Annotated in this window: 45 protein-coding genes (2 of these 45 only partly in view); 26 read left to right on the top strand and 19 right to left on the bottom strand. The window is 59.3% G+C overall.

Annotated features, from left to right (window positions below; genetic code table 11):
* Both KOL70_RS19485 and KOL70_RS19480 read left to right on the top strand, forming a co-directional pair.
* Positions 1–124: the end of an ROK family protein gene (locus KOL70_RS19485; protein WP_215481384.1), read on the top strand. It extends 1,049 nt beyond the left edge of the window; only the last 124 of its 1,173 coding nucleotides appear in the window; its start codon lies off the left edge, out of view; its stop codon occupies positions 122–124.
* A 102-nt stretch (positions 125–226) separates the two neighbouring features.
* Positions 227–1,663, top strand: a complete 1,437-nt coding sequence (locus tag KOL70_RS19480) for a sugar porter family MFS transporter (RefSeq protein ID WP_215481383.1) — start codon at positions 227–229, stop codon at positions 1,661–1,663.
* Between the two features lie 61 nt (positions 1,664–1,724).
* Here the strand turns inward: KOL70_RS19480 and KOL70_RS19475 are convergent, their stop codons facing one another.
* Positions 1,725–2,474, bottom strand: a complete 750-nt coding sequence (locus KOL70_RS19475) for an SDR family oxidoreductase (protein WP_150360204.1) — start codon at positions 2,472–2,474, stop codon at positions 1,725–1,727.
* A gap of 144 nt (positions 2,475–2,618) precedes the next feature.
* On the opposite strand from KOL70_RS19475, the gene KOL70_RS19470 reads away from it, so the two are divergent.
* Positions 2,619–3,524 (top strand): LysR family transcriptional regulator, encoded by a 906-nt coding sequence (locus tag KOL70_RS19470; RefSeq protein ID WP_215481382.1) that lies wholly within the window; start codon positions 2,619–2,621, stop codon positions 3,522–3,524.
* 212 nt (positions 3,525–3,736) lie between these two features.
* Complete coding sequence (locus tag KOL70_RS19465; RefSeq protein WP_215481381.1) at positions 3,737–4,600, top strand: DMT family transporter; 864 nt, start codon at positions 3,737–3,739, stop codon at positions 4,598–4,600.
* 29 nt (positions 4,601–4,629) lie between these two features.
* Here KOL70_RS19465 and KOL70_RS19460 read toward each other — a convergent pair whose 3' ends face one another.
* Together KOL70_RS19460 and KOL70_RS19455 are read right to left on the bottom strand one after the other, a co-directional pair.
* Positions 4,630–6,444, bottom strand: a complete 1,815-nt coding sequence (locus KOL70_RS19460; RefSeq protein ID WP_215481380.1) for a glycoside hydrolase family 15 protein — start codon at positions 6,442–6,444, stop codon at positions 4,630–4,632.
* A 74-nt stretch (positions 6,445–6,518) separates the two neighbouring features.
* Complete coding sequence (locus KOL70_RS19455) at positions 6,519–7,412, bottom strand: SDR family oxidoreductase (RefSeq protein ID WP_058770520.1); 894 nt, start codon at positions 7,410–7,412, stop codon at positions 6,519–6,521.
* Between the two features lie 303 nt (positions 7,413–7,715).
* On the opposite strand from KOL70_RS19455, the gene fdhF reads away from it, so the two are divergent.
* Genes fdhF through KOL70_RS19435 form a run of 4 tightly spaced genes read left to right on the top strand, consistent with a single transcriptional unit; the run spans position 7,716 to position 13,507 of the window.
* Entirely contained in the window at positions 7,716–10,688 is a 2,973-nt protein-coding gene (fdhF, locus tag KOL70_RS19450; protein ID WP_215481379.1) for a formate dehydrogenase subunit alpha, read from the top strand.
* Positions 10,688–11,173, top strand: coding sequence for a hypothetical protein (locus KOL70_RS19445; RefSeq protein ID WP_021509544.1), 486 nt, complete (start codon positions 10,688–10,690; stop codon positions 11,171–11,173). Before fdhF ends, KOL70_RS19445 begins: the two co-directional genes overlap by 1 nt.
* Positions 11,166–12,536 carry a cytochrome ubiquinol oxidase subunit I gene (locus KOL70_RS19440; RefSeq protein ID WP_215481378.1) on the top strand — a complete coding sequence of 457 codons (1,371 nt, stop codon included), beginning with the start codon at positions 11,166–11,168 and terminating at the stop codon, positions 12,534–12,536. Before KOL70_RS19445 ends, KOL70_RS19440 begins: the two co-directional genes overlap by 8 nt.
* An 11-nt stretch (positions 12,537–12,547) precedes the next feature.
* Positions 12,548–13,507, top strand: coding sequence for a cytochrome d ubiquinol oxidase subunit II (locus tag KOL70_RS19435; RefSeq protein ID WP_141496062.1), 960 nt, complete (start codon positions 12,548–12,550; stop codon positions 13,505–13,507).
* A gap of 204 nt (positions 13,508–13,711) precedes the next feature.
* On the opposite strand, the gene KOL70_RS19430 is transcribed toward KOL70_RS19435, so the two are convergent.
* Positions 13,712–14,851: an ABC transporter substrate-binding protein gene (locus tag KOL70_RS19430; RefSeq protein ID WP_371824673.1), complete on the bottom strand. Its 1,140-nt coding sequence runs from the start codon at positions 14,849–14,851 to the stop codon at positions 13,712–13,714.
* Positions 14,841–16,973 carry a TonB-dependent siderophore receptor gene (locus tag KOL70_RS19425; protein ID WP_215481377.1) on the bottom strand — a complete coding sequence of 711 codons (2,133 nt, stop codon included), beginning with the start codon at positions 16,971–16,973 and terminating at the stop codon, positions 14,841–14,843. The genes KOL70_RS19430 and KOL70_RS19425 overlap by 11 nt, the downstream gene beginning before the upstream one ends.
* Before the next feature lie 407 nt (positions 16,974–17,380).
* On the opposite strand from KOL70_RS19425, the gene KOL70_RS19420 reads away from it, so the two are divergent.
* From KOL70_RS19420 to KOL70_RS19405, 4 genes are all read left to right on the top strand, one after another.
* The gene (locus KOL70_RS19420; RefSeq protein ID WP_215481376.1) at positions 17,381–18,274 is read left to right on the top strand and encodes a MurR/RpiR family transcriptional regulator; all 894 of its coding nucleotides are present in this window, start codon (positions 17,381–17,383) and stop codon (positions 18,272–18,274) included.
* Between the two features lie 210 nt (positions 18,275–18,484).
* Positions 18,485–19,399, top strand: a complete 915-nt coding sequence (locus KOL70_RS19415) for an alpha/beta fold hydrolase (RefSeq protein ID WP_215481375.1) — start codon at positions 18,485–18,487, stop codon at positions 19,397–19,399.
* A gap of 131 nt (positions 19,400–19,530) precedes the next feature.
* A complete protein-coding gene (locus tag KOL70_RS19410; RefSeq protein ID WP_088517674.1) occupies positions 19,531–20,127 on the top strand; it encodes a TetR/AcrR family transcriptional regulator in 597 nt (198 codons plus the stop codon).
* Positions 20,128–20,175: 48 nt separating this feature from the next.
* Positions 20,176–21,648 carry an MFS transporter gene (locus KOL70_RS19405; protein WP_215481374.1) on the top strand — a complete coding sequence of 491 codons (1,473 nt, stop codon included), beginning with the start codon at positions 20,176–20,178 and terminating at the stop codon, positions 21,646–21,648.
* 55 nt (positions 21,649–21,703) lie between these two features.
* Here KOL70_RS19405 and KOL70_RS19400 read toward each other — a convergent pair whose 3' ends face one another.
* Complete coding sequence (locus KOL70_RS19400; protein ID WP_215481373.1) at positions 21,704–23,884, bottom strand: FepA family TonB-dependent siderophore receptor; 2,181 nt, start codon at positions 23,882–23,884, stop codon at positions 21,704–21,706.
* 492 nt (positions 23,885–24,376) lie between these two features.
* Here KOL70_RS19400 and KOL70_RS19395 point away from each other — a divergent pair, with 492 nt between their 5' ends.
* Genes KOL70_RS19395 through KOL70_RS19380 form a run of 4 tightly spaced genes read left to right on the top strand, consistent with a single transcriptional unit; the run spans position 24,377 to position 29,294 of the window.
* Complete coding sequence (locus tag KOL70_RS19395) at positions 24,377–25,273, top strand: ABC transporter substrate-binding protein (protein ID WP_021509534.1); 897 nt, start codon at positions 24,377–24,379, stop codon at positions 25,271–25,273.
* Positions 25,270–26,193: an amino acid ABC transporter permease gene (locus KOL70_RS19390; protein WP_215481372.1), complete on the top strand. Its 924-nt coding sequence runs from the start codon at positions 25,270–25,272 to the stop codon at positions 26,191–26,193. Before KOL70_RS19395 ends, KOL70_RS19390 begins: the two co-directional genes overlap by 4 nt.
* Positions 26,186–26,947, top strand: a complete 762-nt coding sequence (locus tag KOL70_RS19385; protein ID WP_058758829.1) for an amino acid ABC transporter ATP-binding protein — start codon at positions 26,186–26,188, stop codon at positions 26,945–26,947. The genes KOL70_RS19390 and KOL70_RS19385 overlap by 8 nt, the downstream gene beginning before the upstream one ends.
* Positions 26,948–26,981: 34 nt before the next feature.
* Positions 26,982–29,294, top strand: coding sequence for a molybdopterin-dependent oxidoreductase (locus KOL70_RS19380; RefSeq protein ID WP_215481429.1), 2,313 nt, complete (start codon positions 26,982–26,984; stop codon positions 29,292–29,294).
* On the opposite strand, the gene KOL70_RS19375 is transcribed toward KOL70_RS19380, so the two are convergent.
* Entirely contained in the window at positions 29,287–30,618 is a 1,332-nt protein-coding gene (locus KOL70_RS19375) for an aspartate aminotransferase family protein (protein WP_058758827.1), read from the bottom strand. The genes KOL70_RS19380 and KOL70_RS19375 overlap by 8 nt on opposite strands.
* 99 nt (positions 30,619–30,717) lie before the next feature.
* Between KOL70_RS19375 and KOL70_RS19370 the strand changes: the two genes are divergently transcribed.
* On the top strand, positions 30,718–31,635 hold the full coding sequence (locus KOL70_RS19370; protein WP_215481371.1) for a LysR family transcriptional regulator: 918 nt from the start codon (positions 30,718–30,720) through the stop codon (positions 31,633–31,635).
* A 173-nt stretch (positions 31,636–31,808) separates the two neighbouring features.
* Here KOL70_RS19370 and betA read toward each other — a convergent pair whose 3' ends face one another.
* Genes betA through betI form a run of 3 tightly spaced genes read right to left on the bottom strand, consistent with a single transcriptional unit; the run spans position 31,809 to position 35,596 of the window.
* Positions 31,809–33,488, bottom strand: a complete 1,680-nt coding sequence (gene betA, locus KOL70_RS19365) for a choline dehydrogenase (RefSeq protein WP_021509528.1) — start codon at positions 33,486–33,488, stop codon at positions 31,809–31,811.
* 25 nt (positions 33,489–33,513) lie between these two features.
* Positions 33,514–34,986 (bottom strand): betaine-aldehyde dehydrogenase, encoded by a 1,473-nt coding sequence (gene betB, locus KOL70_RS19360; protein ID WP_215481370.1) that lies wholly within the window; start codon positions 34,984–34,986, stop codon positions 33,514–33,516.
* Positions 34,987–34,999: 13 nt separating this feature from the next.
* Positions 35,000–35,596, bottom strand: coding sequence for a transcriptional regulator BetI (gene betI, locus KOL70_RS19355; RefSeq protein ID WP_058758824.1), 597 nt, complete (start codon positions 35,594–35,596; stop codon positions 35,000–35,002).
* 241 nt (positions 35,597–35,837) lie between these two features.
* On the opposite strand from betI, the gene KOL70_RS19350 reads away from it, so the two are divergent.
* A complete protein-coding gene (locus KOL70_RS19350) occupies positions 35,838–37,868 on the top strand; it encodes a choline transporter (protein ID WP_021509525.1) in 2,031 nt (676 codons plus the stop codon).
* A 105-nt stretch (positions 37,869–37,973) separates the two neighbouring features.
* On the top strand, positions 37,974–38,930 hold the full coding sequence (locus KOL70_RS19345; protein ID WP_215481369.1) for a UV damage endonuclease UvsE: 957 nt from the start codon (positions 37,974–37,976) through the stop codon (positions 38,928–38,930).
* 8 nt (positions 38,931–38,938) lie between these two features.
* Here the strand turns inward: KOL70_RS19345 and KOL70_RS19340 are convergent, their stop codons facing one another.
* The 5 genes from KOL70_RS19340 to ascF all read right to left on the bottom strand — a co-directional run bounded on the left by KOL70_RS19340 (position 38,939) and on the right by ascF (position 44,412).
* Complete coding sequence (locus tag KOL70_RS19340) at positions 38,939–39,412, bottom strand: OmpA family protein (protein ID WP_058758821.1); 474 nt, start codon at positions 39,410–39,412, stop codon at positions 38,939–38,941.
* The gene (locus KOL70_RS19335) at positions 39,409–40,623 is read right to left on the bottom strand and encodes a diguanylate cyclase domain-containing protein (RefSeq protein ID WP_058770539.1); all 1,215 of its coding nucleotides are present in this window, start codon (positions 40,621–40,623) and stop codon (positions 39,409–39,411) included. The genes KOL70_RS19340 and KOL70_RS19335 overlap by 4 nt, the downstream gene beginning before the upstream one ends.
* Position 40,624: 1 nt before the next feature.
* Positions 40,625–41,188, bottom strand: a complete 564-nt coding sequence (locus KOL70_RS19330; RefSeq protein ID WP_058775074.1) for a YfiR family protein — start codon at positions 41,186–41,188, stop codon at positions 40,625–40,627.
* A gap of 322 nt (positions 41,189–41,510) precedes the next feature.
* Positions 41,511–42,947, bottom strand: a complete 1,437-nt coding sequence (locus KOL70_RS19325) for a 6-phospho-beta-glucosidase (protein WP_215481368.1) — start codon at positions 42,945–42,947, stop codon at positions 41,511–41,513.
* Between the two features lie 25 nt (positions 42,948–42,972).
* Positions 42,973–44,412, bottom strand: coding sequence for a PTS cellobiose/arbutin/salicin transporter subunit IIBC (ascF, locus tag KOL70_RS19320; RefSeq protein ID WP_215481367.1), 1,440 nt, complete (start codon positions 44,410–44,412; stop codon positions 42,973–42,975).
* Between the two features lie 263 nt (positions 44,413–44,675).
* On the opposite strand from ascF, the gene KOL70_RS19315 reads away from it, so the two are divergent.
* Positions 44,676–45,695, top strand: coding sequence for a LacI family DNA-binding transcriptional regulator (locus tag KOL70_RS19315; RefSeq protein ID WP_021509518.1), 1,020 nt, complete (start codon positions 44,676–44,678; stop codon positions 45,693–45,695).
* A gap of 2 nt (positions 45,696–45,697) precedes the next feature.
* Here KOL70_RS19315 and KOL70_RS19310 read toward each other — a convergent pair whose 3' ends face one another.
* Positions 45,698–46,372 carry a GntR family transcriptional regulator gene (locus tag KOL70_RS19310; RefSeq protein ID WP_215481366.1) on the bottom strand — a complete coding sequence of 225 codons (675 nt, stop codon included), beginning with the start codon at positions 46,370–46,372 and terminating at the stop codon, positions 45,698–45,700.
* A gap of 153 nt (positions 46,373–46,525) precedes the next feature.
* On the opposite strand from KOL70_RS19310, the gene KOL70_RS19305 reads away from it, so the two are divergent.
* The 4 genes from KOL70_RS19305 to KOL70_RS19290 are packed head-to-tail and all read left to right on the top strand — an operon-like array spanning position 46,526 to position 50,465.
* Positions 46,526–47,167 (top strand): DUF2848 domain-containing protein, encoded by a 642-nt coding sequence (locus tag KOL70_RS19305; RefSeq protein ID WP_371824672.1) that lies wholly within the window; start codon positions 46,526–46,528, stop codon positions 47,165–47,167.
* A 10-nt stretch (positions 47,168–47,177) separates the two neighbouring features.
* Positions 47,178–48,521 carry an amidase gene (locus tag KOL70_RS19300; protein WP_215481364.1) on the top strand — a complete coding sequence of 448 codons (1,344 nt, stop codon included), beginning with the start codon at positions 47,178–47,180 and terminating at the stop codon, positions 48,519–48,521.
* Between the two features lie 2 nt (positions 48,522–48,523).
* On the top strand, positions 48,524–49,165 hold the full coding sequence (locus KOL70_RS19295) for a DUF4286 family protein (RefSeq protein ID WP_166719256.1): 642 nt from the start codon (positions 48,524–48,526) through the stop codon (positions 49,163–49,165).
* Positions 49,152–50,465 (top strand): MFS transporter, encoded by a 1,314-nt coding sequence (locus KOL70_RS19290; RefSeq protein WP_021509513.1) that lies wholly within the window; start codon positions 49,152–49,154, stop codon positions 50,463–50,465. Before KOL70_RS19295 ends, KOL70_RS19290 begins: the two co-directional genes overlap by 14 nt.
* Before the next feature lie 30 nt (positions 50,466–50,495).
* Here the strand turns inward: KOL70_RS19290 and KOL70_RS19285 are convergent, their stop codons facing one another.
* Entirely contained in the window at positions 50,496–53,090 is a 2,595-nt protein-coding gene (locus KOL70_RS19285; RefSeq protein ID WP_305798616.1) for an EAL domain-containing protein, read from the bottom strand.
* Positions 53,091–53,540: 450 nt separating this feature from the next.
* On the opposite strand from KOL70_RS19285, the gene KOL70_RS19280 reads away from it, so the two are divergent.
* Positions 53,541–54,608 carry an acyltransferase gene (locus KOL70_RS19280; protein WP_150360223.1) on the top strand — a complete coding sequence of 356 codons (1,068 nt, stop codon included), beginning with the start codon at positions 53,541–53,543 and terminating at the stop codon, positions 54,606–54,608.
* Between the two features lie 32 nt (positions 54,609–54,640).
* Here the strand turns inward: KOL70_RS19280 and KOL70_RS23775 are convergent, their stop codons facing one another.
* Positions 54,641–55,927: a PAS domain-containing methyl-accepting chemotaxis protein gene (locus KOL70_RS23775; protein WP_021509510.1), complete on the bottom strand. Its 1,287-nt coding sequence runs from the start codon at positions 55,925–55,927 to the stop codon at positions 54,641–54,643.
* Positions 55,928–56,336: 409 nt separating this feature from the next.
* Here KOL70_RS23775 and KOL70_RS19270 point away from each other — a divergent pair, with 409 nt between their 5' ends.
* Positions 56,337–57,395: a nitronate monooxygenase family protein gene (locus KOL70_RS19270; protein WP_215481363.1), complete on the top strand. Its 1,059-nt coding sequence runs from the start codon at positions 56,337–56,339 to the stop codon at positions 57,393–57,395.
* 29 nt (positions 57,396–57,424) lie between these two features.
* On the opposite strand, the gene KOL70_RS19265 is transcribed toward KOL70_RS19270, so the two are convergent.
* Positions 57,425–57,671, bottom strand: the 3' portion of a protein-coding gene (locus KOL70_RS19265) for a thioesterase family protein (protein WP_021509508.1). Its footprint extends 140 nt past the window's final position; the window shows 247 of its 387 coding nt (coding positions 141–387); the start codon falls outside the window, past its right edge; its stop codon occupies positions 57,425–57,427.

The raw sequence follows: 57,671 nt of genomic DNA, 5'->3' as shown, positions 1-57,671 counted from the left end.
TTTTGATCCGCGCGATGCGCTAAAAAGCAAAGCCACCAACGTGCATTTTGGTCAGCTGGATCGCGCCCGTCAGGTCCTCGGCATCGGTTATCTCTATGTCGAGACCGATCCCGGTACGGCGTAGTTTACTAAACTCCTGTTACTAAAATCTGTGAGGGCCTGAACTTTCACCCTGCGGTATCGGTGGTGAGATAGCCGCACTTTGACCCTGGTGCGGAGAGTGGCCGTGAACAATCATCAACATCTGAATATGCGTTACGTGTGGAGCATCTGTCTGGTGGCAGCCTGCGGCGGTTTGCTGTTTGGCTATGACTGGGTGGTGATTGGCGGGGCCAAACCCTTCTATGAGGCCTGGTTCAACGTCACCGATCCGGCGGCATCCGGCTGGGCGATGAGCTCGGCGCTGGTGGGCTGCGTATTTGGCGCGCTGGTGTCCGGCTGGTCAGCGGACAAGCTGGGGCGGCGGCTGCCGTTGATCGTCGCCGCACTGCTGTTTGTGGTGTCGGCGATCGGCACCGCGCTGGCCAGCAGCTTTACGCTGTTTGTCTGGTGGCGCATTATCGGCGGCGTCGGCATTGGTATCGCCTCGGCGCTCAGCCCGATGTACATCGCGGAGATCAGCCCGGCAGACAAGCGCGGCAAGTTTGTCGCGGTTAACCAGCTGACAATCGTTATTGGCGTGCTGGCGGCGCAGCTGGTCAACCTGATGATTGCCGATCCGGTCGTCGGCGCATCAACCCATGCGGCGCTGCGTGAAACCTGGAACGGTCAGGTTGGCTGGCGCTGGATGTTCGCCTCGGCTGCCGTGCCGTCGCTGGCGTTTCTGCTGCTGATGATGTGGGTGCCGGAATCACCGCGCTGGCTGATGCTGGTGGGCCAGCCGCAGCGCGCGCTGGCGATGCTGAATAAAATTGGTTCGCCTGCTTATGCGCAGCGGACGCAGCGCGAGATTGCCCGCGCGCTGGAACAGGATCGCCAGCAAACGCGCGCCCGCGCCGGTTCGCTGCTGGCACCGCGCACGCTGCCAATTGTCATCACCGGCATCGTGCTGGCGATTTTCCAGCAGTGGTGCGGTATCAACGTGATTTTCAATTATGCGCAGGAGATTTTTGCTTCGGCTGGTTTCGATATCAACGGTACGCTGAAGTCGATCGTGGCCACCGGCCTGATCAATTTGCTGGCAACAGTGCTGGCGCTGCCGCTGGTGGACCGGCTCGGTCGCCGCAAACTGATGCTGATCGGCGCCGGAGGACTGACGCTGTGTTATGCACTGATCGCCGGTGCCTACACGCTGGGCATCACCGGCTGGCCGGTGCTGATTCTGGTACTGGCGGCGATTGCGGTTTACGCGCTGACACTGGCGCCTGTCACCTGGGTGCTGCTGGCGGAAATTTTCCCCAACCGGATTCGCGGTCTGGCGATGTCGGTCGCCACGCTGGCGCTGTGGATTGCCTGTTTTGTGCTGACTTATACCTTTCCCATCCTCAATGCCGGACTTGGTGCAGCGGGCAGCTTTATGCTGTATGGCGTGATTTGTGCGGCGGGCTTTGTCTTTGTGCTGCGTCGCGTGCCGGAGACCAAAGGCATATCGCTGGAGCAGCTGGAGCAGCAGCTCACCGCTGGCGAGCCGGCAGCGGTGGCAGGTGAGCATTCGCTGCGTTAACCGCAGCCATGCTTCAGGCAGAAAGCCGGTGCGCCGGGCGGCGCACCGGTACAATACCCGCTTACACCTGCGCCATACCGCCATCGACAAACAGCTCGGCTGCATTAATAAAGCTGGCGGCATCGGAGGCGAGAAACGCCACCACCTTGCCAATCTCTCCCGGCTCACCCAGACGACCGAGCGGCACCTGCGCGGCCAGCGCATCGAACAGCCCCTGGCGCTGATCTTCCGGCACCAGGCCGCCTAAGCCTGGCGTCTGCACCGGGCCAGGGCTCACCACGTTAATGCGGATGCCGCGGTCTTTCACATCCAGCGCCCACGAGCGGGCAAAGTTACGCACCGCCGCTTTACTGGCGCTGTAAACGCTGAAGCCCGGCGTACCCTGAATTGCGGCGGTGGAGCCGGTGAGAATCACCGATGCCTTATCGCTCAGCAGCGGCAGCGCTTTCTGCACGGTGAACATCACGCCGCGGACGTTGGTGCTGAAGATACGATCAAAATGTTCTTCTGTGATGGCCCCCAGCGGCAGCATGTCGCCGCCACCGGCGTTGGCAAACAGAATATCCAGCCGGCCGGCCTGGCGCGCAATCTGCGCATAGACGGCGTCGAGATCGCTTAACTGTGCCGCATCGGCGCGAATGCCGGTGGCGGTGGCGCCGATGCTGGCGACGGCCGCATCCAGCTCAGCCTGACGACGACCGGTGATAAACACGCGTGCGCCCTGTGCCGCCAGTTCCTGAGCGGTGGCGAGGCCAATACCGGAGGTGCCGCCGGTCACTAAAGCAATTTTGTCTTGCAGAATCAGGTTCATAGTATGTACTCCACAGTTGATCAGGTTAAGTGGTGACGGCCTTGCCGTCGGTGAAGTGCACTGTAGCGCTGCCGCTTTTACGGATAAATGGGGTAAAATCGAAAGGACTATTTCTCTGGGTGGATAATCAGGTTAGGGGTAACAATGGATCAATTGCTGGCAATCCGGGCGTTCGCCCGCGTGGTTGAGGCAGGCAACTTTACCCGGGCCGCCAATTCACTGGATATGCCTAACGCCACCCTGAGTAAGCTGGTGCAGGAGCTGGAAGCGCATCTCGGCGTGCGTCTGTTGCAGCGCACCACGCGCCGGGTCACGGTGACGGCAGAAGGGCGCGATTACTACGAGCGGGCGCTGCGCATCGTGCGCGATCTGGAAGATATCGATTGTGCGTTCAATAGCGTCACGACGAAACCGCACGGTCAGCTGCGTATCGATATCGGCGGCTCAACGGCGCGCGATGTGCTGCTGCCGGCGCTGCCCGATTTTGTCGCCAGGTTTCCCGACATCACCCTGGACCTTGGCGTGTCCGATCGCACCGTGGATCTCATCAGTGATAACGTGGACTGCGTAGTGCGCGGCGGTCCGCTGAGCGATTCGTCACTGGTGGCACGGCACTTAGGCAATGCGCAAATGATCACCTGTGCCACGCCCGGCTATCTGCGGACCTACGGCATTCCGGCGTATCCGCAGGAGCTGGACAACGGCCATCGCATCATCAGCTATCTGTCGCCGCAGAGCGGGCGCGCCTTTCCGCTGCGCTTCCGCCACGGCGAAGAGCGAATCGAGGTAAAGACCGCGCACCGCGTTGGCGTCAATGAGAGCAACGCGCACCTTGCCGCGGCGGTGGCGGGGCTGGGCATCATTCAGACGTTCCGTTACGCTGCGGCCGCGGATTTGCAGGCCGGACGGCTGGTGGAGATCCTCGCCGACTGGCGTCCGTCAGACTATCCGTTCCACGTGGTTTATCCGCAGAGCCGCCATCTCACCCAGCGCCTGCGGGTGCTGATCGACTGGCTGCGTGAGGTGTTTCCGCAACGGCTGAATGGATGACAGGGTGTAAACAATCTGTTAACGTTTGGCCTCAACCCATGATACAGGCGCGTTTATGACACTCTCTGCTGATTCCGCATCGTCATCTGACTTTCGCCTGTATGCGCCTTGCTGCCCGCCACCTCCGGCACGCGTTGTGATTCGCTAAGTATCGAACTTCCTGCGCCTCGCTAAGCGAGCGCGCTAACAACGTTTGTTTCAGGAGCAATGCTATGCGTTCTTCTTCTTCGCTGACTTCGCAGGCAGCGACGTCAGGCTTTGTGCTGCTGTGGGGCAGCGCAGCCATTTTCTCGCGTCTCGGGCTGGATAATGCCTCACCGCTGGCACTGCTGGTGGTGCGTTTTAGCATCGCGCTGGTTGCGCTGTTGCTGGTGGGACTGTTTCGCCGCCGCTGGCTGCCGCAGCCCGGTACGCGCCCGCGCGTAATGCTGACCGGCCTGGTGTTGATCGGCGCTTATTCGCTGTGTTATTTCCAGGCGATGGCGGAGGGCGTGACGCCAGGGCTGATCGCCACCATCATGGGCATCCAGCCAATTCTGACGCTGTGCCTGGTGGAGCGGCGTCTGCCGGGCAGGCGGTTGCTGGGCTTAACGGTCGCGCTGGCGGGGCTGATACTACTGGTGTGGCGCACTCTGGCGGCGTCGCAGCTGCCGCTCAGCGGCGTGCTGTTTGCGCTGGCCGCGCTGCTGTGCATGACCTTCGGTGCCATCATGCAGCAGCGGGTGACGCAGCATCCGGCGCAGGTGCTGCCGCTGCAGTACGGCGTGAGTTTACTGCTGTGCCTGCTGTTGCTGCCGGTTAAACCTTTTCATGTCAGCTTCACGCTACATTTCTGGCTGGCCGCGCTGTTCCTCGGCGTGATGATCTCCGTGGTGGCCCAGCTGCTGCTGTATCGCTTACTGAGCGCGGGCAGTATCGTTAACGTCACCAGCCTGTTTTATCTGGTGCCGGTGATTACCGCGCTGCTCGACTATCTGCTGCTGGGTAACCGACTGCCGTGGCTGAGCCTGCTGGGCATGGCGGCGATTCTGGCGGGTATCCTGCTGGTGTTTCGTGCGCCACAGCCTTCGCGTTAGTATCATGCCCCGCCAGCCGGCGGGGCATTTCAGCCATGATCGGTCAGCGCCTGTGCGGCGCAAATTAATGCCAGATGACTGAGGCCCTGCGGCATATTGCCGCGCCATTCGTCACTGCGCACATCAAACATTTCGTTGAAGGTTTCCACGTTGCCGCGCTGGCACAGTTTGCCGAGGATCTGCTGCATGGCGTTCTCGGCGCGCGTGCATTCTCCCAGCGCCGCCCAGGCTTCCACCAGCCAGAATGAGCAGGCGATAAAGGTGCTCTCTTCCTGTTCCGTGCCGCTGTAGCGATACAGCATGGCGCTACCGTGCCCCAGTTCCTGCTCAATGGCGCGGTAGGTGGCGCGCATGCGTGCCGGGTTAACCCGGCTGCCGTAGGCATGCACCAGCGCCAGCGCGGCATCCAGCCGGCCGTCGCTGTCGGGATAAAATTCATACGCCTGTTTGTCTTCGTTCCAGCAGTGCGCTTCAATCCAGCTGCTGATGCGGTCGCGCTCGCGCTGCCAGCGTTTCAGCCACGTCGGTTCAATGTGGCGCGCTTCGGCCAGCGCCACGGCACGATCCAGCGCCAGCCAGCAGGCCATCTTTGAATGCGTATAGTGCTGCTGTTCCGGCAGTTCCCAGATGCCGCTGTCTTTCTGGCGCCATAAATCGGCACAGTGGTTAGCCAGCGCGCCCAGCATGCGCGAGGTGGCTAAGTCCAGCACGTGTCCGGCGCGAATAAACAGCTCGGCGGTGGCAAGCATGTCGCCATACATACTGAGCTGCAGCTGGTCGCGCGCGTTGTTGCCCACGCGTACTGGCTGAGAATGGTGATAGCCACGCAGCGGCACAAAGCGTTCGGCAGGCACTTCGTTACCCTCCAGCGTGTAGCAGGTGCGCAGCGCGGTACCGTGGCGGATAATGGTTTTCGACAGCCAGGAGAACGCCGCTTTACAATCTTCCAGCGCACCGAGAAAAACAAAGGCTTTGATGATCAGACAGGCATCGCGTACCCATGCATAGCGGTAGTCATAATTCTTTTCCCCGCCAATGCCTTCCGGCAGCGAGGTAGTGGCTGCCGCCGCCAGCGCGCCGGTGGGGGAATACCATAAAAATTTCAGCGACAGCGCCGAGCGGCGCACGTGCTCAGCAAAGCGCCCCTGATAGCTCAGGCTGCGGGTCCAGTCGCACCAGGCGGTATGGCTGGTTTCAATCCGGGTATCGATCGCCTCCAGCGGCGGCACCGCCAGCGGTTCGCGCTCGGTGACCAGCAACGCCACCAGCGATCGACTGTCCGCAGCCGTCCGCAGCGTAGCGCTGATTTGCTCATCGTCACGCTGTTCGATCTGCCAGTCCTCGCTGGTGCGCAGCATCGCCATCAGATCGCCGATATGGTACACGTCGCCCTGTTCGGTGCTGTCCTGCCACGGCGAGCGCGTTTCGGCAACGGTGCCAAAGCGCAGCGTCAGACGCAGGGTCACTTCGCCATCAATGCCTTCCACGCGCCGCGCCAGTTCACTCCAGGGCAGACGGCCGGCCAGCGTGCTGTTCAGTGATTCGGTCAGCAGCACGCTGCCATCATCGGTAAAAAAGCGGGTTTCCAGTACGTTACTGTCGGCGCGATAAGCGCGCTCAATGCGGTAAGGGACGTCAGGTTCAATCTGGAAAAAACCGCCAATCTCCGGGTCGAGCAGGCGGTCAAACAGCGGGGCTGAGTCGAGGTTGGGCGCGCACCACCAGTCAATGGCGCCGTCGGGCGCAATCAGCGCCACCGACCGGCCTTCACCGATGGCCGCGTAGTCACCGAGACGCGCGAAGCCCCGTTCGCGCATCGGCGACTGCAGCGTTTGATTATTCATGGATCTTCCCTGTCAGCAGAAACGGCAACGTGGCCGCCCGCGGCAGCCACGTAATCCGGATGAGCACCCGTATGTCAGAGGGTGCCGGTACCGCCATCAGAGCACCATACCTGGCCTGAGGTGAAGCTGTTGGTGGTCTCCGCAAAGGTCACATACAGCGGCGCGATTTCAGCCGGCTGGCCGGGGCGTCCCAGCGGCGCGCTGGCACCAAACTGCTCGACTTTTTCCTGCGGCTGGCCGCCGCACACCTGCAGCGCGGTCCAGTAAGGCCCTGGCGCGACGGCATTGACGCGAATTTGCTGTTCGCCCAGCTGTTTCGCCAGCGCTTTGGTAAAGGCAGCGATAGCGGCTTTGGTTTGCGCGTAATCCAGCAGGATGGCGCTCGGTTCATACGCCTGAACCGACGAGGTATTAATAATGGATGATCCGGCAGGCAGATATTCCAGTGCCGCTTTGGTGATCCAGAACATTGCATAAACATTGGTCTTAAAGGTGGCGTCAAAATCTTCCGTTGAGAGCGTGCGAATTGACTCATTAAATTGCTGGCGACCGGCGTTATTCACCAGAATATCCAGACCGTCGAGTTTTTCTGCTGCCTCTTTTACCAGCTGCTGGCAAAAAGATTCTGAGCGAATATCACCCGGAATAGCCACCGCTTTACGGCCTTCCGCTTCGATTAATTGCACCACTTCAGCGGCGTCCTGCTCCTCTTCCGGCAGGTAGTTGATTGCCACGTCAGCCCCTTCACGGGCATACGCAATGGCTACTGCGCGGCCAATGCCGGAGTCACCACCGGTAATCAGCGCCTTGCGCCCGGTTAAACGGCCAGTGCCGCGATAGCTGGTTTCACCGTGATCGGGACGGGGTTCCATCTTACTGGCTAATCCCGGAATGGGCTGATGCTGCTTTTTGAATGGCGGCTTTGGATATTCCTGGGTAATCAGCGTTTTGTTAGTAAATGAAGTCATACCTATCTCCTTGTACAGTGGAACGAGTAAATTAAGCCTGGCAGAGATGTGATATTTGTCACGTCAAAAAATAAGCAGTCGCGTTTTATTAAAGCGTGGCGGTAGTGGCTGAAATGATATTTTTAGTTACAAAATCACTAACGTAATGATTATTTTAGCGCTGCGTAAGCTGTGCGCATTATTAAGCGAATCGGTCTGCTTGCGGGATAAAGATTTGTTCCTAAGCTCTATGCATAACTTTACATAATAACCGGCGCTGGCCGGCCCGAATAATTATGAGCGATGGCTTAAACGAGGCGTTAAATGAGCGAAGCACAATGTACCATTATATTTAATGGTGAGCGCTTAAGCGGAACCGCAAATCAACCGTTAATTGATTTTCTGCAGGAGCAGGGAAAAAAATTGCCTCACGTCTGTTATCACCCGGCGCTGCCGCCGCTGCAAACCTGTGATGTCTGCTGGGTGGAGGTGGATGGCGAAGCGGTGCGCGGCTGCACGTTACGCAGCGCCGAGGGCTTGCGCGTGGTCAGCCAGAGTGCGGTACTGCAGGCGGCACAGCAGGAGGGCATGGACCGCATTCTCAATCGCCACGAACTCTACTGCACGGTGTGTGAGCACAACACCGGCGACTGCACGTTGCATAACACCGTCGCGGACATGCACATTCCGATTCAGTATTACCCCTACCAGCGCAAACCGGACAGCAAAGACCACAGTAATCCGTTTTATACCTACGATCCGGATCAGTGCATTCTGTGCGGACGCTGCGTGGAAGCCTGCCAGAATGTCGAGGTAAATGAGACGCTGTCGATTGATTACAGCGCCGATCACCCGCGCGTGCTGTGGGATGGCGGGACGCAGATTGCCGGTTCCAGCTGCGTCAGCTGCGGCCACTGCGTGACCGTCTGCCCGTGCAACGCGCTGCTGGAAAAAACCATGCAGCCCGACGCCGGTCCCTTCACCGCGATGGATGAAGACCTGAAGCGGCCGCTGATTGATTTCGTCAAATCGCTGGAAAACAGCATCGGCATGGAGCCGATCACCGGAATTTCGCTGATCGATGATGCGCTGCGCAAAGTCGAAATCAAAAAAACCAAAACTGTCTGCACCTATTGCGGCGTCGGCTGCAGTTTTGAAGTCTGGACGCGCGATCGCCACATCCTGAAAATCCAGCCGGTGGCCGATGCGCCGGTTAACGGCATCTCAACCTGTGTCAAAGGCAAATTTGGCTGGGATTTTGTGAACAGCCCGAACCGGCTGACCACGCCGCTGATTCGTGAAAACGGCCAGTTCCGCCCGGCCAGCTGGGAAGAGGCGCTACAGCGCGTGGCCGACGGCCTGCGCGCGGTGGCGCGCCAGCACGGCGGTAACGCCATTGGTTTTATTGGTTCCAGTAAAGCCAGCAATGAGGAAGCCTACCTGACGCAGAAGATCGCCCGTCTGATTTTCGGCACCAATAACGTGGACAACTCCTCGCGCTATTGCCAGAACCCGGCGACGGAAGGGCTGTTTCGCACCGTGGGCTACGGCGGCGATGCCGGTACGCTGCGCGATCTGCAGCAGACCGACCTGATCATCACCGTTGGCAGCAACCTGGCGGAAAACCACCCGGTTTTCGCTTCACATATCAAGCAGAGCCACAAACATCGCGGACAAAAGCTGCTGGTGGTCGATCCGCGCCGTCACGAAATGGCCGAGCGCGCCGACTGTTATCTGCGCATCCGCCCCGGTACCGACATGGTGTGGGCGTCGGCGATGGCGCGCTACATGTTCGATCACGGTTATGCCGATGAAGAATTCCTGCGCACGCGCGTTAATCAGGTGGCGGAATATCGCGCCTCGCTGGCACCGTTTACGCTTGAGATGGCCAGTAAAGTCACCGGTCTGAGCGTGGCGCAATTGACCGAAGCCGCCGAGATGATCGGTAACGCGGGCAGCGCCTGCCTGCTATGGGCGATGGGCATTACGCAGCACAGCCACGGTGCGGATACCAGCACCGCACTCTCCAATCTGCTGCTGGTCACCGGCAACTACGGTCGCCCCGGCACCGGCGGTTACCCGATGCGCGGTCACAATAATGTGCAGGGTGCCAGCGATTTTGGCTGCTTAAGCAATGTCTATCCCGGCTACGAAAAAGTGACCGATGCGCAGGTACGGGAAAAGTGGGCGCGCGCCTGGGGCGTGGCGCCGGAAGCGCTTTCCTCAGAGGCCGGGCTGGATAACTTCATGATGGTGGAAGACGCGCATAAACAGCGGGTGCGCGCCATGTACATCATCGGCGAAGAGACCGCCTTTTCCGATGCGGACTCGACCAAAGTGCACGAAGCCTTTAGCCGGCTGGATTTCATGGTGGTGCAGGACATCTTCATGAGCCGTACCGCGCAGTTTGCGGATGTGGTGCTGCCTGGTTGTCCGAGCCTGGAGAAAGAGGGCACCTTCGTGAATACCGAACGGCGCATTCAGCACTTCTCGCCTGCGTTTGCGCCGCTCGGCGACAGCCGGCCTGACTGGCAGATACTGACTGAGGTCGCCGCGCGTCTCGGCCATCACTGGCACTACCCAAATCCCGGCGCCATCATGGCAGAAGCTGCGGGTATCGCCGCGCTGTTTGCCGGGGTCAGCTATGAGAACCTCGTCGGCTGGCAGTCACAGCTGTGGCCGGTAAACGCCGACGGCAGCAGCACGCCGCTGCTGTATACCGAGGCGTTCGCCTTTCCTGATGGCAAAGCGCGTCTGTACCCGCTGACATGGCAGCCACCGATGGAAGCGCCCGATGCGCAGTACGACCTGCTGCTGAACAATGGCCGCATGCTGGAGCATTTCCAGTCGACCAATCAGACCGGGCAGGGCGGGCGCATCAAATCGCTGTCGCCCAACTGGTTTGTTGAGATTTCGCCGCAGCTGGCGCAGGAGCGGCAATTACAGCAGGGCGACTGGGTGGAGCTGCGTTCGCGCCGGGGCAGCGTAGAGGTGCCGGTGGTGGTGACTGAACGGATGGCCGGCAATGTGTTGTTCATTCCTATCCATCATGGCAAACCGGGGGTGAACGGGCTGACCGGTGAACACCACGATCCCGACGTCAACACCCCAGCCTACAAAGAGATTGCGGTGACGATGCGCAAACTGGCGCATGCGCCACAGCCGCACCCGATTCCGCTGCACAACTTCCGCCACGGCCAGCGCACGCCGCTGGATCATCTGCCCGTTGAACAAAAATGGCAGCAGCCTGAATACCGGCTGCCGCCTGAACACGTTTCGCATCCGGAGAAAAGCTAATGGCCGAACCGCTGCACTATCAACCCACTCCGACGCGCACCGAACCCAGCGCGCAGGAAGCGCTGAACGAACTGCTGGAGAATCTGCATCAGCACGGCTTCCTGCGTCTGGCTAATGACATGGTAAAAGCCAACAATGACATCGGCAAAATCGTCGCCGCCGGGCTTAACCGGCCCGGCACGCAGAATGCGGTTCAGAACCTGTCGCTGCTGTTTATGACCCTCAGCACCGTACCGCCGGAGCGTTTCAACCATTTGCTGCTGGCGCTGCGCGATGCCCTGCTGGCGATGAAGCCGGCCAGCGACACGGCGCAGCAGGAGAAAAGCGCGCCGGGCGTCAGCGGTGTGCTCAAACTGCTGAATGATGAGGCGCTGTGGCAGGGCATCCGGCCACTGCTGGCGGCGCTGGAAACCTTCGCGCGCGCTATGCAGGGTGATGAGGAGAAGCCGATAACCCGCTACAGCGGTAAGCCGAGCCGTGAGTAGCCAGGAGTGGGTGCTGCTGATCGCGCGCGGTCAGTTTGCCCTGACGATGGGCATGCACATTACCCTGGCAGCACTGACGCTGGGGCTGGCCCCGTTTCTGGTGTGGTTTGAAGCGCGCTGGCTATGGGGCAGGCGGCCGGAAGCGCATCAGGCGCTGCACTTCTGGATCAAGGTATTCGCGCTCACCGTGGCGATTGGCACGGTTTCCGGCGTGATCATGGAGTTTCAGTTCGGCACCCACTGGTCGGTGTTTGCCAGCAAAGCGGGCGGCATTATCGGTCCGCTGATGCTGTATGAAGTGCTGATCGCTTTTTTCCTCGAGTCGGCGCTGACCGGCGTGATGCTGTTTGGCATCGATCGGGTGAAACCCGGCGTGCATTTCGCCATTACCTGTCTGGTGGCGCTCGGCGCGATTTTTAGCGCTTTCTGGATCCTCGCCGCTAACTCCTGGATGCAAACGCCGCGCGGCTTTACGCTGAATGATGCGGGCCAGTTCACGCCGGACAGCGCCTGGAGTTTGATTTCCGCGCCCTCGTTTGGCTGGCGGCTGGCGCATATGCTGCTGGCCTCGTGGATCAGCGTGGCATTTTTGCTGGGTGGCGTCGCGGCGTGGCGCCTGCTGCGTAATGCTGGCGAGGCCGCCAGCCGGCTGATGCTGCGCAGCGCGCTGACGGTGTCGCTGTGCATCCTGCCGCTGCAGATGGTGGTGGGCGATTTGCACGGCGAAAACACCCGTGACTATCAGCCCGCCAAACTGGCGGCGATCGAGGGCAGCTGGCAGCCGCCTGCGCCAGGGGAGGGCGAGCCGCTGCGGCTGTTTGCGCTGCCCGATCAGGCGCAGCAGCGGAACCACGTCGAGCTGGCAATCCCGGCTATCGGCTCGCTCTACCTGCGCCATAACCTCAGCGGCCACATCAAAAGCCTGCGTGAATTCCCGCGCGACAGCCTGCCGCCGGTGCTGCCGGTGTTTTTTGCCTTTCGCCTGATGGTGGGACTGGCGCTGCTGATGCTGCTGAGCTGCCTGGCGGGCAATGTGCAGCGCTGGCGCGGTCGCCTTGATCAGTCGCGGCGCGTGCTGCGTCTGCTGGCGCTGATGTCACCGGCTGGCTTCATTGCGCTGCTGGCGGGCTGGGTGGTGACGGAGGTCGGCCGGCAGCCGTGGACGGTATACGGCATGCTGCGTACCGCCGACAGCCTGGCGCCAATGTCCCTCGGCAGCAGCGTCGCCATTTTCGTGTCGGTGGTGGTGATTTACGCACTGAGTTTTGCCTTTGGCCTGTGTTATCTGCTGCGCCACCTGGCGGCACCGCTGCCGGATCCGCAGGCGACGGCAGTAGCGGAAACCATACAGACGCCAGCCTGAGGAGGGTGAGGATGTTGGTCGAACTTTCTGCGGTGCTCCTGCTGTTTGCCCTGCTGATGTATCTGGCGCTGGATGGCACGGATAGCGGCGTGGGGATGCTGCTGTACAGTTTCGACCAGCCACAAGAGCGGCAGTGGATGGTGCACAGCCTGCTGCCGCTGTGGGATGCCAATGAAACCTGGCTGGTGTTGCTGGCAGGCGGCATGCTGGCGCTGTTTCCGCCGCTGTACAGTCTGCTGCTACAAACGCTGAAGGTGCCGCTGTTTCTCTTCCTGCTGGCGCTGTTTTTACGCGGGCTGGCGCTGGCGTATCGCGGTCAGCCTGGCGAGACCGGGCGACGCTGGCTGGACCGGCTGCTGATGGTCAGCTCGCTGCTGGCAGCGTTTCTGCCAGGCTGGATGAGCGGGTTGATGCTGGTGTCGCGTCCGCCCAGCGGGATTGTGATTGATTTTTCGCTGGTGCCGCTGCTGTGCGGTCTCGGGCTGGTGGCGGTTGATCTGCTGCTGGGCTGCTGCTGGCTGTGCTGGCGCATTGGCGAGCCGGTGGTGGAGCGGGCGCGGGCGCTGGCCATGCTGTGGTGGGTGGTGACGCTGGCCTGTTTTATTGCCGTACTGCTGCTGGAGCCGGCGCTGTGGCAGCAGAGCTGGCAGCGCTGGCCGGGAAAAGTGTTGCTGAGCCTGTTGCCTGCGCTGTGGCTGCTGCAACTGCTTACGCTGTGGCGGGAAGCGATGGTGGCGTTGCTGATGATCACGCTGGTACAGACGGGCGTGGTGGTCGCGGCGCTGGCGTGCGGGCTGTATCCATGGTTGCTGCCGTGGCAGCTGGAGATGCACCAGCAGGCCTCCTCGCCGGTGACGCAGGGGTTCGTGGTGACGGGTTTATTGATTGTGTTGCCGCTGACGCTGCTGTACCACAGCTGGGCGTTCTGGGTGTTTAAGCGCCAGCCGCAGGCAGCGCAGCGGTCGCCATAAATGGCGACCCTACAGGACATAGCTCAATTGCGCAGCAGTTTCAGGTATTTCACGGATCCGCCGGTCGCCATAAATGGCGCCCCTACAGAGACCATCCCCGGGGGCGCATCAATGCATAACGGCATCGGGCCTGAGGTCATCTGTAGGGTGCGCATTCATGCGCACCGGAATGGCTGCACAGAAATATCAGGGTGAACAGCACGGTTAATCCACTGCCGGAATGCGCATAAACAGCGTGCCGCGATAGGGGATCGGCAGGAAATCACGGAACAGGGTTTCCAGCGTCTGCTGCGGATCGATGTCGGCGAACAGCTGCGGATACAGCGTTTTTGCCATGAACTCGGTCACCGCAATATGCCACGGGCTGAGATAAAAATTCATCCAGATTGCCGCTGCATGGCCGTTGCGAATCGCCTTCAGCTCACGCAAACCGTTCTGCTGCGCGGTGAGCTGGCGGAAACTGCTCAGCACCGCGTCGGGCGCGACGTCCGGCCCGAGGCGCAGCAGGCCTGCGCTGGCGTTATCGCCAAAGCCGGTGGCGAAGTAATACTCAGGCTGGGCTGCGATCACCTGCTCCTCACTCAAACGGCCAAACACGCCGTGCTGGGTTTTGCCAGCAATATTGTCGCCGCCGGCAGCGTTGAGCAGCTCGCCCAGACTGCCGTTAATCGCCGTCACGCAGCACTCGTTGCGCCGTCCCAGATGCAACTGCAACAGCACCGTGGGTTTCGGCCCGTGATAGCGCGCCAGCCGTTCCTCAATCACCTGCAGATGTGCGCTGTAAAAGCGGTTGAACGCTGCCGCGCGCGCCTGCTGATTCAGCACCTCACCAAAAATCTCTACGCTGCGCCGGGTGTTCTTTAACAGATGTACGCGCAGATCGATCTTCACTACCGGAATATGCGCAGCATTCAGAATGCTGACCAGCCTCAGATCGGCATCATCGTAGCGCGCCAGGCTGGGCAGAATGACCACGTCCGGCCGCAGGGCGAGAATCTGCTCCGGATTGATCGCCTGAGGGCCGCCCGAACCGAGCGTCGGGATGTTCAGCATCTGCGGAAACTGGTGTGCAAAACTGTTCCACGTCTGGCTGTCATACTTTTGCAGATCGCGCGGCCAGCCGACGATGTGGCGGAACGGGTCATCCGGCGCCAGCAGCGCCAGGGTATACAGCATGCGGCTCTCACCCAGCACGATACGCTGCGGATTATCGGGAATCTCTACCCGATTGCCGTCAATATCGGTGATCACCCTGGCCAGCGCGCTGGTGCTGAATGCCAGCAGCAGGAGGGCTGCCAGCCAGGCACGCCACGTCAGCGGCTTTTTCGCTCGATCAGAATTCAACGCTGGCCTCGACCATCAGGTTACGGGTTTCCCCTTCGCGCACGCGCAGGTTGCCGCCGCTGGAGGTGTAATAGTGCTTATTGAACAGGTTATTCAGGTTAAGCTTCAGCTGGGTTTTCTCGCCAAACAGCTGATTATTCCAGGCGATAAAGCTGTCGGCGACCACATAATCCGGCAGCGTAAAGCTGTTCTCCGGATCGCCGGCGCGTGAGCCAACGTAGCGCGCACCGCCGCCGACGCGGAAGTCACCGGGGATACCGTTCAGCGTCAGATTATGGCTCAGGTAAAGTGCCCCGGCGTGACGCGGTGCGTTCTGCAGGCGGTTGCCCTTGTTCGCCGGGTTGACGCCATCGTCGACGATTTCGGCCTTATCGTAGCTGTAGTTGGCGCTCAGATCCCAGCCCGGCAGCACTTCTCCATTGAGCTCAAATTCAGCGCCGCTCGAACGCGCTTTATTGATGGCGCGCGTGGTGCCGTTGATATTAAGCGACATATCGCGTTCGTCGATGCGGTACAGCGCTACGCTGGCAAACAGCCGGGGCGAAATCTGCCACTTGCTGCCCACTTCCCATGTGGTGCCCTGTTCTGGTTTGCCGACGTTACCGTCATCGTCGACATCAGTCGACGGCGTGAAGGATTTGCTCACGCTGCTGTACAGTGAGACATCCGGCGTCAGTTTGTAAATCAGCCCGGCCTGCGGCAGGAACTTGTTGCCCTCGCTGTCCAGCGTTTGCACCACCGGATCGAAGCCCTTTGACGCGCGCTGTTCATAGTGCTGATAGCGTCCGCCCAGCACCGCAATCCAGTCGTCGGTGAGCGAAATGCTGTCTTTGGCGTATACCGAGCGACTGTGCAGGCGGTTAAGCAGGTTGGCGTTGGCGCTGTTTTCACTGCTGCTGTTGGTGATCGGTGCCAGCATATCGTATTGCGGATCGTACAGGTTGAAGCCGGTGTTCGCTTTACCCTGATACTGGTGTGCACGGTAAGTCTGATTCATTTCATAATCGGTGCCGAACACCACATCATGCGTCATGCCAAACAGCTGCGGCGAACCGATCACATCCCACGCCACGTATTTGGTTTTATGGTTGAAGCCACGGTTGGCGTCGGCGCGGCGCGTCACCACGCCGGTAGTAGGGTTGATCGCCGTAACCCGCACTTCGTTGTTGTCGTACTGACGCTGGTTCCAGCCAAAAGTCAGGCGCGTGCTCCACGCCTCATTGAACTGCCAGTCGTAGTGCGCGTTCAGGGTTTTATTGTGGCCCCACGCATGGTTAGCTTTATCGTCCAGGCGATCTTTATAGCCAATCGCTACCGGCTTACCGTTAACAAACGCCGTGCCGCGATCGTAGGGAATATCGTACTGATAATCTTCGTAGCTGATGAGGAAGCTGGCCTGCTCGCCATACCACTGTAGCGAGGGGGCGATTAAGGTGTGTTTATCGCTGCCGAAATTGCGCCAGTAATCCTGATTCTGCTTTTCGGCAATCAGGCGGAAAGCAAAACCGTTGCCGAGCGGGCCGGTGACGTCCAGCGTGCCGGCGCCGCCGCCCTCGCTGGCTGCGCGACCGCTGACTTTGGTGTGCCAGGTGTATTGCGGCTTTTTGCTCAAAATATTGATCACGCCACCGGGATTCTGGATACCGTACAGCAGCGAAGCCGAGCCCTTCAGTACCTCGACACGTTCGGTGGTGGCGTCGAAATTCAACCCCTGGCTGCTGCGCACGCCATCACGATAGATGGAACCATCCGAGTTGCTGCCAAAGCCGCGGCGTACAAAGCCATCTTCGGTACCTGCCAGCGTATTGCCTTCGCTTACGCCGCTGACAAAGCGCAGCGCGTCGGCGAGGCTGGCGGCCTGATAATCCTCCAGCTGCTGTTGCGTCACCACGCTCACCGATTGGGCTTCATTGAGGCGCGACACCGGCGTTTTACTGGCGACCGAACTGCTGGTGGCGCTATAGCCGTCGTCACTGTTTTGCTGCTGCGCCGTCACGGTGAGGGTGCTGTTTTGTTCAGCGGCAAGGCTGTCAGTACTGCTGAGTGCCGTTACGCCGTAAATAGCGGCAAGGATAGCCGGATGGCACAGTAATTTAACCGCCCGCGGTGAGTTGTTCTGCATCGAATATAAACCTGGTGTAATTGCGGGGTTATTTATTCCGCGCAACGAAGCTATCAGTAAAATGCTGCCGGTGACGAACAGGACATTCGCGGCCCGGCATTGTTATGCCATCAGTCAGCGGAAAAAGGCGGCTGAGATGTAATTGAGAATCATTCAAACATGAAAAAATGTAGTAGTAAACGTAAATGATGGTGTGGATACTACAGCAGAACGCGGCAGAAACTTTTGAACCGTTATTGTCATAAAATTTATTTACAATCAGTTAATTATGATTTTTCTGTGGTTTGAAGCTGGCCGGGTTAAGCCAGGCGCGAAGGGAGTGGGCAGCGGTAGCGGCGCAAATTTTTACTACAAGCCGGCCTGCCGACGCGGTTCACAACGATGCGATATTACTAACAGGCAACATAATGGCGGCAAATAACATTAAAAATCGGGTGGATGTATTCGGTGAACGCTACCGTGCGCGCGTCACGACATTATCGGCCAGCCTGCAAACGGTGGCGCGATATATCCACGAACATCGTGAGGCTATATTAGACGCGACTGCATTGGATATCGCCCAGGCCACCCAAACCTCTGACGCCACCGTGGTGCGCACCGTGCAGGCGCTGGGCTTTGCCGGTTTGCGCGATCTGAAAACCACGCTGGCCGCATGGTTTGGTCCGGCGCAAAACTCGGAAGAGAAGATGAGCGCGACCATCAGCGAACTGTCGTGTGACATCAACTCCGGCATCGATTTTGTGCTGGGCGGCCATCAGCGCGCCTGCGAAGTACTGGCAGAACCGGTCAACCGCCAGGCGGTGGCGGCTGCGGTGACACTGCTGCTGGAAGCGCGTCAGGTGGCGCTGTTTGGCATCAACGCTTCCGGCATTCTGGCGGAGTACAGCGCGCGACTGTTCCGGCGCATCGGCCTGCCGGCGGTGACGCTTAACCGTGCCGGGATTGCGCTGGCAGAACAGCTGATTACGCTACAGCGCGGCGATATACTGATCATGATGGCGCAGAAATCGGCGCACCGTGAGGGCATGACGACGCTGAAAGAGGCGCAGCGGCTGGGTATGCCGGTGATTCTGCTGACCCACGCGCTGGATTCGGCGTTTGCGCAGCAGGCGGATGTGGTGATTAACGTGCCGCGCGGCGGTGAAAATGGTCGCATGCCGCTGCACGGTACGGTGCTGGTGTGCCTCGAAATGCTGATTCTGGCGGTGGCCTCCGCCAGTTCGGCACGCACGGTTAAAACCATGAAACGCATTCAGGATCTCAATCGATCGCTGAAACCCACGGCGAAGAAGGCGGGATAACCGCATATCACTCAGGCGCGGCGGCGGGGCGATTCACTCCGCCGTTCGCTGCTCCGCATCTATTTCACAGACTCGCTTGCAAGGCGCGCGTGGCTGTCGTTAATATTAAGGAAATAAACATTTCCTTAATGAGTCCGCGTTAACGGCGCGGTAGCGCAGAATCGCATCCAATAAGGAAACACTCTTTACCAAAATAACCGGAGAACGCTTATGTCACTGCCTGCCCTGGACGCCGCGCCGCGCTGGTCACAGCCCGTCGATCACCTGCCGCAATTTAACCATGCTTACGCCACGGTCGCGGGTGTGCGGCTGCACTACGTCAGCGGCGGCAATGTGCAGGGGCCAACGCTGGTACTGCTGGCGGGCTTTCCGCAGAGCTGGTTTGCCTGGCGTAAGGTGATGGCGCAGCTGGCGGCAGACTATTTCATCATTGCGCCGGATCTGCCCGGCCAGGGCGACTCCGACAAGCCTGCCAGCGGTTATGACACCACCTCGCTGGCGCACAGCGTGCAGGGATTGTTGCAGCAGTTAGGGGTTGAGCGTTACTACCTGGCCGCGCATGACGTGGGTGCCTGGGTTGCCTGGCCGCTGGCGATGCTGCACGGTGATGCCATCAGCAAACTGGCGCTGCTGGATGCCGGCATTCCCGGCGTGACGCTGCCGGATGCGCTGCCTGCGACGCCGGACAAAGCCTGGAAAACCTGGCATTTTGCTTTTCACCTGTTGCCGGATCTGCCGGAAGCGCTGATCGCCGGTCGTGAAGCGCTCTATCTGCAGTGGTTTTTGCAGCGCAAAGCAGCCAGCCCGATGGTGTTTGGTGACGAAGAGATGGCGGAATATGTGCGGCTGCTGCAGCAAAACGGCGCGCTGCGCGCCGGCATGGCGGCGTACCGTGAGGTCAGCACCTCAGCGGAGCAGAATCGTCAGTTGTTGCAAACCCGGGGCAAACTGGCGATCCCGCTGCTGGCGGTAAGCGCCGATCAGGGCTCAATTGCTGATATGGCACAGCCGCTGCGCACTTTTGCGGCCGACGTCAGCGGGATTCGTCTCGCGCACTGTGGTCACTTTATCCCGGATGAGCAACCGCAGGCGCTGGCCGACGCGTTACGTCAGTTTTTTGTGTAACGCATCACTTAACCGTGAATATCCACGCGTAAGCGACCGCGCCGAGAAGGGGCTGCCGCTGACTTGCAATAGCCACGGCATTGCGGCTAAGATAGGAACCAGTTGGTTTATAATTACAGGGGAGGGCAGTGATGAAGAACCTGACCGTCATCGGTCGCCCGCGCGAGTTCGAGCTGGAAGAGGCCGCCCGCAGCGCCATGCACGTTTTCTGGGATCGCGGCTATGAAGCGGCGTCGCTACCGGATTTGATCGCCGGAACCGGTTTATCGCGCGGCAGTCTCTACAAGGCGTTCGGCGATAAAAAAGGGCTGCTGCTGGCCGCGCTGGATATCTACATGACCGAAGGTCTGAAAGCCACCTCGGATATTCTGGCGCAGCCCGGCGCGGTTAAAACGGCGATTCGCGCCTCGCTGCTGCGTTATGCCGCGCTCTCCAGCGGTGAGAAAGGGCGGCGCGGTTGTCTGGTGGTGTCGCTCACCACCGAGATGGCCGCGCATGATGAACAGATTGCCGAACGCACGGGGCGCATGTTCCGGCGTTTGCAGCAGCTGTATGCGGCAACGCTGGTGCGCGGTCAGCTGAGCGGAGAACTGCCCGAGCGTGATGAGCAGGTGCTGGCCCGCTTACTGGTTTGCCAGATTGAAGGGATGCGCATCCTCGGTAAAACCGGGGCAACGGAAGCTGAAATGAATGCCGTAGTGGACTGCACGATGCGTCTGCTCGACTAATTTTTTTATCCATATTGGAACCAATCGGTTCCTTAGTGAGGTGTTGTGATGTCCGATCCGCACGCGTTAAATCCCGAGCCACGCCGCTGGGCGATGTTTATCGTCCTGCTGACAGGCGCATTTTTACCCCCGCTGGACTTCTTTATTGTCAATGTGGCGCTGCCCTCGATTCAGAGCGATTTGGCCACGTCCGGCTCGGCGGAGCAATTTGTCATCTCGTCTTATGCCGGGTTTTATGCCGTCACGCTGATCACCGGTGGCCGCCTCGGCGATCTGTTTGGCCGCGGGCGCATGTTCTTCGTTGGCCTGACCGGTTTTGCGGCGGCTTCTGCGCTGTGTGGCTTTGCCTGGTCATCGGGCGCGCTGATCGCTGGTCGCGTGCTGCAGGGCATCACTGCAGCGATTATGGCACCGCAGGCGCTGGCCTCGATTCAGGCGATTTTCCCGGAGGCGGAGAAATCACGCGCGCTGAGCCTGTACGGCGCGGTATTTGGTCTGGCCTCGGTGATTGGCCAGGCGCTGGGCGGCATCCTGATCTCACTCAACCTGTTTAATAGCGGCTGGCGCGCCATTTTCCTGGTCAATCTGCCGGTGGCGCTGCTGGTGGTGCTGTTTGGCATCCCGTTGATTAAAGAGACGCGTGCTCAGCACGCGCGCAAGCTGGATTTTGGCGGAATGGGACTGTCGATGATGACGCTGGGTCTGCTGATCGTGCCGCTGATCGAAGGACGGGAAGCGGGCTGGCCGCTGTGGGCGTGGCTATCGCTGCTGCTGGTGCCGGTGCTGGGCACTCTGTTCTGGCGCTATGAAAGCCGGCTGGCAAAGCAGGGCGGCGATCCGCTGATCGATCCGGCGATTTTCAGCGTGCCGGGGCTGGGGCTGTCCCTGCTGCTGGCGCTGCTGTTCTACTCGATTGGCGTATTCTTCCTGCTGTTCTCGATCTATTTACAGGGCGCGCTGCATCAGGGCGTACTGAGCGCCGGGCTGATCTTCCTGCCCTTTGGTGCGGGTTTTCTGCTGGGGCCGTTGTCCACGCCCTCTGCGCGACGACTGATTGGGCCTTACGTTAACGCCACTGGGATGGTGCTGGAAGTGGCTGGCCTGCTGGGCCTGGCGTGGCTGATGGCCAGCACGCCGGTCGGTGTGTCACCGGCGGCGCTGCCGCTGGCCGTGGGGCTTTTTGTGGTGGGGTTTGGCCAGGGGCTGGCGCTGCCGACGCTGATGCACATCGTCACCGGACGCGTGGCACCCGCCTGGGCCGGGATGATTGCCGGTATCGCCAGCTCCACGTTGCAACTGAGCACGGCGCTGAGCGTGGCCATTATCGGCGGGATCTTTTATGCCGTGCTGGGCACGGGCAAGGGGCCAGGAGAGATTACCCATGCCTTCATCGTGGCGATAGTGTGTATGTCGATTTGTCTGGCGGCCGGCGCGCTGCTGAGCATCCGGCTAGCGCGCAGGCCTGCCGCACAGACGGCGGTGCTTAAAACACGCGGGAGTTCCAACGCGTTGCGGGACTGATGGTTGAAGACTGGGTGTGATCACCCCCATCACTTTACCCGATGGCGTCCATTCCTCAGAACGACATCGTGACACCGGCGTACCAGGCGCGGCCCGGTTCGTTATAGGTCGATGCCCCGGCATTTTCGCGATAAACGCGCTTATCAAACAGGTTATTGATACCGGCGTTGGCGCTCAGGTTTTTAGTGATGTCATAGTTGAGGTTCAGCCCGACAATGGAATACGGGCTGATTTCACGCTGCGACAGACCACGGCTGGCCTCGAGGCTGGTTTCCGCATACTGGCGTGGCTTCTGCCGGCCGTATTGCGTCCAGTTGATGTTGGCGCTGAGCGCCTCGGTCGCCTGCCACTCCAGCTGCGAATTGATGGTGAATTCCGGAATTACCGTCAGCGGGTTGCCGGTTTTTTTGCTCTCCGAGCGGAACATATAGGTGGCATTGGTGCGCCACTCCAGCGTGTCGGCAATCAGCGGGATGCTCAGATTGCCTTCCAGCCCTTCGACGATCGCTTTGCCGCCATTTTCCCAGCGCAGCAGGTTATACGAGCCGGTTGAAGCCACCGGCGTGGTGCCGGAGATGATTTTGTTTTTGTAATCATTGCGGAACCAGGTGATGCCCGCCACATAGCCCTGATTACTGAACTCAATGCCTACTTCTTTATTCACACTGATCTCGGGATCGAGGTCTTTGCTGCCCAGCAGGTAACAGCGTGACAGGCCAATCGGACAACCGTTGCCGCGCGTCGACAGGATATAGCCCTCAGTGGACTGATACAGGTTTGGCGCTTTAAAGGCGCGCGCAATACCGGCTTTCAGCGTGAAGTAATCACCGAGGCCCTGCGATAGATTAAGGCTCGGGCTCCAGTTAGCGCCAAACTGATCGTGATAGTCGAAGCGCAGGCCGGGAATCACTTCGGTGGAGTCGGTGGCGGCGATGTTGTCTTCGAAATAGAGCGAGCTGATGGTGGCGCTGTTTTTACTGTCACGCTGCGAACCATCGCTGGATACGCCGCCGAAATCGACGCCCGGTGCGCTGGTGGCCTGTACCGATGCCGGATCGTTAAGCTCATCGCGATTCCACTCAGCACCCAGCGTAACCGTTTGATCGACCAGCAGCTGCAGCGGGAAATTGATCTCGCCGCCGGCGCGATAGCTCTCCAGCCGGCTGGTAGCGTACGTATCGCTGTTGATCATCCCTTCGGTGCTGCCGCCGGAGCCTTCTTTCAGACGGGTATTGTTGGTTTTCTCATAGCTAAAGTTAAGCTTAGAGGTGCCCCAGTCCCAGATGCCGTTGTGCACCACTCCGTAGTTCTGGCGATACAGGCGGTTGGTTTCGCTGCCGTACAGCGCTTCAACCAGCCCGTTGGCGCTGGCATTGCTGTTGCTGTTCTGCGTGTCGCCAGCGTAAATATTGCCCTGGCGACTGTAGCCATAGCTGAAATCGACAATCTGCGTCGGGGTGATTTTCCACGATAGCACGCCGTTGATGTCTTTATTACGCACCCCTTCGCGTCCGGCGGCGTAAGATCCATTTTGCGCGGTATTGATGTCGAAGGCGTCGGCATCCGTTTTGTTCAGGTTGCCGTACAGCCGCATGGTGAGTGCCTCACCGGCCAGCGGACCGCTGAGGTTGAAGTTTGCGCGGCGGGTGGCGCCTTCCTTGTCATCTTCTGGCTGGTTAGTGAACAGCGACAGCGAACCGTGCCAGTCATTGGTCGGGCGTTTGGTAATGATGTTGACCACACCGCCGGCGGCACCGGAGCCATAACGGGCAGCGGCCGGACCGCGTATCACCTCAATGCGTTCCACCATTTCCGGCGGTACCCAGTTGGTATCTCCGCGTGAGTCGCGCTCACCGCGCCAGCTGTAACGCACCGAGTTACGGGAGGTGACCGGCACGCCATCGATCAGCACTAAGGTGTTTTCCGGGCCCATGCCGCGAATGTCGATCTGGCGGTTGTTACCGCGGCTGCCGCTGGCGCCGTTACCGGTGAGGTTAACGCCGGGCATTTTGCGGATGATGTCCGCGAGGTCGTTAACGGGCGGACTTTTTTTGATGTCTTCAGCGGTAATGGTGGAAACTCCCGGCTGCTGCTTTAGCTCCTGCTCTGCCGTCACAATCATCGACTCATCGTCGGCCAGCTTCTCCGTGGGTTCAGCGGCAAACACCGGTGAGGTTAACAGGCCCGCCAGGCACAGTACGACCGGACGCTTTTTGCCACATACTGTTACATTCACTTATATCATCTCCCTGATGCGTTAGCACTTGTAAGCAAATGCGCATGATAATGAGAATAGTTTGCATTGTATATTGATGTGCAACTTCTTTACATTCCTGCGTATATCGCCTCATCGGGCGGCTTTTTTGTCAGTTTTTGTCAGCAGGGCGATACGCTGGCTTAGACAGGAACGTTATGGCTAATAAGCAAATCATCCAGCGTGGCAGGATAAGCAGGTGCCTGATTTGCGGTAACAATCTGGTTTTTGCGCGACGACAGGGCCGCATTCAGGCCAGCAAAGAACCCTATTGCCGGATTTCGGCAATAGATATCTGTTTTTCGCATTTGTGATCGCTGCCTATCTTCCAGAGAATGGCTGCGGGACGTTTAGAGGATGACAATCCTTTGCGCCGCGCGGCTTTACGCGACATGGGCAAAGGGAAAAATACATCGCTACCTCGACGCCTTTTCCCTGCCGGGAAACATTTTAAATATCAGGAGAAAGGTTCCAGTGAAATTCGCAAAAGGTATCACCCTTTTCGCACTCGCTCTCAGTGCGCACACCGCGTTTGCCGCCGAACAATCCGTCCCAACCGACAGCTCACTGCATGTACAAGCTGATGCCGCGCTGAAAAGCCTGGTGCCCGCCGACGTGGCGAAGCGTGGCTATATTGTGGCAGGAACCAACCCCAACACGCCGCCCACCACCTTCTATAAAGAAGACAACAAAACGCTGGCCGGTCGTGAAATTGACATCATGAACGCGGTCGGTGAGCGTCTCGGCATTCAGGTGCAGTGGCGTGATACCGGCGGCTTCGACAACATCATTCCGGGACTGAAAACCGGCCGCTACGATGTGGCCTTGTCCAACATCAACGCCACGCCGGCGCGCGCCAAAATTATCGACTTCGTGAGTTACTACGACGCCAGCCGTCTCGGCATTATTTCGCGGAAAGACGCCAACGTCGCGCCGTTCAAAACCCTCGACGAGGTGTGCGGTAAAGAAGTCGGCGCCGGTTCCGGCACCACCCAGGTGACCCGTCTGGAAGAGGCCAGCAAAGCCTGTGAAGCGGCCGGGAAAAAACCGATTAAAGTGTCAGTGTTCCCGGATCGCCCGGCGGGTGTTCAGGCCGTGGTCAGCGGGCGTGTGCCGATGTTCCTCGGTCCGTACGAAGGCCTGCTGTGGCAGGTGAAAGTGATCAAACCGCTGACCATGAGCGGCGAAATTACCGTGCATGATGCGCCGGTATCGGTCGCCTTCCCGAAAGATTCCGCGCTTGAACCTGCGGTACAGGCAGCGCTGAACTCGCTGATTAAAGATGGTAGCTACCAGAAGATCCTGGATAACTGGGGCATCGGCTTTGGCGCGGTTAAAGAGTCAAAACGTAATCAGGATATCTTTCAATGAGTGACTTTCACGACCACACCGACGATCTGAAAATCGTCGGTAAACGCTACTACGGACGCTGGCTCAGTGCGCTGGTGGTGCTGTTGTGCGTGGTGGCGATGGCGCATTCGATGATCAACAATCCGCGCTTCGAATGGGGCGTGATTGCGGAAAACTTCACCGGCGAGTCGATCCTGCAGGGCGTGCTGATGACGCTGCAGCTGACCGCGATTTCGGTGATGCTGGGCTTCGCCTTTGGCACGGTGCTGGCGCTGATGCGCCTGTCATCCAACCCGGTGCTGGTCGGCGTCAGCTGGTTCTATACCTGGTTTTTCCGCGGCGTACCGATGCTGGTACAGCTGTTCCTGTGGTACAACATCGCGGCGCTGTACCCGACCATTTCACTGTCGCTGCCGGGCCTGGGTGAAATCTGGAGTACTCAGTCTAATGCGCTGGTCAGTCCGTTCAGCGCGGCGGTGATCGCGCTGGTAATGCATCAGTCCGCCTATGCGGCTGAGATCGTGCGCGCCGGGATTCAGAGCGTTGGCAACGGCCAGCTGGAAGCCGCCCGTGCGCTGGGTTACCGTCCGGCGCAGATTTTCCGTCATACCGTACTGCCGCAGGCGATGCGCGCCATCATGCCGCCGGCCGGTAACGAAATCATCGGCCAGCTGAAAACCACGGCGGTGGTATCGGTGATCTCCCTGCAGGATGTGCTGTTTTCGGCGCAGATCATCTATCAGCGCACCTATGAAGTGATCCCGCTGCTGCTGGTGGCGACACTGTGGTATCTGCTGATGACTTCGGTACTGTCGGTTGGTCAGTTCTACGTCGAGCGGTACTTTGGCCGTGGCGTCACGCGCCGTGAAAAGCGCAGTTTACTTAAGTCGCTGCCCGGTTTCTCTGCGCCTAAAGCCGAAAGGAGCGTAAGCAATGGCTGAAGCGATCGCCTTACGTAAGGTGACCAAACGTTTTTCCGGCGTCACTATTCTGGATGAAGTTAATCTTGATATCCCGGCCGGCTCGGTGACGGTGATCCTCGGACCGTCCGGCTCAGGCAAATCGACGCTGTTGCGCTGCATTAATCATCTGGAAAAACTGGATGGCGGCACGATTCGTATCGGTGGCGAGATCATTGGTTACAAGCAGAAAGGCCAGGCGCTGCACGAGCTGAGCAGCAGCGAGATTGCGCGTCAGCGTGCCGAAATCGGCATGGTGTTTCAGCAGTTCAACCTGTTCCCGCACCGCACCGTGCTGCAAAACATTGTCGATGCGCCGATGCGGGTGAAAAAACAGAGCCGCCAGCAGGCGACCAGCAAAGCGCTGTCACTGCTTAAGCAGGTGGGGCTGGCCGGGCGCGAAGAAGAGTGGCCGCAGAATCTCTCCGGTGGTCAGCAGCAGCGCGTGGCGATCGCCCGTGCGCTGGCGATGGATCCCGGCGTGATGCTGTTTGATGAGCCCACGTCTGCGCTCGATCCGGAACTGGTGGGTGAAGTGCTGCAGGTGATCAAACAGCTGGCGCACTCCGGCATCACCATGGTGATCGTGACACACGAGATCGGTTTTGCGCGCGAGGTGGCCGATAACATCGTGTTTATGGAAGGCGGGCGGATTGTGGCGGCGGGGCCGACGCAGCAGGTGCTCGACGATCCGGAAAACGGACGGGTAAGAAACTTTATTGCAACGGTGCTGTAAGCACCGTTTTTCATTTTTGACTCCAGGAAGCATGATGACGCAAAAACCGGTGATGCACAGCGCCCACTGGGGTGCTTTTACTGCCCGCCAGCAGGGCGATCGGCTGACCATCGAACCGTTTCACGGCGATCCCGATCCCAGCCCGCTGCTGCAAAACTTTCACAATGTCCTGCATCACCCGGCGCGCGTGGCGCAACCGATGGTGCGCCGTGGCTGGCTGGAAAATGGGCCCGGCGCGGATCCACGTCGCGGTAATGACGACTATGTGGCGGTGAGCTGGGAGCAGGCTTACACGCTGGTGGCGCGCGAACTGCAGCGCGTCGGTGACGCGTATGGGCCGGAAGGTATTTTTGGTGGCTCATATGGCTGGTCAAGTGCCGGCCGTTTTCATCACGCGCAGAGCCAGGTGCACCGCTTTCTTAACACGGTGATGGGCGGCTATGTGCGCTCGGTGAACAGCTACAGTTCCGGCTCGGCTTCGGTGCTGTTACCGCATATCGTCGGCGACATGAATGAGATCGCCCGCCGCGGCGTCAGCTGGGAAGAGATCGCCCGGCATAGCGAGATCGTGCTGGCGTTCGGCGGCCTGGCGCTGAAAAACTCGCAGGTGGCAAGCGGTGGTCTGAGCGAACACACCGAACGCGGCTTTATGCAGCAGGCGGCAGAACGCGGCGCACGCTTTATTTCGGTGAGCCCGTTGCAGAGCGATCTGCCCGATGAGGCGCAGGGAGAGTGGCTGGCGCTGTGCCCCGGTACCGATGCGGCCTTCATTCTCGGTCTGCTGTCGGTGCTGATTGACGAGCAGCGCACCGATGAGGCTTTCCTCGCGCGTTACACCTTCGGCTGGCAGCAAATGGTCGCCTATATTCGCGGCGAAGAGGACGGTACGCGGCGCGACGCACAGTGGGCGGCTGAGATTTGTGGCGTCAGCGCGGCAACAATCACCGATTTTGCGCGCCAGCTGCACGGTAAACGTGTGCTGGTTACCGTGGCGCACGCATTGCAGCGCGCGGAACACGGTGAGCAACCGGTATGGCTGGGGCTGGTGCTGGCGGCCGCGCTGGGACAGCCGGGGCTGCCGGGCGGTGGATACACCTATGCGCTCGGCGCACTCGGCCATTACGGTAAGCATCATAATCTGGTGAGTTTCCCGGCGCTGCCGCAGGGCAGGAACGGTATTGACCGGCTGATTCCGGTGGCGCGCATCGCCGATATGCTGCTGCATCCCGGCACGCAGTTTGATTACAACGGCCGGCGTCTGACCTATCCGCACATCCGTCTGGCCTACTGGGCGGGCGGCAATCCGTTCCATCATCATCAGGATCTGGCGCGGCTGCGGCAGGCGTTTTGCCAGTTGGATACGCTGATTGTGCACGAGACCGCGTGGACCGCCAGCGCGCGCCATGCAGATATCGTGCTGCCTGCCACCATGACGCTGGAGCGTGAAGATATCGGCGGTGCGCCGACCGATCGTCATCTGTTTGCCATGCAGCCGGTGGCGCAACCTTACGCGCAGGCGCAGGATGACTACACCATTTTTGCTGAACTGGCGCGTCGTTTAGGCCGTGAAGAGGCGTTCACCGAAGGACGCGACGCCCGCGGCTGGCTGCGCCATCACTATGCGCAGCTGCAGGAAAAACTGGCCGCGCATCAGGTGACGATTCCTGATTTCGACCAGTTCTGGCTGCAGGGCGTGATTGAACTGCCGCAGCTGAAAGATGGCGGGCGGATGATCAATGCGTTTCGGGCCGATCCGGCGGCGGCACCGCTACCGACGCCAAGCGGCAAAATCGAAATCTTTTCCGCCACCATTGCCAGCTTTGGCTATGAAAATTGCCCCGGCCATCCGGTGTGGCGCGCACCGCAGCAGCAGCCGGATGCGGAACATCCGCTATGGTTGATCGCGAATCAGCCGGCCACGCGTCTGCACAGCCAGCTGGATTTTGGTGACTACAGCCTGAGCGGCAAACGCGAAGGACGTGAGGTGTGCAGCCTGCATCCGCACGATGCCGCCGCGCGCGGCATTACCGACGGCGACATTATCGAGTTGTACAATCAGCGCGGTCACGTGCTGGCCAGCGCTCGCGTCACCGAAAGCATTATGCCGGGGGTGGTGCAGTTGCCGACCGGCGCCTGGTACGATCCGGTCGATCCCACCGCGCTGCGACCGCTGTGTCGCCACGGTAATCCGAATGTGCTGACGCTGGATATCGGTACTTCATCGCTGGCGCAGGGCTGTAGCGGACAAATCACCGTGGTGCAGTTGCGCAAATACCGCGGCGAGCTGACGCCGGTGCAGGCATTTATTCCGCCGCAACCGGTCAGCTACAGCACTGAGATTATCTGAGGCCGTGCAGGGCTTCGCCTACCGCATCAAATAGCCGGTCCAGTTCGGCCGGCTGGGTATCAAACATCGGGCCGAACTGCAGCGTATCGCCGCCAAAGCGGACGTAAAAGCCGGCTTTCCACAGCGCCATGCCCGCTTCAAACGGCCGCACGGTCGCGTCACCTTCACGGGGTGCCAGCTGAATGGCACCGACCAGCCCGCAGTTGCGGATATCCACCACCTGCGGACAATCGCGCAGCCCGTGCAGCGCACGTTCAAAATGCGGTGCCAGTTCGGCCGACTGGCTAATCAGCGCCTCGTTTTCCAGCACGTCCAGCGTCGCCAGCGCGGCCGCGCAGGCCACCGGATGCGCCGAATAGGTGTAGCCGTGCGCAAACTCAACCGCGTGCTGCGGCAGCGGCTGAGACATAAAGGTGTGATAGATTTCGCTGCTGGCCACCACGCCGCCCAGCGGAATGGCACCGTTGGTAATCTGTTTGGCGAAGTTGAGCAGATCCGGTGTGACGCCAAAATACTCCGCGCCGCTCCAGCGTCCCATGCGGCCAAAGCCGGTGATCACTTCGTCAAAAATCAGCAAAATATCGTGCTGCGTACAGATCTCACGCAGGCGCTGCAGGTAGCCGTGCGGCGGAATAATCGCGCCGGCAGATCCGGACAGCGGTTCAACAATCAGCGCGGCAATAGTCGAAGCATCATGCAGTTCAATCAGCTTCAGCATCTCATCCGCCAGCGCCTCGCCCCCCGTGGCAGGCTGGCCGGGGGTGAACGCCAGCTCTGGCTGCAGCGTATGCGGCAGGTGATCAACCTCCAGCAGCTGACCAAAGGCCTTACGGTTGCCGCCGATTCCTCCAAGGCTGGTGCCGCCAATGTTCACGCCGTGATAGCCGCGCGCGCGACCAATCAACCGGGTTTTATTAGGCTGGCCTTTGGCCCGCCACCAGGCGCGCGCCATTTTCACCGCAGTATCCGCCGACTCCGACCCCGAACCGGTAAAGAACACGTGGTTGAGATGGCCGGGCATCAGGCTGGCGATGCGCTCGGCCAGCTGAAACGACAGCGGATGGCCATACTGAAAGCCCGGCGAGTAATCCAGCGTACCGAGTTGCTGCGCGACCGCCTGCTGGATTTCACGGCGCGTGTGGCCCGCGCCGCAGGTCCATAAACCGGACAGACTATCGAAAATCTGGCGGCCGTCGCCATCGGTCAGCCAGTGGCCGTGCGCGGCGACAATAAAACGGGGATCCTGCTGAAAATAGCGGTTAGCAGTGAACGGCATCCAGTGCGCCTGTAAATTCAGGTCGGCGGTATTGATCGGCTGTGACATCGGGTTTTCTCCGGCATGTGTTAAGCAGAGTTTGCAATCCGCCGCCGGTTAAGTTAAATGCTAATTAACTTGTCTTCACTTATGGATTTACTCACCTGAATGAAAAAGAAAACGCTGGCCCAGGTGACCGACTTCGACCTCAGACTGCTGCGCGTTTTCAAAACCGTCAGCGAGTGCGGCAGCTTTTCCGCCGCCGAAAGCCTGCTCGGTATTACGCGCTCGGCCATCAGCCTGCATATGAGCGATCTGGAAAAACGGCTGGGCATGCGCCTGTGCCAGCGCGGTCGCGCCGGGTTTGCGCTCACCGAGGAAGGGCGTGAAATTTTACGACACAGCGAGACCATGATGGCGGCGGTGGAAGATTTTCGCCAGCAGGTGAACCAGATGCATCAGCAGCTGCGCGGGGAGTTCAACATCGGCATCATCAATAATCTGGTGACGCAGCCGCGCATGCGTCTCACCCATGCGCTGGCGGCGCTGCGGGAGAGCGGGGCAGGGATCCGGATCAACATCAGTATGTTAACCGCGGCGGACATCGAGCGTGGCCTGCTGGAAGGACGCCTGCACGTGGGCGCGCTGCCGATGGCGGCGCCGGTCTCCGGGCTGGCGTACGCACAGCTGTATGATGAACATGCGCAGCTCTATTGCAGCCACGCGCACCCGCTGTTTAACCATGCGGAGCGGCCGGAACACCACGCGCTGGCGGCCTGCGATGCGATAGCGCCGCTGTTTCGCATGCCGGCGGGGGCGATTGCGCTGCATCAGCAGCTGAACTGCAGCGCCACCGCTTCCGACCGCGAAGGGATCGCATTTCTCATTCTCACCGGGCGCTATATCGGTTTCCTGCCGGACCACTACGCCGCGCAGTGGGTGGAGAAACAGCAGATGCGCGCCCTCGCGCCGCAGCAGTTCCATTACCACAGTCAAATCGCGCTCGTCACGCGCCAGGGCCCGCGTCACAACACCATCCTGCAACGCTTTTTGCAGGCGCTGGCGCTGGACGAGCCCGGCGCTTAGCAGAGGCGCTAAGGCATTCTAGTTACAACATACTGTTAGTTTGCTACATCAACCCGGGTGCCAGCACCGTGCGGCGTAAAGTCTGACAGGCCTTGATGGCAGGCGGGGTGACGAGAGAGAAGAGGGCGAAAAAAAGGGGAGAACCATGCGTTCTCCCCTGAGATATCACTGCTTTATGCGCGCAGCGGTTCGCCGCGTACCGGGCGATCGCCCGCCACGAAGTAGTCCGCTTCGCTGCGCGGTAACGGCTGGCGGCCACGAATGTTGTCGGCGATCTTCTCACCAATCATGATGGTGGTGGCGTTCAGGTTACCGGTGATGATCAGCGGCATAATTGAGGCGTCGACTACGCGCAGCCCCTGCAGACCGTGTACGCGACCTTCGCCATCCACAACCGCCATCTCATCGCTGCCCATTTTACAGGTGCCGCACGGATGGTAAGCGGTCTCAGCATGGTTGCGCACAAACTCATCCAGCTGCTCGTCGCTCTGGCACTCCAGCCCCGGACTGATCTCTTTGCCGCGATACTTATCCAGCGCCGGCTGGTTGATGATTTGCCGCGTGATGCGGATGGCATCGCGGAACTCATGCCAGTCCTGCTCGTGCGCCATGTAGTTAAACAGAATCGCCGGATGACGGCGCGGATCGCGCGACTTAATGCGCACGTGACCGCGGCTTGGCGAACGCATCGAACCGACGTGACACTGGAAGCCATGCGCTTCTACCGCATTCGAGCCGTTGTAGTTAATCGCCACCGGCAGGAAGTGGTACTGAATGTTGGGCCAGGCAAACTCTTCCCGGCTGCGGATAAAGCCACCGCCTTCAAACTGGTTGCTGGCGCCGATACCGGTGCCTTTGAACAGCCACTCGGCACCAATTTTCGGCTGGTTCCACCACTTCAGGGCCGGATAGAGCGATACCGGCTCTTTGCACTCGTACTGCAGGTACATCTCCAGATGATCCTGCAGGTTTTCACCGACGCCCGGCAGATCATGCACCAGCGGGATGTCGTGCTGCTTCAGCAATGCCGCCGCGCCAACGCCGGAGCGCTGCAGAATCTGCGGCGAGGCGATAGCACCGGCGCACAGCAGCACTTCACGCCGCGCATGCACGGTGTGCGACGTATCGCTGGCGCCGTGCAGATACTGCACGCCGACCGCGCGTTTGCCCTCGAACAGAATGCGATCGGTGGTGGCGTGGGTGATGATTTTCAGGTTCGGACGCTGTTTCGCCGTATCCAGATAACCGCGCGCGGTGCTGGAGCGGCGGCCCTGCGGCGTCACGAAACGGTCCATCGGACCAAATCCTTCCTGCTGATAACCGTTGAGATCGTCGGTACGCGGATAGCCCGCCTGCACGCCGGCTTCAATCATCGCGGCGAACAGCGGGTTGTTGCCTGGCTTACAGGTGGTGATGCTCACCGGGCCTTCGCCACCGTGATAATCATTAGCACCGATATCGCGCGTTTCCGACTTGCGGTAGTAGGGCAGGCAGTCGCGGTAAGTCCAGTTTTCCAGACCCGGCTGCTGCGCCCAGTTGTCGAGATCCATGGCGTTACCGCGGATGTAGCACATGCCGTTGATCAGCGACGAACCGCCCAGCCCTTTACCGCGTCCGCACTCCATGCGGCGGTTATTCATGTGTGGCTCAGGCTCGGTTTCGTACGCCCAGTTGTAGCGTTTGCCCTGTAATGGCCAGGCCAGCGCCGCCGGCATTTGCGTGCGGAAATCAAAGCGGTAATCGGGACCGCCGGCCTCCAGCAGCAGGACGTTCACGCTGCTGTCTTCGGTCAGTCTTGTTGCCAAAACGTTCCCTGCGGATCCGGCTCCGATAATGATGTAATCAAATTCCATTAGTCGCTCCTCAGGTTAAGCTTGATTAAAATACCGACTGAAAACGGGTCAGTTCGACCTGCACAGATTTCACCTGGGTGTAGCTCTGCAGCGTCATCAGGCCATTCTCGCGGCCAATACCGGAGTGCTTGTAACCGCCCACCGGCATTTCAGCGGCGGATTCCCCCCAGGTGTTGATCCAGCAAATGCCCGCTTCAATCTGGTGAATGACGCGGTGCGCGCGATTCAGATCCCGGGTGACCAGACCCGCCGCCAGGCCGTATTCGGTGGCATTGGCGCGGCGCACCACTTCTTCCTCGCTGTCGTAGGTCAGGATCGACATCACCGGTCCGAAAATCTCTTCGCGCACGATGGTCATTTCATCACGGCAATCGGTGAACACGGTCGGTTCTACCCAGGCACCGTTATCAAACGCTGCGCCGCTCATGCGTTTTCCGCCGCACAGCAGGCGCGCGCCTTCGCTGATGCCGGATTCGATATAGCGCAACACATTGTCACGGTGCGGGAAGCTGACCAGCGGGCCAAAGTTGGTGGCCGGATCGTTGACATCGCCGGCTTTGATGCGTGCCACGCGTTCAGCGATTTTTGCCTCAAACGCCTGCTGCAATGCCGTCGGCACAAACACGCGCGTGCCGTTGGTGCACACCTGGCCGGAGCTGTAGAAGTTCGCCATCATGGCGATGTCGGCGGCGAGATCGAGGTCGGCGTCGTCAAACACGATCAGCGGCGATTTGCCGCCCAGCTCCATGGTCACCTCTTTCAGCGTGGAGCCGGCCGCGTTGGCCATCACTTTTTTGCCGCTGGCCACGCCGCCGGTGAAGGAGATTTTGTCGATGCCCGGATGGTCGGTCAGCAGCTGACCGGTCACCGCGCCGCGTCCGTTCAGCACGTTGAACACGCCATCCGGTACGCCGGCTTCGCTGTAGATTTCTGCCAGCTTCAGCGCGCTCAGCGGCGTCACTTCGCTGGGTTTAAAGATCATCGCGTTACCAGCCGCCAGCGCCGGTGCAGATTTCCACAGCGCGATCTGAATCGGATAGTTCCATGCGCCAATACCGGCGACCACACCAAGCGGTTCGCGGCGCGTATAGACGAAGGAGGTATCACGCAGCGGGATCTGCTGGCCTTCAAGCGCCGGGATCAGGCCGGCGTAGTACTCCAGCACATCGGCACCGGTAACAATGTCCACCGCCTGGGTTTCACTCAGCGGTTTACCGGTGTCGAGGGTTTCCAGCGCCGCCAGCTCATCGTTACGCTCGCGCAGGATATCCACCGCACGGCGCAGGATGCGTGACCGCTCCATCGCCGTCATGGCCGCCCAGATTTTCTGGCCTTTTTGCGCGGCGGCGACCGCGCGATCGACATCCGCCTGCGCGGCTTCATGGACCTCGGCCAGCACTTCGCCATTGGCCGGGCTGATGGTCTGGAATGTGTCGCCCGCTGCTGCGGCAACGTATTGACCATCAATGTATAAATGCTGCTCGGTGAATCGGGACATGGTTGCTCCTTCCTCAGTGATTCGCGGCGCCAGCCAGCTGCTGGCGAATGAATTGGGTGGTGAGCGTTCTGGCAATCGCCAGATCAAACGGTTTGCCGCTCAGCGCGGCGCGCAGCCACAGGCCATCAATCAGCGAGGCCAGACCGTGCGCGGCCAGCCGCGCCTGCTCACGCGGCAGCTCGCGGCGAAACTCGGCAGCGAGCGTGGAAAACAGGCGACGGCTGCTGACGCGTTCCAGGCGACCCAGCTGCGGCTGATGCATGCTGCTGGCCCAGAAGTCCAGCCACGCTTTCATCGCCGCGCTGTGCACCTGGGTGTCGTCGAAGTTACCTTCGACAATCGCCAGCAGGCGCGCTTCGGTGCCGGCTCCCGCCAGCGGTTTCAGTCGTGCCGCCACCGCATCACGCAGCTGACGCGTCACGTCGCGCATGGTGGCTTCCAGCAAACCGTTTTTGTCTTTGAAGTAGTGGCTGATGATGCCGGTCGAGACGCCGGCGCGCCGCGCAATCTGCGCAATGGTCGCGTCATTGATCCCGACTTCGTTAATGGTACTCAGGGTCGCATCAATCAGTTGCCGACGACGTATCGGCTGCATTCCCACCTTTGGCATGACTCCAGCTCCACCGCAATGTAAGACCCCTATTAAAACTTTTTTTGATTGCACGTTCAATATAAAAAAGAAACTTGTTAGGATACTGTGCTTCGGTTGTTATGAAAGCGCAACGGGAAGGTGAATACTGAACCGTGCCGAACAATCAGGAGGGAAAACAGGAGAACGATACCGATAAGGCCGATCGCTACGGCCCTGCTACTTCATTGAATAATTACAGGAAATTAACCAGAGGTAACCGATGATTAATCCACCTGCCAGTGAAAAAGACAGAATCAATCCCGTGGTGTTTTACACCTCTGCCGGACTGATTCTGACATTTTCACTTGTCACCATTTTGTACAGCGATCTCGCTGCCGGCTGGATCCAGAGCGCCGTCAACTGGGTATCGTCCACTTTTGGCTGGTACTACATGCTGGCCGCCACGCTGTATATCGTCTTCGTCATCTATATGGCCTGTTCACGCTACGGCGCCATCAAGCTGGGCCCGGAGCAGTCCAAACCCGAATTCAGTCTGCTGAGCTGGTCGGCGATGTTGTTTGCCGCCGGCATCGGCATCGATTTGATGTTCTTCTCGGTGGCGGAACCGGTCACGCAGTATATGCAGCCGCCGGAAGGGGCCGGTCAGACCCTGGAAGCGGCGCGTCAGGCGATGGTGTGGACGCTGTTTCACTACGGTCTGACCGGCTGGTCGATGTATGCGCTGATGGGCATCGCGCTCGGCTACTTCAGCTACCGCTATAATCTGCCGCTCACTATTCGCTCGGCGCTCTATCCGATTTTTGGCAAACGTATTAACGGCCCGATTGGCCACACGGTGGATATCGCGGCGGTGATCGGTACCATTTTTGGTATCGCCACCACGCTGGGTATCGGCGTGGTACAGCTCAACTACGGGCTGAAAGTGTTATTTGATGTGCCGGAAGGGCTGACGGCGCAGATGGCGCTGATTGTACTGTCGGTGGTGATCGCCACCATTTCAGTGACCTCGGGCGTGGATAAAGGCATCCGCATCCTGTCGGAGCTGAATGTCGCGCTGGCGCTTGGTCTGATTCTGTTTGTGCTGTTTATGGGCAAGACGGATTTCCTGCTCAACGCGCTGGTGCTGAACGTCGGTGATTACATCAACCGCTTTATGGGCATGACGCTCAACACCTTTGCGTTTGATCGTCCGACGCAGTGGATGAATAGCTGGACGCTTTTTTTCTGGGCGTGGTGGGTGGCGTGGTCGCCGTTTGTCGGCCTGTTCCTCGCCCGTATTTCCCGAGGCCGCACCATCCGTGAGTTTGTGCTCGGCACGCTGATTATCCCGTTCACCTTCACGCTGCTGTGGCTGTCGGTGTTCGGTAACGCGGCGCTGTACGAGATCATCCACGGCGATGCCGGTTTTGCCCAGGAAGTGATGGCGCATGCCGAGCGCGGGTTCTACAGCCTGCTGGCGCAGTACCCGGCGTTTAAGTTCAGCGCCTCGGTCGCCACCATTACCGGCATGCTGTTTTATGTTACTTCGGCGGATTCCGGCTCGCTGGTGCTGGGGAACTTCACCTCGAAGCTGAAGGATATCAACAGCGATGCGCCAAACTGGCTGCGCATTTTCTGGTCGGTGGCGATTGGCGTGCTGACCATGGGTATGCTGATGACCAACGGCATCTCTGCGCTGCAAAACACCACGGTGATCATGGGCCTGCCGTTCAGCTTCGTGATCTTCTTTGTGATGGCCGGGCTGTATAAATCACTCAAAGTGGAAGATCACCGCCGCGCCAGCGCCAGCCGTGATACCGCGCCCTATATTCCGGCGAGCAATGACCGTTTGAGCTGGAAAAAGCGGCTGTCGCGCCTGATGAACTACCCGGGCACGCGCTATACCCAGCAGATGATGGAAACGGTGATCTATCCGGCGATGCAGGATGTCGCCAAAGAGCTGGAGCTGCGCGGCGGTCGCGTATCGCTGGAGAGCGTTGCGCCGGAAGAGGGCCAGCCGCTGGGCTACCTTGATCTGCGCGTGCACCTCGGCGAGGAGCAGGATTTCGTCTATCAGGTGTGGCCGCAGCAGTACTCGGTACCGGGCTTTACCTATCGCGCCCGCAGCGGTAAGTCGCACTATTACCGGCTGGAAACCTTCCTGCTGGAGGGCAGCCAGGGTAACGATCTGATGGACTACAACAAGGAGCAGGTGATCATCGACATTCTCGATCAGTACGAGCGTCACCTGAACTTTATCCATCTGCATCGTGAAGCGCCGGGCAGCAATATCACTTACCCGAGCGTGTAACAGTGCGGGCAGCCGTGCAAGGCGGCTGCCCGTTTAATCACGTGGCGTTCCTCGCATAATTGCCAGCGGCAGCTAGACTCACTAGCTGACCTGAAGGGGAACATAATGAAATTGGGTTTTGCGTGTAAGTACTTTGATTCTGAGGCTAAACAGCCATTTCCATTTAAAACCACCACCCGCACACGCTTTCTCGCTATGGAGCGTAACGCGGCGGCCACGCTGCTACTGGCACTGGCACAAAATAACCTGCAGAACCTCTCTCTGACGCTGGAACAGCTGGCGCAGCAGCCGGATGCATTACGCATGATGCGCATCGGCAGCGATCTGCTGCCGCTGTACACCGTGCCGCTGGCCACAGAACTGTATGGCGATATTCTGCCCGAGCTGCAGCCGCTGTTTAGCCGCTGCGGCGAATTGGCCCGCGCGCACAACATTCGCCTGTCGTTCCATCCCGGCCAGTATACGGTGCTGGCTTCGGATAATGATGACGTGGTGGATCGGGCGCTGGAGGATGTCGAGTACCACACGCTGTGCGCGGTGCTGATGGGCTACGGCAGGCAGTTTCAGGATTTCAAAATCAACATCCACATGAACGGCAAACGCGGTATTGAGGGTTTTCGCGCGGCGTTTATGCGCCTCAGCCCGGAAGCCCGCAATATGCTGACGGTGGAAAATGACGAAATTTCCTGCTCGCTGGATGACGTCTTGCAGGCGCGTGCGCTGTGTCCGGTGGTACTGGATATTCACCATCACTGGGTGAAAGAGAATCAGTTTATTCAGGCCAGCGATGAACGCGTGGCGCTGATTCTGGAGTCGTGGCGCGGCGTGCGGCCGGTGCTGCACTATTCGATCGCCCAGGAAGGGTTGATCCCGGAGAGCGGCTTTCCCGATCAGGAGCTACTCGCCGCCTCAAAGCCGAAGCTGCGCGCCCATTCTGACTACTATTTCAACCAGACGCTGAATGACTGGGCGCTGTCGTTTGATCGCTTCGACATCATGTGCGAAGTCAAAATGAAGAACCTCGCACGCGATCGCCTGTATGACTATGCGCAGACGCGCTGATTAACCGCTTACGGCGCCGTGATCACAATGGCGACGCGGCGATTTTGCGCCCGGCCCTGCGCAGTGTTATTGCTGGCGACCGGCGCGCTCATGCCCAGCCCGCGCGTCACGATGTTTTGCCGTGGAATCGCCGCGCCGGTGGCCCACTGATCGGCCACCGCGTTGGCGCGTTTCAGCGACAGTTGCTGGTTGTAATCCGCTTTGCCGTAGTTATCGGTGTGGCCGTCAATGCGCAGATGTTCAATGCCGGTAGCGGCCAGGCTTTTCGCCATCTGCGCAATACTGGCTTTGCTGGCGGGCGTCAGGTCAGATTCATTGATGCCAAACAGGATCTTATCGGACAGGCCCAGTCCCCAGCCTTCAGTGTTTTCGCTGAAGCCGGCGTCGCGCATCGCTTTAATCTGCGCGTCGCTAAAACGCCCGGTTGACTGACAGCCGACACAAGCCAGCACCATAACCAGCAAACATGATTTCAGTTTCATACGCGTACCTTACTCATTCCTTTGTTTTTATACATGTGCATATCGGCGCGCTCCAGAATCGACGCCACCGAATCGCCATGCTGCGACCAGGCGTAGCCGATGGTCACCGATGTGGTGATCTGCGTGCCTTCCGAAATCACAATCGATTGCGCGATTGCGGTACGAATATCTTCCGTCAGCTGCTGCAGATCGGCTTCTGAGGTGCGGCTGGTGATCAGCATGGCAAACTCGTCACCGCCCAGCCGCGCCACCAGATCGTCCTGATACGCCAGCGCGCTGAGGCGCGCCGCGATGGCCTTCAACACTTCATCACCGGCGGCATGGCCCCAGTTGTCGTTAATGCTCTTGAAGCGATCGCCGTCGAGAAACAGCAGCACAAAATTCTCATGCGCCAGCTGCTGATCCAGCAGCTGCGACAGGCGGCCAACAAACGCCGAGCGGTTGGCCAGTCCGGTTAACGGATCCTCCAGCGCTTTGGCCGCCAGTGAACGGTTATCGCGCAGCAGCGAGGCTTTTAGCGTCTGCATTTCACTCAGCAGCGAGTTGAGATCTTCAGAAAACAGCTGAAACTCTTTGGTCGGATTTTGCGGTACGCGCGTCGAGAAATCGCCAGAGCGAATCACGTAATGGATGGCGCTGGTGATATTGCGCAGCGAGCGCAGAATACCGCGATGCAGAAATTCACTCAGCAGGCAGGAAATCACCAGCACGCACAGCATACCGATGGATAAAATCATCACCGAATAGCGAATAAAATCGGCCGCACCGCTGACGGTGCCGGCCAGCATTAAATGGCCGACCTGGGTCTCGGCGTGATTAATTTCCACCGCCAGCGGCTGCTGATAGATCCAGCGACGCAGTAGCGTTTCATACCAGCCGCTCTCTTGCTGGCGATCGTGCCAGTCCACCAGTACGGTATTGCCCGCCGTGACCAGCTTCGCGGAGGCAAACATCCCTTCATTGCCGAGCAGGGCTATTTTGTTACGGGCATCATAGCTGTCTTCAAATACCGTCGCGGCGGTCAGGCTGGTGCTGAGTGTGGCGGCAATGAGTTCGAGGTTTCTTTTCTCATAGCGTTTAATAAACAGTAAAGATGTCGATGTCAGCAGCAGCCAGCACAGCAGTAATATCACGGCGGCATTGACGGTGCTGATACGACGCAACTTATTGCGAATCGATGATTTATCTTTTTTTATGCTATCAAACTTCATCTTATTTGCTTCCTTTGCGGGACAGCAACAACACGTCCGGGCTCACTCTGACACCGCTGCGCGCCAGCGAGTCAAGGTTGACGGAAAATGCGGTGTGATCGCGGTTAAAGATCAGACAAAAGGCCGCGCCAACCGCACAGTCCGGGTTGTTTTCCGCGATGGACAGGACGGCTTTACCCTGTAGCATCGCCAGCAGTTCAGTTTGCTGCTGCGGCGTCTGATCGCCGAAGTAAATGGCATCACAGCGCTGGCGGCTGAGTTCGCTGGTCTGGTTAATCCACACCACGCTGAACGGCGTCGGGCCCTGAGGCTGCGCAAGGTGCTGTGCTGAAGCGAATACGCACAGCTGTGGCGGCTGTGTTAACTGGGGCCAGTGGCTAAAACTGATGATGCCGCTGACGATGCGGTTAGCCTGATCGTCACGCTGAACCGCACTGTTTGCCGCCTGAGCAGCAGGAAAACAGAGGAGATAAATGAGAGAAAATACGGGAAGAAATGCGCGTAAGCCCTGCAATAAATAGAGCAGCTGGCTGTCGCCCTTCACCTTTAATTGTAGTTGTAACATAGCGCTATCTCTGAACAGCAACCGGGAAATAGTACCATCGCGCTGTACAAAAGAGTACCGCCGTACAGGCGCTGATACCGCGATCAGGCAGGGTAGAATAAATTCGTCAGGACCGGATTTAAATAGAGAGTTAAAAGAGTAATGAATAAAAACGCAGCAGAATAAGCGTATTAAGGCTGACTTCTGCCGGATATTCCCGCAGCAAAATTAGCGCAGCGGCGCGATTTTTCGCAAAATGAATTGTCCGGCGACGCCGGATATTCCCTTTGTGGCGCAATGGCCCTGAATTGAACAATCATTCAGCGCCATTCACCGCATTTTTTTAATTAAAATCCAAATCCCGGCCGTTGCTGGCAATGACCCGCTGATACCACCAGAAGGATTTTTTGCGCAGCCGGTTGAGCGTGCCGTTGCCGTGGTCGTCGCGATCGACATAGACAAATCCGTAGCGTTTACTCATTTCACCGGTCGACGCCGCGACCAGATCGATGCAGCCCCAGGTGGTGTAGCCCATCACCGGCACGCCGTCAGCAATCGCTTCACCCATGGCGCGAATGTGCTGTTGCAGGTAGCTGATGCGGTAATCGTCTGCAATTTCCCCGCTGGCATTGATTTCATCGTGCGCGCCGAGACCGTTTTCCACCAGAAACAGCGGCTTCTGATAGCGGTCGTACATCATATTCATGGTGATGCGCAGGCCAAGGGGATCAATGCCCCAGCCCCAGGCGCTGCGCGCCAGATGCGGATTGGTCAGCGACTTCACCACGTTGGCGGTGCTGCTGTTCTGTTCATTCATCTCTGCCGACGCGCAGCGCGAGGCGTAATAGCTGAAGGAGATGAAATCGACGGTGTGGCGCAGCAGTTCGCTATCGCCCTCCGCCATGACAATCTCCACGCCTTTCTCGCGGAATACCCGGGCGGCGTAAGCGGGATAAGCGCCGCGCGCCTGGACATCGATAAAGAATAAGTTCTCGCGATCTTTCTGTAACGCGGCCCACACATCTTCCGGCTTGCAGGACCACGGATAAAAGTTGCCGCCGGCCAGCATGCAGCCAATCTGATTCTGCGGATTGATCTCATGGGCGATTTTGGTTACCAGCGCGCTGGCGACCAGTTCATGATGCGCTGCCTGATATTTCACCTGTTCGTGATGTTCATCCGGCGCGAACACCAGACCGGCACCGGAGAACGGGCTGTGCAGCAGAATATTGATCTCATTGAAGGTCAGCCAGTATTTCACCAGACCATCAAACGCTTCGAAGCAGGTGCGGGCGTAGCGGGCAAAGAAATCGATCATTTTACGGTTGCGCCACGAGCCGTATTCGGTGACCAGATGCATTGGCACATCGAAGTGACACAGCGTGACCAGCGGTTCGATGCCGTATTTGCGGCACTCCTCAAATACGCTGCGATAGAAGGCGATACCTTCCGCGTTCGGCGTCAGCTCATCGCCGTTGGGATAAATGCGGCTCCAGGCGATGGAGGTGCGAAACACCGTGAAGCCCATCTCCGCCATCAGGGCGATATCTTCTTTATAGCGGTGATAAAAATCGATGGCGTCGTGGCTCGGATAGAACTCATCGTCGCGCAGCGTATAGCGCGGCTCCAGCCCCAGCTTCACCGCCATGCGGTGCTCGCCGTGTGGAATCATATCCACCGTGGTTAAGCCTTTACCACCGGCGCGATAACTCCCCTCTGACTGGTTGGCGGCTAACGCGCCGCCCCATAAAAATCCCGCAGGAAATGTCACTTCAGACATCACTCACCTCAATCACAGTCCATTATTAATTCGCGCTGAGCGGCTTTGCCGCTTCCGGCTTACCGGGGCGCGGCGCGGTCTCCGTCACCGGAATATCTTCAAAGCCAAGAATCAGCGTCAGAATGAACGACAGCACCACTGACAGCACCATCACGCCAGCCACCCAGACGATGCTCATCGGGTTGGTGGGATCGAAAAACTGTACGCTGGTAAACAGGCCCGGTGAGGCCATCGAGTGGCTGGCGAGGCCGCCAATGCCGGCCACCGCGCCACAGATAAAGCCGCTGATCAGGCTGGCAATCAGCGGACGCTTCAGGCGCACCGCCACGCCGTACAGCGCTGGTTCGGAAATGCCGGCGACGATGGCGGAAGCTGCCGCCGCGAACGCCGTCTGCCGCAGTTCCGGATTTTTGGTTTTGAACGCCACCGCCAGCGATGAGCCGCCCAGTGACAGGTTGGCGCCAATTTCTGACGGCATCACCATGCCTTCTTTGCCGGTCTCAGCTATGGTCTGAATAATGGTCGGGGTAAACACGCGATGCATGCCGGTCATTACCAGCAGCGGCCACAGACCGCCCATGATCGCCACCGACAGCCAGCCGAGATAACCGTGAATGGTATACACCAGCGCCGAAATGCCGCTACCGATCCAGATACCGAGCGGGCCAATAAAGACGATGGCGATGGGGGCAGCAATCAGCACAATCAGCATCGGTTTAAGGAAGTTTTTGGTCACCGCCGGGGTAAAGCGATCGACCCAGTATTCGATGTGCGACAGAATCCACGTCATCACCAGCGCGGGGATTACCGTGTAGGTGTATTTCACCGCAGTGACCGGCACCGAGGCGAATTCCACTACCTGACCCTGCGCCGCTTTGGCCATCAGGTCGATAAAATTGGGATGCACCAGCACGCCGGCAATGGCAATCGCCAGCGACATATTGGTTTTAAATTTCAGCGCCGCCGAAGCCGCCACCATCACCGGCAGGAAGAAGAAGGCGCCGTCACCAATCACATTCAGGATGATTAACGTCGACGAGCCTTTGGGCAGCACACCGCTCATCTCCAGCATCATCGCCAGCAGTTTCACCATCGATCCGCCAATGATCGCCGGGATCAGCGGTGACATGGTGCCGACCAGCGCATCGAGAATGCCCGCGCCGATACTGCGCAGCGTGATTTTACGTTTCACCGGCGCGCTGCCGCTGTTGCCCGGCGTGCCGAGTTTCATCACTTCCTGAAAGGCGAGATTGACGTTGTTGCCGATGATCACCTGACACTGACTGTCGGTGTGCACCACGCCCATCACGCCGGGAATGGCTTTCAGTGTGGCGTTGTCGACGCGCGTGCTGTCTTTCACCACGAAGCGCAGGCGTGTCATGCAGTGGGTAACGGCTTCAATATTCTCTAATCCGCCGAGCGAGGCCACAATGGCTCGTGCGGCGTCAGCGTAGTTGGTCGCCATGAATGTTTGTCTCTGATTGTAGGGGAGAGGAAACGTCGGTTTCGTCTGGCTGTTATGTGTTCATGAGAAACCGGTTTCACAAAATCATGAACAGGCGCATTCATTCAGACAAGAAAAATCGCTATCTTCGTTTTAATTTTGTGATGTTGATCGGCTGACGGGCGGCGGGATCTTCAACCGCAGGCGCAGGGCGACAAGAAAATTCCCCGTCTTATTCATCGCTTAGGTACACTGAGGCGATGAGCAGCGAAGCAGAGTGAAGCATGGCAACCATACTTGAGGTGGCAAAAAAGGCCGGCGTGTCAAAAGCGACGGTGTCGCGCGTGTTGTCCGGTAACGGCTACGTCAGCCAGGAAAAGCGCGATCGGGTGTACCAGGCGATTGCCGAGACCGGCTTCCGGCCGAATTTGCTGGCGCGCAATCTGGCGACTAAATCCAGCCAGACCATTGGCCTGGTGATCACCAACACGCTGTATACCGGCAGCTATTTCAGTGAAATGATGCAGCATTCGGCGCGTATTCTTGAGCAGCAGGGCCGTCAGCTACTGCTGGTGGACGGCAAACACAGCGCCGAAGAGGAGCGTGCGGCGATTCAGTTTCTGCTCGATCTGCGCTGCGATGGCGTGATCATCTATCCGCGTTTTCTCACCATCGATGAGATGGACAGCATCATTGCCCAGCACCGCCATCCGATTCTGGTAATCAACCGGCGACTGCGTCAGCACGACAGTTACTGCATCTACTCCGATCAGCAGCGCACCAGCGCCGAGGCGGTGGCGCAGCTGATTGCGCTCGGCCATCGCGATATCGCTTTTATCACCGGATCGCTTGACTCGCCAACCGGGCGCGAGCGCCTGGCCGGTTATCACGCGGCACTGGCGCAGCATCAGCTGGTGGCAGATGACGCGCTGGTGGTGGAGGGCAAATGGCAGGCGCAGCACGGGGCGGCGGCGGTGGAAACGCTGCTGGCGCGTGGTAAACCGTTCAGCGCGCTGGTCGCCAGTAACGATGAGATGGCGGTGGGCGCGCTGAAAGCGCTGGCGGCGCATAACATCCGCGTGCCGCAGCAGGTGGCGGTGCTGGGTTTCGACGATATTCCGCTGGCGCCCTATACCATTCCGGCGCTGGCCAGCGTGCGCATGCCGGTGACCGGCATGATCGAGGAAACCATTGAACGCCTGGTGTCGATGCTCGACGGAGGCGAAATGCGTAACCGCAAAACCTTTGCCGGCGAGCTGATTCTGCGCGAATCCGTCGGTCCCGGCCCGTTTTACCCTGGCTAAAATCAGGCGTTCAGCAGCGCTTGCTTAAACGAATAGATGTGCACGCGCGCGGCGTCTTCTGCCCGTGTTACGTCACCCTGCGCCAGCGCCGCAATGATTGCGTCATGCTCGGCAATCACCTCCTGCATGTGCTGCACGCTCGACAGGGTGGTTGCCCAGAAGCGCTGCGCCTGGGCGTGGATGATGCTGAGAATATCTGACAGACGACCGTTGCCGGCGATGTCAGCCAGCACCTGATGAAACTCGCGGTCCAGCAGCATCATCTGCTCACGGTCGCGCGCCACACTGGCGGCGGCGATGCGCTGATTCAGCGCCTGTAGCTGGGCAATCTGCGCCGGATTCACGCGCTGCGTCGCCAGCCGCAGGCACAGCGCTTCATTTACCAGCCGTACTTCAATCAGCTCCAGCGCATCGTCAATCGACAGCGGTGCCACCATCACCCCTTTACGCGGGATAATCTGCAGTAACCCTTCAGTCGCCAGCCGATGTACTGCCTGGTTAACCGGCGTGCGGCCCATTGCCAGATCCTCCATCACCTGCGCGGTATTGAGATATTCACCTGGCTTATAGCGCAGCGTAATCAGGCGATGCCTGAACGCCAGATAGGCCTGTTCATTCAATGAAACGCTTTTTTGTCCGGCCTGTGACTTCACATTTTCAGCAACTGAATCACTCATCACGCAGATCCTTATTGGGGTACTGAGACATCTTACACAAAAACCTGGCATGAAAATGGCTATCTTGAAATTGCAGTGAAATTTCACACGCATTTTTCATCAGGAGATCATCGCAGGCATTTACGCTTTACAACCGACTCACAAGGCGCCCCGGTGCTGGATGTCGACATTAAGCAGCTGGTCATTGCCGGATGGGTAGGCCGCGACCAGGCGGCGGTGCTGCACCATATCAGGGAGCTGGAGGCGCTGGGCGTGCCCGCACCTGGTGCAGTCCCGCTGTTTTATCGCGTAGCCACTCAGCAGCTGGCGCAGCACAGCCCGCTGGAAGTGGTGGGCGAGCAAACCTCCGGCGAAGCCGAGCCGTTTGTGTTTTTCCATCGCGGCGAATACTGGGTGTCGCTGATTTCCGATCACACCGACCGTCACCTGGAAACCTTCAGCGTGGCACTGTCGAAGCAGGCCTGCGTTAAGCCGGTCGCCGGTCATGCGTGGCGTATGGCAGAGGTTGAGCCGCACTGGGATCGGCTGGAGCTGCGCGCGTGGATCAAAGTCAACGGCGACTGGGTGACTTATCAGCAGGGCACGCTGGCGTCTCTGCTCACGCCGATGGATCTGCTGGCGCGCTACTTTGGCGATCGCCCGGTCAGTGAAGGCTTTGCGATGTCATGCGGCACGTTGAGCGCGATTGGCGGCATCCGTCCGGCCAGCGAGTTCCGCATGGCGCTGCACGATCCGCTGCTGAATCGCACGCTGGAACACCACTATGTCACCGGCACGCTGCCGGTGATTGCCTGAGGAGACGCGTATGACCACCTTATGGCAGGCGAGCCAGCAACTGCGCGCCGGAGACCTCACCGCAAGCGCCGCGACGCAACAGGCACTACGCGCCGCTGAGCAACCGTCGGGCGAAGGCGCACGCGTGTTTACGCGGACCTATGCTAACAGCGCCGTTCAGCAGGCGCAGCAGGCTGATACGCGCTGGCAACAGCAACAGCCGCGCAGCCCGATTGATGGACTGCCAATCAGCATCAAAGACCTGTTTGATGTGGCGGACGAACCCACCTGCGCCGGCTCGCGCGTGCTGGCGGATGCGCCGCCCGCTGCGCGCGACGCGCATATCGTGCAGCAGCTGAAACAGGCCGGTGCCGCTATCGTCGGCAAAACCAACATGACCGAGTTCGCTTTTTCCGGGCTCGGTATCAATCCGCACTACGGCACGCCAGCTAACCCATGGCAGCGCGGCGAAAAACGCATTCCCGGCGGTTCTTCATCCGGCGCGGCGGTGGCGGTGGCCGACGGCATGTGCCTCGCGGCGGTCGGCACGGACACCGGCGGCTCGGTGCGGATACCGGCGGCGCTGTGCGGGCTGACCGGCTTCAAACCCAGTGCCAGCCGCATCAATCAGGCCGGCACGCTACCGCTATCGGCGGCACTCGACAGTATTGGCGTAATTGCCCATGACGTGCGCAGTTGCTGGCTGCTCGACAGCGTCATCGCCGATCAGCCTTTGCAGCTGGCAGAGCGTGATATCACGCGGGCGCACTTTGCGATTCCACAGACCCGGGTGCTGGACGGGCTGGATCTCGCGGTCAGCCAGGCGTGGCACCACGCGCTGGCACAGCTGCGCGCGCAAGGTGCCACGCTCACCGAGCTGCCGCTGTCTGAACTGGCAGAACTGGAAACCATGAACGCCCGTGGCGGCATCACCGCCTGGGAAGCCTGGCAGTGGCATCAGTCTCTGCTGCAGTCGCACGCGACGGGTTATGACCCGCAGGTACGGATGCGCATTGAGCGCGGCGCGTTGCTGAACGAGGCCGACGCACAACTGTTGTATCAGCAGCGCGCCGACTGGCGGCAGCGGGTGGAGCAGGCGGTGGCACCGTTCGATGGCCTGCTGCTGCCCACCGTGCCGCTGATTGCGCCGACCATCGCCGAACTCGACGACCCGGAGCGCTATCGCCAGGTCAACCTGCTGATGCTGCGCAACACCAGCGTGATCAACATGCTGGACGGCTGCGCCATCTCCCTGCCTTGTCATCAGCCCGGCAGTGCGCCGGTGGGTCTGATGCTGGCCGCCACCCATGGCCACGATGCCGCGCTGCTCAGCTGGGCGCTGGCGCTTGAATCCATCCTGCAACGGAGTCTCTGAAAATGACACATCCTCACGGCATGCTGTTCGTCGCCACAAACGTCGCCGCTGAAAACGAAGCTGATTTCAATCAATGGTATGACCATGAACATGTCGCCGAGCGGGTCGCCATCGACGGCTTTCTCAGCGGCACGCGCTATCAGGCGCTGGATGCTGAACGCAAGTACCTCGGACTGTATGAAACCCGCTCTCTGGAAACCTTCACCAGCGCCGATTACTACGCCGCCTTCACGCGCCAGACGCCGTGGTCGGTAAAAAACCTGGAGCGGATGATCAAACCGATGCGCCGCGTGTGTGCAATCACTCAGCAGCACGGTCAGGGCAGCGGCAGCCACCTTGCGGTGCTGACGCTACAGGCTGGCATTGAAACTGCAACGCTCAACGCCTGGCAGCAGCAGGTTGCCACGGTGCCGGGCTATATCGCCTCGCGCTTACTCACGCCTGACACCACGCTGAGCACGCCGCTGCCGCAGGAAGATCGGGCGCAGCGCGCCATGCGGCCAATGCTGCTGCTCAGCTGTTCGTGCGCCGATGCCTGCCAGACACTGGCGGCCGCCGCGTCACAGGCGCTCAATGCCCGCGCTGAATTTTATGCGCTTAGCTGGCAGCTCACTAAACAGGAGATGGCTCATGGCGAATACTGATTCAACTCTGCCGCACGCCGCGCGTGCCGCAGCAGGGAAAACCCACACCGGCCGTCTTGCCGCGGCCAGCTCCATCGGCACCGCGCTGGAGTGGTACGACTTTACCGTTTACAACATCATGGCGGCGCTGGTGTTTAACCATGTGTTTTTCCCCAGTTTCGACCCGCTGGTCGGCACCATTCTGGCGTTTTCAACTTACGCCGTGGGTTATGTGTCGCGTCCGGTGGGCGGTTTTATCTTTGGCCATCTCGGGGATGTCGCCGGGCGCAAGGCGGTATTGATCACCACGCTGGTGATCATGGGCGTGACCACGGCGCTGATGGGCATGCTGCCCGGATATGCGCTGTGGGGCATCTGGAGCCCGATTCTGCTGGTGGCGCTGCGCTTTGTGCAGGGCATCGCGCTGGGCGGCGAATGGGCCGGCGCGGTGTTGCTCTCCATGGAGCACGGCGAAGCCAGTAAGCGCGGGCGTAACGCCTCGTTCGCCCAGGTCGGGCCTTCCTGCGGTACGCTGATTGGCACCGGCTTTATCACTTTAGTGACGTTGTCACTCAGCGGCGAACAGTTTCAGGAGTGGGGCTGGCGCATCCCGTTCCTGCTCAGTCTGCTGCTGGTGATGTTTGGCCTGTGGCTGCGGCGTGGCGTGGAAGAAACCCCGACTTTCGTGGCGATGCAGCAGGCGGAGAAAACCAGCCACACCCCGCTGAAAGAGGTGTTCCTGCGCTATCCACGTGAACTGCTGATCGCCGGCGGCTCGCGCATCGGCTCTGACGTGCTGTACGCGCTGGTGGTGGTGTTCACCCTGACATACGTCACCACCGTGTTACAGCTGCCGCGTCCGCTGGCGCTGATGGCGACGATGGTCGGCGCGATTGGCAACGCGTTGACGGTGCCGCTGTTTGGCGCGCTGTCCGACCGCCTCGGCCGCCGTCCGGTGTACATTGCCGGCGCGCTGCTGGCTATTGTCTGGTCGTTTGTGTTTTTTGTCCTGCTCGACAGCACTCAGCCGTGGCTGATTGTGCTGGCGGTGGTGATTGGCCTGCTGATTCACGCCATGATGTACGGTCCGCAGGCGGCGTTTGTCACCGAGCAGTTCCCGAGTCACGTGCGCTATGCCGGTTCGTCACTGGCCTATACGCTGGCCGGCATCATCGGCGGCGGTTTTGCCCCGCTGATCATTACCTCGCTGTATAAAGAGCTGGGCAGCACGCTGTGGGTGTCGCTATATGTGACGCTGGCGCTGGCGATCACCCTGTTTGCCTTATGGAAAGCCAAAGAAACCGCGCACCAGTCGCTGTAATCACCTCTGGCGAGGGATCGCCACCTTTTATTAAATATTCATGTGCAGCGCCGGTTCACTCTGCGGCGGCTCGGTCGAGATTTGCGGCAGCGGCAGCGGTCGTCCGATGTAGTAACCCTGAATGGCATCGCACGCCAGCTCCTGCAGCTGCGACATCTGCACCGGCGTTTCCACGCCTTCCGCAGTTACCGACAGGGAATAGGCTTTGCCGAGTCCAATCATGTTTTCCACCACCTGGCGCGCCTGGGGCGAATCGGCCAGCGGAAAAATAAAGGATTTATCGATTTTGATGCCGTCGAACGGGAAGGCGCGCAGGTAGCACAGCGACGCATAGCCGGTGCCAAAATCATCAATCAGAAATCTCACCCCCAGCGCTTTCACCGCCTGCATCACCGCCAGGGTTTTGTCCGGATCGCTCAGCAGCGCGTTTTCCGTAACTTCAATTTCCAGCCGCTGGCTCGGCAGACCGCTGAGCTGCAGCACCCGGGTGATGCGTTCGGCTAAGGCGCTATCCTGCAATTCGCTGGCGGAAATATTCACTGAAACCGCCATTTCCGGCCGGTAGCGGGCGATGTCCTCGCAGGCATTGAGCAGCACCCAGTCGCTCAGCGCGCTGATCAGGCCGGTCTCTTCGGCCAGCGGAATAAACTGATCGGGCATCAGTAAGCCCAGCCGCGGATGCTGCCAGCGTACCAGCGCCTCGACCGCGCTGATGCGCTGCGCGATCAGGTCATAGCGCGTCTGATAGACCAGCCGCAGCTGGTTCTCCTGCAGCGCTGCGCGCAGCTCATGCTCCATTTCGCGCCGCTGCACAATTTTCTCTTCCATGTCACGGTCGAAAAATATCCACTGATTGCGGCCGCTGTTTTTCGCTTTATACAGGGCAATGTCGGCAAAGCGCAGCAAATCGCTGGCGTTATCGGCATCCTGCGGGGCCAGCGCGATGCCGAGACTGCCGCCGATGTGGATGTCGTTGTCGTACACCGGGAACGGCAGATTGAGCTGGGCGATGAGCTGCTGACACAGCGCGTCGACCTGCGCGCGGCTGCCCGCCTCCGGCAGAATCACCACAAACTCATCGCCGCCGAGCCGCGCCACCAGGCCGTTGCCGTTGAGCGTGCGCCGGATACGATCTGATACCGCATGCAGCACCTGATCGCCCGCCGCATGACCGTAGAGATCATTGACCGGTTTAAATTTATCCAGGTCGATCATAATCATCGCCAGCAGCGGCTGCGCCGGCAGCGGCAGACTCAGCTGCCCCGTGAGAAATTCGCGCATCTGCACGCGGTTGGCCAGTCCGGTCAGTTCATCGAAGTGCGACAGATAGTGCGCGCGCGCCTGCGCTTCAACTTCCAGCGTTACGTCGCTGGCGCTGCCGCGAAAGCCGCTGACGCCGTGCGCCAGGCTGACGCGCTTGAGGGTCAGATTGCAGTAGCGCGGCTGATGCTGGGCGGAGAGATAGCGGCAGCCGTTCAGCGTAAGCTGACCGCCCGAGTCTGCCAGCTGCAAAAGCCGGGCGCGCTGGTGTTCATCGCACAGCAGGAAATCCAGTAGCGTGCGCTGCAGCCACTCCTCGCTGGTAAACCCGGTGACTACCGGGAAGCGGCCGGAAACCCAGCTGAAGCGCAGCTGGTCGTCCATCTCCCAAATCCAGTCGGTGGTAATTTCGGCGATATCACGGAAGCGGCGTTCGCTGGCGCTGAGCGCCCGCTGGCTTTGCGCCAGCAGCAGCGTATTTTCATCATTGAGCTGCGCTTTACGCAGCGCGTTGCGCATCAGCATGATGGCACCATACAGGGTGATCAGCATGGCGATCACCAGCAGCGGCAGCAGGGCGGTCAGCAATTTACCGCCGGGGTTGCTGCTGGTCCAGCGCAGCGTGGCGTCATGGCCGTCGGCGGCGAGGCGCAGGCTTTCCGCCACTGGCGCGCGGGGTGCAGCGAATTCCACCCGCAGCGCGTTGATGCCGTACTCGTGCCCCAGCTGCTGTAATTTTTGCGGCGTCAGGCGATCGGCAAAGATCATCAGCGATGGCGCACCGGGCACCTGCGGCACGCTGTTATCGCCACCGGTGGTGATCCATGCCGCGCACAGCAGCACTAACTGCTGATTTACCACCACAAAGCGCGACAGCGCCTTACCGTCATTGTGCTGTAATTGCTGACGCAGCGCGGGCAGTTGCTGGCGACCGAGCCAGCCGGTGAAATCGCGTTGCTGCAGCTGACCCTCGATCACGCTGTAGACCGTGTCGCCGCGCGGCGCGATGACAAACACGCCCTCATAAGCAAAGGTCTGGAACAGCGACTCACCCAGATTCTGCCGCGTCCACGCCCAGTCAGTATTCAACGTGCGGTGCAGGTTTTGATAGGCTTCGCCCCATTCTGCATTATCGGAGAGGTGAAACTGCATCACTTCCTGACGCGTCTGCAACGCCTTCTCCAGCAGCAGGCGGTTTTGCCGCGCCTCCTGCTGGTTGAGATCGCTGGCGATAAAGCACAGCGTCACCAGCGCCACCATAAAGGAGAGAAAAATCAGCAGCACCATCAGCAGCATCGGCTGGCGCATCAGTCCGCGCATCCGACCATCGGTCGGGAAATCCATCAGTGAACGTTTCGCCATCATAGACTTATCACAAACCAGTAAAATGATATTTCATGAGTACGTTATGAGTATCGGCATGACTGCGCCGAACCTGGGCGAAAAAGTAAAAAAAGCGTGAGCGGAGCGGCAAAAACAGATCGCATATTCGTTCAGGTGCCCGACGATGCCGTGGTGTAATCAGATCTGCATAAAGTGTGTTAATAAAAGGCCCTGCCGCTGCGTTTCCGCCAGTGCAATACGGCGAATGCCGGTAAACTTTCCCCGTTGCGTTAATAGCTTAGTGTTTATTTCATGCTGATGACGATAAATATATTACAGCCATAATTTATCAGAGCGTGATTTAACGTTCAGGACCTGAAGAATTTCCTGATTAAATGATGATGCGTTATCCAGGACTATTCTTGTTGAGTGTAAATCTTTGTCAGTGCTAATTTGCTGAAACCCATCTGCTCCTCTTTCCAGAGACCACTTATGCAACCACGTATCACGCATCTTGATGGCATGCGCGGATTAGCGATCCTGCTGGTGATTGCTTATCACGCCTATGCTCGCTGGCCCGAACTGTTGCCGTATGCCGCCACTACCCAGCATATTCCGCTGCTGGCATTTGGCTGGGTCGGCGTGCAGTTGTTTTTTATGATCTCCGGCTTTGTCATATTTATGACGCTGGATAAATCATCCGGCTACCTCAGCTTTCTCAAAAAACGCTGGCTGCGCCTGTTTCCGGCGATGCTGATAGCCAGTCTGCTGCTGTACGTTGCCGGCGGCTTTTTTCCGGAGTGGTCGCTGATGACACCGGAAAGCCGCAACCTGCTGCCCGGTCTGATATTTATTAATCCTGAGACGCTGACGCAGCTCACCGGCATTGAATTCCGCTCCATGGCCGGATCGTTCTGGTCTCTCTATGTTGAAGCGCTGTTTTATCTGATTATTGGCGCGGTTTATTTCACCCTCGGACGTAAATATTGTCTGCCGGCGCTGATTGTGCCGATGTTATTACTTTCCGCCTCATCGGTATTGAAATCACTCGGCCATCCATTATTAATCGATGTCATTTCAAAATTCGGTTTTATTCACTACGCCTGGTTTATGGTCGGCTGTCTGGTTTATGAACGTCTGCACGGGCGCGATAAACGTTATCACTACGCACTGACCGCGCTGGCCTTGCTGATTAATTTCAGCTACTACGTTAAAAACAGCGGCGTGGTCGCCGTGATACCGCTGCTACTGGTAATGCTGTTTTTTATCGCCAGCTTTTATTCCAGACAGATTGAGCGCTGGCTTTCCCTGCGCTTTTTCACCGCCATCGGATTTGTCAGTTACGCCCTGTATCTGATTCATGAAAATTTAATGATCGCGATATTGATTAAGCTTAATGGCTATATCAAAAATGAGGCGGTGATGACGATGCTGCCGGTGGTGGTGGCCAGCGTACTGTATTACGTTGCCTGGCTGATCAGTAAATATGCCGAACCGGCGCTGCGTAATGCGCTGAAGTGGAAGCGGCAGCCCGCGCCGCAGGCGGGCAGCGGGCTGTAATCGCGCGGGAGCCAGCGCTCCCGCGTACGCTGTCACACATCCAGCCGGTGAATGACGTTCACAAACTCGTGTACGCCACTGTTGATTTCCCGCAGGCTGCGCGACAGCACGCTGATCTTCTCCTGTTCGGTCACCACAAATTGCCTGACCTCATCCAGCTGCTGATACATCTGCTGGATCAGGTCGGCATTTTGCTCCACGACCACGGAAATCTGTTTGGTGGCGCTGGCGGTCGAGGCCGCCAGGCGGCGCACTTCACCTGCCACCACGCTGAAGCCACGTCCGGCCTCGCCAGCGCGTGCGGATTCGATGGCGGCATTCAGTGCCAGAATGTTGGTCTGTGAAGCAATCAGGTTGATGGTTTCCACCACGTCGCTGATGCTCCTGGCCGAGGCGGTGAGCTGCGCGCCAATTTCGGCGGCGGCATTCACCTGCTGCGCCACCAGCCCGGAGTTGCGCACCGTTTCATCCAGCACTTCATTGGCGTTATCGGTAATTTGTGAGGTCTGCTCAGAGGTGGTCAGTGCGATATCCGCCACGCGCTTTGCCGCCTCGACGCGCGCGGTGATATCCGAGGCGATCTTAATCACTTTGTAGACCTTACCATCGCCGTCAAACACCGGGTTGTAGCTCGCCTCCAGCCAGATGCGCTCGCCGCTGGCGGTCTTACGCTCAAAGCGACCGACAAAATGCTGACCGTTGCCGATTTTGCGCCAGAAGTCCGGATTCTCGCGGTAGAAATTGTCGAAGCAGAACAGGCGATGATGCTGGCCGGCGATGGCTGGCAGGGTATAGCCCATGTGGGTGAGGAAGTTGGCGTTGGCGGTAATGATGTGACCGTCCGGCGTGAATTCAATCACCGCCATTGATCGGTCCAGCGCCGTTATCACCGCCTCTTTATGCTCCAGTTCCTGATGACGCGCGGTGATGTCGCTCGCGACCTTGATCACTTTGTACACTTTGCCGCGCTCGTCGCTCACCGGAAAATAGGTCGCGCTGAGCCAGAAGCGCTGATGCTGCTTGTTGAAACGCTCAAAAATGCCGTTCACCGATTCGCCGGCGGCCAGCGTTTGCCAGAAGGCGTAATAGTCGGAAGACTGGCTGTAAGCAGGGCTGCAGAAAATCCGGTGATGCTGTCCCTGAATTTCATGCAGCTGATAGCCGGTGACCTGTAAAAATTGCGCATTGGCGCTGAGGATTTCACCGGCCGGTGAAAACTCAATCCATGCAACATGCTGCTTTATCGCTTCAATGTCCTTAGCAATGTCGCCACTTTTGGCAAATGGCAGAGAAAGGCTCGATTTTTTCACCCCGAACATGAGAGACCTCAGGCGCTTGGTATGCTGTTGAACGAAATGCAGGCGCAGATGTGCGCGTGCTAACGCATTCGGCGCGTCCAGTGGACGGCACCGCATGATTTCCCCGGTTGTCCATTACAGCCGTGCCACAGGCACAGGCTGCTGTCTCGCTGCGCACCGATGTGCGCAGGTGGGGTGTGTAATGGTGTTACCTGCCTGATGTTGTTACAGCGCAAGCTGAAAGCTGTTTTTGCTATGCAACTTTGATTATCGACCGTGGCGTTAAAAATGTGAGAAAAAAGTGATCAACGCCGCGCGTGCGGGTAAGAAAAGTGCCCGGCAGGCTTGTTAAAAGATGCATGTTAAATGTATGTTAATACCCGAGACGTGACGCAATCAACGCCCGATAACGGCCTGGAGAAAAACCACCATGACGACAGCGCTGTGCCAGCTGTTAAAACTACAGTATCCGCTGATTCAGGCACCGATGGCCGGTGTCGCCACGCCGCAGCTGGCCGCAGCGGTATCCAATGCCGGGGCGCTGGGATCGATTAGCGTTGGCGCGGCGATGCCGCAGCAGGCGGCAGACATGATTGCCCACACCCAGGCACTGACGAGCGGTCCGATCAACGTCAACGTATTTTGTCACGCGCCGGCAAGGCGGGATGCCGCGCGCGAGGCGGCGTGGATCAGCCGGTTCAGCCCGCAGTTTGCGCAGTACCAGACGGCGCTGCCGCCGGCACTAACAGAGATCTATCAGAGCTTTTTGCACAATGAGGCGATGCTGACGGTGCTGGAGCAGGCGCGGCCGGCGGCGGTCAGTTTCCATTTCGGCATTCCCGATGCCACGGCCATCGCCCGGCTAAAGCAACGTGACGTTGTCACGCTGGCGACCGCCACCAGTCCGCAGGAAGCGCGGGCAATTGCACGCAGCGGTATCGATATCATTGTGGCGCAGGGCTATGAAGCCGGTGGCCATCGCGGCCATTTTGATCCGGGCGCGCCAGACCAGCAGCTTTCGACCGTTGCACTGGTGCAGGCGATTCGTCAGCACACCACGCTGCCGGTGGTGGCAGCGGGCGGCGTGATGGACGGTGCCGGCATCACGACGATGATGAAACTGGGTGCCAGCGGTGTACAGCTCGGTACGGCGTTTGTGCTGTGTCCCGAATCGGCGGCCAGTGCGGCCTATCGTCGCGCGCTGCTGGCAGCTGGCGAGCGTGGCACGGTAATGACGGCGGCGATCTCCGGGCGTCAGGCGCGCTGCGTGCGCAACGCATTTTGTGAATTGTGCCATGACGTAACGCCGGAGGAGATTCCCGACTATCCGCTGACCTATGCGCTGGGAAAAGCCCTGGCGGCAGCGGCAGCAGCGCACGGCGAGGACGGCTTCGGTGCGCAGTGGGCGGGTCAGGGCGTGGCGCGAGTGCGCGTGCTGCCGGCGGCACAGCTGGTGGAGACGCTGGTTGCAGAGTGGCAGCAGGCATAAAGCAGGCTGCTGCCACATAGTGTGTAACGTTACAGGCCGAGCGCGCGCGTTACCGCTTCCGGCATTGACGGGCGCCCATTGGCGAGACAGGTGGCGACAAACGTGGCCTCGGCATACACCACGCCGTCGACCTTGATTTGCTGCACGAAGTTCACGCGATTGCGCTTCTCATTCTGCTCCAGCGCGCAGGTGACTTCCACCTTATCGCCTTTCACCAGGCTCTTGCGGAAGCGCAGCGTGTACTCCAGCACCATGTAAATCTTGCCCTGACTGAAC

The sequence above is a fragment of the Pantoea sp. B270 genome (genome assembly GCF_018726825.1).
GTDB lineage: Bacteria > Pseudomonadota > Gammaproteobacteria > Enterobacterales > Enterobacteriaceae > Pantoea > Pantoea dispersa.
The sequence above is the reverse complement of the archived record's forward strand: the minus strand, read 5'-3'. Positions and strand labels throughout refer to the sequence as shown.

Bases quoted from the DNA above. Each gene is read 5' to 3' on its own strand.
- KOL70_RS19475 (WP_150360204.1), bottom strand. From the start codon at position 2,474: ATGAACCTGATTCTGCAAGACAAAATTGCTTTAGTGACCGGCGGCACC.
- KOL70_RS19470 (WP_215481382.1), top strand. From the start codon at position 2,619: ATGGATCAATTGCTGGCAATCCGGGCGTTCGCCCGCGTGGTTGAGGCA.
- KOL70_RS19465 (WP_215481381.1), top strand. From the start codon at position 3,737: ATGCGTTCTTCTTCTTCGCTGACTTCGCAGGCAGCGACGTCAGGCTTT.
- KOL70_RS19460 (WP_215481380.1), bottom strand. From the start codon at position 6,444: ATGAATAATCAAACGCTGCAGTCGCCGATGCGCGAACGGGGCTTCGCG.
- KOL70_RS19455 (WP_058770520.1), bottom strand. From the start codon at position 7,412: ATGACTTCATTTACTAACAAAACGCTGATTACCCAGGAATATCCAAAG.
- fdhF (WP_215481379.1), top strand. From the start codon at position 7,716: ATGAGCGAAGCACAATGTACCATTATATTTAATGGTGAGCGCTTAAGC.
- KOL70_RS19445 (WP_021509544.1), top strand. From the start codon at position 10,688: ATGGCCGAACCGCTGCACTATCAACCCACTCCGACGCGCACCGAACCC.
- KOL70_RS19435 (WP_141496062.1), top strand. From the start codon at position 12,548: ATGTTGGTCGAACTTTCTGCGGTGCTCCTGCTGTTTGCCCTGCTGATG.
- KOL70_RS19425 (WP_215481377.1), bottom strand. From the start codon at position 16,973: ATGCAGAACAACTCACCGCGGGCGGTTAAATTACTGTGCCATCCGGCT.
- KOL70_RS19420 (WP_215481376.1), top strand. From the start codon at position 17,381: ATGGCGGCAAATAACATTAAAAATCGGGTGGATGTATTCGGTGAACGC.
- KOL70_RS19415 (WP_215481375.1), top strand. From the start codon at position 18,485: ATGTCACTGCCTGCCCTGGACGCCGCGCCGCGCTGGTCACAGCCCGTC.
- KOL70_RS19410 (WP_088517674.1), top strand. From the start codon at position 19,531: ATGAAGAACCTGACCGTCATCGGTCGCCCGCGCGAGTTCGAGCTGGAA.
- KOL70_RS19405 (WP_215481374.1), top strand. From the start codon at position 20,176: ATGTCCGATCCGCACGCGTTAAATCCCGAGCCACGCCGCTGGGCGATG.
- KOL70_RS19390 (WP_215481372.1), top strand. From the start codon at position 25,270: ATGAGTGACTTTCACGACCACACCGACGATCTGAAAATCGTCGGTAAA.
- KOL70_RS19385 (WP_058758829.1), top strand. From the start codon at position 26,186: ATGGCTGAAGCGATCGCCTTACGTAAGGTGACCAAACGTTTTTCCGGC.
- KOL70_RS19380 (WP_215481429.1), top strand. From the start codon at position 26,982: ATGACGCAAAAACCGGTGATGCACAGCGCCCACTGGGGTGCTTTTACT.
- KOL70_RS19375 (WP_058758827.1), bottom strand. From the start codon at position 30,618: ATGTCACAGCCGATCAATACCGCCGACCTGAATTTACAGGCGCACTGG.
- KOL70_RS19370 (WP_215481371.1), top strand. From the start codon at position 30,718: ATGAAAAAGAAAACGCTGGCCCAGGTGACCGACTTCGACCTCAGACTG.
- betA (WP_021509528.1), bottom strand. From the start codon at position 33,488: ATGGAATTTGATTACATCATTATCGGAGCCGGATCCGCAGGGAACGTT.
- betB (WP_215481370.1), bottom strand. From the start codon at position 34,986: ATGTCCCGATTCACCGAGCAGCATTTATACATTGATGGTCAATACGTT.
- betI (WP_058758824.1), bottom strand. From the start codon at position 35,596: ATGCCAAAGGTGGGAATGCAGCCGATACGTCGTCGGCAACTGATTGAT.
- KOL70_RS19350 (WP_021509525.1), top strand. From the start codon at position 35,838: ATGATTAATCCACCTGCCAGTGAAAAAGACAGAATCAATCCCGTGGTG.
- KOL70_RS19345 (WP_215481369.1), top strand. From the start codon at position 37,974: ATGAAATTGGGTTTTGCGTGTAAGTACTTTGATTCTGAGGCTAAACAG.
- KOL70_RS19340 (WP_058758821.1), bottom strand. From the start codon at position 39,412: ATGAAACTGAAATCATGTTTGCTGGTTATGGTGCTGGCTTGTGTCGGC.
- KOL70_RS19335 (WP_058770539.1), bottom strand. From the start codon at position 40,623: ATGAAGTTTGATAGCATAAAAAAAGATAAATCATCGATTCGCAATAAG.
- KOL70_RS19330 (WP_058775074.1), bottom strand. From the start codon at position 41,188: ATGTTACAACTACAATTAAAGGTGAAGGGCGACAGCCAGCTGCTCTAT.
- KOL70_RS19325 (WP_215481368.1), bottom strand. From the start codon at position 42,947: ATGTCTGAAGTGACATTTCCTGCGGGATTTTTATGGGGCGGCGCGTTA.
- ascF (WP_215481367.1), bottom strand. From the start codon at position 44,412: ATGGCGACCAACTACGCTGACGCCGCACGAGCCATTGTGGCCTCGCTC.
- KOL70_RS19315 (WP_021509518.1), top strand. From the start codon at position 44,676: ATGGCAACCATACTTGAGGTGGCAAAAAAGGCCGGCGTGTCAAAAGCG.
- KOL70_RS19310 (WP_215481366.1), bottom strand. From the start codon at position 46,372: ATGAGTGATTCAGTTGCTGAAAATGTGAAGTCACAGGCCGGACAAAAA.
- KOL70_RS19300 (WP_215481364.1), top strand. From the start codon at position 47,178: ATGACCACCTTATGGCAGGCGAGCCAGCAACTGCGCGCCGGAGACCTC.
- KOL70_RS19295 (WP_166719256.1), top strand. From the start codon at position 48,524: ATGACACATCCTCACGGCATGCTGTTCGTCGCCACAAACGTCGCCGCT.
- KOL70_RS19290 (WP_021509513.1), top strand. From the start codon at position 49,152: ATGGCGAATACTGATTCAACTCTGCCGCACGCCGCGCGTGCCGCAGCA.
- KOL70_RS19285 (WP_305798616.1), bottom strand. From the start codon at position 53,090: ATGATGGCGAAACGTTCACTGATGGATTTCCCGACCGATGGTCGGATG.
- KOL70_RS19280 (WP_150360223.1), top strand. From the start codon at position 53,541: ATGCAACCACGTATCACGCATCTTGATGGCATGCGCGGATTAGCGATC.
- KOL70_RS23775 (WP_021509510.1), bottom strand. From the start codon at position 55,927: ATGTTCGGGGTGAAAAAATCGAGCCTTTCTCTGCCATTTGCCAAAAGT.
- KOL70_RS19270 (WP_215481363.1), top strand. From the start codon at position 56,337: ATGACGACAGCGCTGTGCCAGCTGTTAAAACTACAGTATCCGCTGATT.